Annotated in this window: 65 protein-coding genes and 4 pseudogenes (1 of these 69 running past the window's edge); 27 read left to right on the top strand and 42 right to left on the bottom strand. The window is 61.0% G+C overall.

Features of this window, described 5'->3' with window-relative positions:
- Positions 1-74: 74 nt before the first annotated feature.
- From ACMUVN_RS30270 to ACMUVN_RS30290, 5 genes and pseudogenes are all read right to left on the bottom strand, one after another.
- Complete coding sequence (locus tag ACMUVN_RS30270; RefSeq protein WP_414815872.1) at positions 75-914, bottom strand: hypothetical protein; 840 nt, start codon at positions 912-914, stop codon at positions 75-77.
- 52 nt (positions 915-966) lie between these two features.
- Positions 967-1169: pseudogene (locus ACMUVN_RS30275) on the bottom strand (hypothetical protein).
- Positions 1170-1207: 38 nt separating this feature from the next.
- Positions 1208-1567 carry a hypothetical protein gene (locus ACMUVN_RS30280; protein ID WP_414815873.1) on the bottom strand — a complete coding sequence of 120 codons (360 nt, stop codon included), beginning with the start codon at positions 1565-1567 and terminating at the stop codon, positions 1208-1210.
- Positions 1567-2031 carry a lysozyme gene (locus ACMUVN_RS30285; RefSeq protein ID WP_414815874.1) on the bottom strand — a complete coding sequence of 155 codons (465 nt, stop codon included), beginning with the start codon at positions 2029-2031 and terminating at the stop codon, positions 1567-1569. The genes ACMUVN_RS30280 and ACMUVN_RS30285 overlap by 1 nt, the downstream gene beginning before the upstream one ends.
- Entirely contained in the window at positions 2021-2254 is a 234-nt protein-coding gene (locus ACMUVN_RS30290) for a hypothetical protein (protein ID WP_414815875.1), read from the bottom strand. The genes ACMUVN_RS30285 and ACMUVN_RS30290 overlap by 11 nt, the downstream gene beginning before the upstream one ends.
- 95 nt (positions 2255-2349) lie before the next feature.
- Here ACMUVN_RS30290 and ACMUVN_RS30295 point away from each other — a divergent pair, with 95 nt between their 5' ends.
- Entirely contained in the window at positions 2350-2961 is a 612-nt protein-coding gene (locus tag ACMUVN_RS30295; protein ID WP_414815876.1) for a pseudaminic acid biosynthesis-associated methylase, read from the top strand.
- On the opposite strand, the gene ACMUVN_RS30300 is transcribed toward ACMUVN_RS30295, so the two are convergent.
- Together ACMUVN_RS30300 and ACMUVN_RS30305 are read right to left on the bottom strand one after the other, a co-directional pair.
- Positions 2958-3164: a hypothetical protein gene (locus ACMUVN_RS30300; RefSeq protein ID WP_414815877.1), complete on the bottom strand. Its 207-nt coding sequence runs from the start codon at positions 3162-3164 to the stop codon at positions 2958-2960. The two genes, ACMUVN_RS30295 and ACMUVN_RS30300, sit on opposite strands and share 4 nt — an antisense overlap.
- 189 nt (positions 3165-3353) lie before the next feature.
- Complete coding sequence (locus ACMUVN_RS30305) at positions 3354-4451, bottom strand: hypothetical protein (protein ID WP_414815878.1); 1098 nt, start codon at positions 4449-4451, stop codon at positions 3354-3356.
- Here ACMUVN_RS30305 and ACMUVN_RS30310 point away from each other — a divergent pair.
- A complete protein-coding gene (locus ACMUVN_RS30310; protein WP_414815879.1) occupies positions 4436-4789 on the top strand; it encodes a hypothetical protein in 354 nt (117 codons plus the stop codon). The genes ACMUVN_RS30305 and ACMUVN_RS30310 overlap by 16 nt on opposite strands.
- Before the next feature lies 1 nt (position 4790).
- Here the strand turns inward: ACMUVN_RS30310 and ACMUVN_RS30315 are convergent, their stop codons facing one another.
- From ACMUVN_RS30315 to ACMUVN_RS30355, 9 genes and pseudogenes are all read right to left on the bottom strand, one after another.
- Positions 4791-5429, bottom strand: a complete 639-nt coding sequence (locus ACMUVN_RS30315; RefSeq protein WP_414815880.1) for a hypothetical protein — start codon at positions 5427-5429, stop codon at positions 4791-4793.
- A gap of 278 nt (positions 5430-5707) precedes the next feature.
- A complete protein-coding gene (locus ACMUVN_RS30320) occupies positions 5708-6013 on the bottom strand; it encodes a hypothetical protein (RefSeq protein WP_414815881.1) in 306 nt (101 codons plus the stop codon).
- A complete protein-coding gene (locus tag ACMUVN_RS30325) occupies positions 6013-7017 on the bottom strand; it encodes a tail fiber domain-containing protein (RefSeq protein WP_414815882.1) in 1005 nt (334 codons plus the stop codon). Before ACMUVN_RS30325 ends, ACMUVN_RS30320 begins: the two co-directional genes overlap by 1 nt.
- Complete coding sequence (locus ACMUVN_RS30330) at positions 6983-7399, bottom strand: GNAT family N-acetyltransferase (RefSeq protein ID WP_414815883.1); 417 nt, start codon at positions 7397-7399, stop codon at positions 6983-6985. The genes ACMUVN_RS30325 and ACMUVN_RS30330 overlap by 35 nt, the downstream gene beginning before the upstream one ends.
- Complete coding sequence (locus ACMUVN_RS30335) at positions 7396-9219, bottom strand: hypothetical protein (RefSeq protein WP_414815884.1); 1824 nt, start codon at positions 9217-9219, stop codon at positions 7396-7398. The genes ACMUVN_RS30330 and ACMUVN_RS30335 overlap by 4 nt, the downstream gene beginning before the upstream one ends.
- Complete coding sequence (locus ACMUVN_RS30340; protein WP_414815885.1) at positions 9216-9923, bottom strand: hypothetical protein; 708 nt, start codon at positions 9921-9923, stop codon at positions 9216-9218. The genes ACMUVN_RS30335 and ACMUVN_RS30340 overlap by 4 nt, the downstream gene beginning before the upstream one ends.
- A 16-nt stretch (positions 9924-9939) precedes the next feature.
- On the bottom strand, positions 9940-10521 hold the full coding sequence (locus tag ACMUVN_RS30345; protein ID WP_414815886.1) for a hypothetical protein: 582 nt from the start codon (positions 10519-10521) through the stop codon (positions 9940-9942).
- 218 nt (positions 10522-10739) lie between these two features.
- Positions 10740-11525 carry a hypothetical protein gene (locus ACMUVN_RS30350; RefSeq protein WP_414815887.1) on the bottom strand — a complete coding sequence of 262 codons (786 nt, stop codon included), beginning with the start codon at positions 11523-11525 and terminating at the stop codon, positions 10740-10742.
- Between the two features lie 21 nt (positions 11526-11546).
- Positions 11547-12323 (bottom strand): annotated as a pseudogene (locus tag ACMUVN_RS30355) (phage major capsid protein); the annotation flags it as partial.
- A 740-nt stretch (positions 12324-13063) separates the two neighbouring features.
- Between ACMUVN_RS30355 and ACMUVN_RS30360 the strand changes: the two are divergent.
- Positions 13064-13360 (top strand): HNH endonuclease, encoded by a 297-nt coding sequence (locus ACMUVN_RS30360; protein WP_414815930.1) that lies wholly within the window; start codon positions 13064-13066, stop codon positions 13358-13360.
- Here ACMUVN_RS30360 and ACMUVN_RS30365 read toward each other — a convergent pair.
- The 7 genes and pseudogenes from ACMUVN_RS30365 to ACMUVN_RS30395 all read right to left on the bottom strand — a co-directional run.
- A pseudogene (locus ACMUVN_RS30365) lies at positions 13361-13555 on the bottom strand (phage major capsid protein); the annotation flags it as partial.
- A gap of 15 nt (positions 13556-13570) precedes the next feature.
- Positions 13571-14608, bottom strand: a complete 1038-nt coding sequence (locus tag ACMUVN_RS30370) for a hypothetical protein (protein WP_414815888.1) — start codon at positions 14606-14608, stop codon at positions 13571-13573.
- Positions 14609-14693: 85 nt separating this feature from the next.
- Positions 14694-15005, bottom strand: a complete 312-nt coding sequence (locus ACMUVN_RS30375) for a hypothetical protein (RefSeq protein ID WP_414815889.1) — start codon at positions 15003-15005, stop codon at positions 14694-14696.
- A gap of 13 nt (positions 15006-15018) precedes the next feature.
- Complete coding sequence (locus ACMUVN_RS30380; RefSeq protein ID WP_414815890.1) at positions 15019-17178, bottom strand: hypothetical protein; 2160 nt, start codon at positions 17176-17178, stop codon at positions 15019-15021.
- Positions 17178-18749, bottom strand: coding sequence for a terminase (locus tag ACMUVN_RS30385; RefSeq protein ID WP_414815891.1), 1572 nt, complete (start codon positions 18747-18749; stop codon positions 17178-17180). The genes ACMUVN_RS30380 and ACMUVN_RS30385 overlap by 1 nt, the downstream gene beginning before the upstream one ends.
- The gene (locus tag ACMUVN_RS30390) at positions 18715-19185 is read right to left on the bottom strand and encodes a hypothetical protein (RefSeq protein ID WP_063476572.1); all 471 of its coding nucleotides are present in this window, start codon (positions 19183-19185) and stop codon (positions 18715-18717) included. The genes ACMUVN_RS30385 and ACMUVN_RS30390 overlap by 35 nt, the downstream gene beginning before the upstream one ends.
- Positions 19186-19206: 21 nt before the next feature.
- The gene (locus ACMUVN_RS30395; protein WP_414815892.1) at positions 19207-19443 is read right to left on the bottom strand and encodes a spike base protein, RCAP_Rcc01079 family; all 237 of its coding nucleotides are present in this window, start codon (positions 19441-19443) and stop codon (positions 19207-19209) included.
- Between the two features lie 193 nt (positions 19444-19636).
- On the opposite strand from ACMUVN_RS30395, the gene ACMUVN_RS30400 reads away from it, so the two are divergent.
- From ACMUVN_RS30400 to ACMUVN_RS30420, 5 genes are all read left to right on the top strand, one after another.
- Entirely contained in the window at positions 19637-19885 is a 249-nt protein-coding gene (locus ACMUVN_RS30400) for a BrnT family toxin (protein WP_414815931.1), read from the top strand.
- The gene (locus ACMUVN_RS30405) at positions 19882-20205 is read left to right on the top strand and encodes a BrnA antitoxin family protein (RefSeq protein ID WP_414815893.1); all 324 of its coding nucleotides are present in this window, start codon (positions 19882-19884) and stop codon (positions 20203-20205) included. Before ACMUVN_RS30400 ends, ACMUVN_RS30405 begins: the two co-directional genes overlap by 4 nt.
- 576 nt (positions 20206-20781) lie before the next feature.
- The gene (locus tag ACMUVN_RS30410) at positions 20782-21663 is read left to right on the top strand and encodes a dienelactone hydrolase family protein (RefSeq protein WP_414815894.1); all 882 of its coding nucleotides are present in this window, start codon (positions 20782-20784) and stop codon (positions 21661-21663) included.
- Between the two features lie 108 nt (positions 21664-21771).
- Positions 21772-22368: an AAA family ATPase gene (locus ACMUVN_RS30415; RefSeq protein ID WP_063476702.1), complete on the top strand. Its 597-nt coding sequence runs from the start codon at positions 21772-21774 to the stop codon at positions 22366-22368.
- Between the two features lie 102 nt (positions 22369-22470).
- Entirely contained in the window at positions 22471-22917 is a 447-nt protein-coding gene (locus ACMUVN_RS30420) for a hypothetical protein (protein WP_244604795.1), read from the top strand.
- 107 nt (positions 22918-23024) lie between these two features.
- On the opposite strand, the gene ACMUVN_RS30425 is transcribed toward ACMUVN_RS30420, so the two are convergent.
- The 3 genes from ACMUVN_RS30425 to ACMUVN_RS30435 all read right to left on the bottom strand — a co-directional run bounded on the left by ACMUVN_RS30425 (position 23025) and on the right by ACMUVN_RS30435 (position 24944).
- The gene (locus tag ACMUVN_RS30425; RefSeq protein WP_414815895.1) at positions 23025-23510 is read right to left on the bottom strand and encodes a hypothetical protein; all 486 of its coding nucleotides are present in this window, start codon (positions 23508-23510) and stop codon (positions 23025-23027) included.
- A gap of 140 nt (positions 23511-23650) precedes the next feature.
- Positions 23651-23995 (bottom strand): antibiotic biosynthesis monooxygenase family protein, encoded by a 345-nt coding sequence (locus ACMUVN_RS30430; protein ID WP_414815896.1) that lies wholly within the window; start codon positions 23993-23995, stop codon positions 23651-23653.
- 52 nt (positions 23996-24047) lie between these two features.
- On the bottom strand, positions 24048-24944 hold the full coding sequence (locus tag ACMUVN_RS30435; RefSeq protein WP_414815897.1) for a LysR family transcriptional regulator: 897 nt from the start codon (positions 24942-24944) through the stop codon (positions 24048-24050).
- Positions 24945-25166: 222 nt separating this feature from the next.
- Between ACMUVN_RS30435 and ACMUVN_RS30440 the strand changes: the two genes are divergently transcribed.
- The 4 genes from ACMUVN_RS30440 to ACMUVN_RS30455 all read left to right on the top strand — a co-directional run bounded on the left by ACMUVN_RS30440 (position 25167) and on the right by ACMUVN_RS30455 (position 30851).
- Positions 25167-26330 carry a mandelate racemase/muconate lactonizing enzyme family protein gene (locus tag ACMUVN_RS30440; RefSeq protein ID WP_414815898.1) on the top strand — a complete coding sequence of 388 codons (1164 nt, stop codon included), beginning with the start codon at positions 25167-25169 and terminating at the stop codon, positions 26328-26330.
- Positions 26331-26459: 129 nt separating this feature from the next.
- Positions 26460-27077, top strand: a complete 618-nt coding sequence (locus ACMUVN_RS30445) for an aldolase (RefSeq protein ID WP_414815899.1) — start codon at positions 26460-26462, stop codon at positions 27075-27077.
- A 146-nt stretch (positions 27078-27223) separates the two neighbouring features.
- Complete coding sequence (locus ACMUVN_RS30450) at positions 27224-29137, top strand: adenylate/guanylate cyclase domain-containing protein (protein ID WP_414815900.1); 1914 nt, start codon at positions 27224-27226, stop codon at positions 29135-29137.
- Positions 29138-29276: 139 nt separating this feature from the next.
- Positions 29277-30851 carry a carboxylesterase/lipase family protein gene (locus ACMUVN_RS30455; RefSeq protein ID WP_414815901.1) on the top strand — a complete coding sequence of 525 codons (1575 nt, stop codon included), beginning with the start codon at positions 29277-29279 and terminating at the stop codon, positions 30849-30851.
- Between the two features lie 88 nt (positions 30852-30939).
- Here the strand turns inward: ACMUVN_RS30455 and ACMUVN_RS30460 are convergent, their stop codons facing one another.
- Positions 30940-31827, bottom strand: coding sequence for a LysR substrate-binding domain-containing protein (locus ACMUVN_RS30460; RefSeq protein ID WP_414815902.1), 888 nt, complete (start codon positions 31825-31827; stop codon positions 30940-30942).
- A 117-nt stretch (positions 31828-31944) separates the two neighbouring features.
- Between ACMUVN_RS30460 and ACMUVN_RS30465 the strand changes: the two genes are divergently transcribed.
- Both ACMUVN_RS30465 and ACMUVN_RS30470 read left to right on the top strand, forming a co-directional pair.
- On the top strand, positions 31945-32649 hold the full coding sequence (locus ACMUVN_RS30465; protein ID WP_063476699.1) for an SDR family oxidoreductase: 705 nt from the start codon (positions 31945-31947) through the stop codon (positions 32647-32649).
- A gap of 93 nt (positions 32650-32742) precedes the next feature.
- Positions 32743-33312 carry a pyridoxamine 5'-phosphate oxidase family protein gene (locus tag ACMUVN_RS30470; protein WP_168333907.1) on the top strand — a complete coding sequence of 190 codons (570 nt, stop codon included), beginning with the start codon at positions 32743-32745 and terminating at the stop codon, positions 33310-33312.
- Between the two features lie 33 nt (positions 33313-33345).
- On the opposite strand, the gene ACMUVN_RS30475 is transcribed toward ACMUVN_RS30470, so the two are convergent.
- The 3 genes from ACMUVN_RS30475 to ACMUVN_RS30485 all read right to left on the bottom strand — a co-directional run bounded on the left by ACMUVN_RS30475 (position 33346) and on the right by ACMUVN_RS30485 (position 35344).
- Positions 33346-33876 carry a dihydrofolate reductase family protein gene (locus tag ACMUVN_RS30475; protein ID WP_063476557.1) on the bottom strand — a complete coding sequence of 177 codons (531 nt, stop codon included), beginning with the start codon at positions 33874-33876 and terminating at the stop codon, positions 33346-33348.
- A gap of 429 nt (positions 33877-34305) precedes the next feature.
- Complete coding sequence (locus ACMUVN_RS30480; RefSeq protein ID WP_097623269.1) at positions 34306-34683, bottom strand: hypothetical protein; 378 nt, start codon at positions 34681-34683, stop codon at positions 34306-34308.
- Between the two features lie 280 nt (positions 34684-34963).
- Positions 34964-35344 carry a hypothetical protein gene (locus ACMUVN_RS30485; RefSeq protein ID WP_047614095.1) on the bottom strand — a complete coding sequence of 127 codons (381 nt, stop codon included), beginning with the start codon at positions 35342-35344 and terminating at the stop codon, positions 34964-34966.
- Positions 35345-35643: 299 nt separating this feature from the next.
- Here ACMUVN_RS30485 and aac(6') point away from each other — a divergent pair, with 299 nt between their 5' ends.
- A complete protein-coding gene (aac(6'), locus tag ACMUVN_RS30490; RefSeq protein ID WP_047614093.1) occupies positions 35644-36096 on the top strand; it encodes an aminoglycoside 6'-N-acetyltransferase in 453 nt (150 codons plus the stop codon).
- Between the two features lie 241 nt (positions 36097-36337).
- On the opposite strand, the gene ACMUVN_RS30495 is transcribed toward aac(6'), so the two are convergent.
- The gene (locus ACMUVN_RS30495; RefSeq protein WP_047614465.1) at positions 36338-36736 is read right to left on the bottom strand and encodes a VOC family protein; all 399 of its coding nucleotides are present in this window, start codon (positions 36734-36736) and stop codon (positions 36338-36340) included.
- Between the two features lie 89 nt (positions 36737-36825).
- Between ACMUVN_RS30495 and ACMUVN_RS30500 the strand changes: the two genes are divergently transcribed.
- Entirely contained in the window at positions 36826-37536 is a 711-nt protein-coding gene (locus ACMUVN_RS30500; RefSeq protein ID WP_414815903.1) for a helix-turn-helix transcriptional regulator, read from the top strand.
- Positions 37537-37899: 363 nt separating this feature from the next.
- On the top strand, positions 37900-39690 hold the full coding sequence (locus ACMUVN_RS30505; protein WP_097542776.1) for an ABC transporter ATP-binding protein: 1791 nt from the start codon (positions 37900-37902) through the stop codon (positions 39688-39690).
- An 86-nt stretch (positions 39691-39776) separates the two neighbouring features.
- Here the strand turns inward: ACMUVN_RS30505 and ACMUVN_RS30510 are convergent, their stop codons facing one another.
- Positions 39777-40523 carry a glucose 1-dehydrogenase gene (locus ACMUVN_RS30510; protein ID WP_047614089.1) on the bottom strand — a complete coding sequence of 249 codons (747 nt, stop codon included), beginning with the start codon at positions 40521-40523 and terminating at the stop codon, positions 39777-39779.
- A gap of 107 nt (positions 40524-40630) precedes the next feature.
- Between ACMUVN_RS30510 and ACMUVN_RS30515 the strand changes: the two genes are divergently transcribed.
- Positions 40631-40987 (top strand): ArsR/SmtB family transcription factor, encoded by a 357-nt coding sequence (locus ACMUVN_RS30515; protein ID WP_047614087.1) that lies wholly within the window; start codon positions 40631-40633, stop codon positions 40985-40987.
- Positions 40988-41004: 17 nt separating this feature from the next.
- Here ACMUVN_RS30515 and ACMUVN_RS30520 read toward each other — a convergent pair whose 3' ends face one another.
- The 3 genes from ACMUVN_RS30520 to ACMUVN_RS30530 form a co-directional block, all read right to left on the bottom strand.
- Positions 41005-41208: a cold-shock protein gene (locus ACMUVN_RS30520; RefSeq protein ID WP_047614086.1), complete on the bottom strand. Its 204-nt coding sequence runs from the start codon at positions 41206-41208 to the stop codon at positions 41005-41007.
- A gap of 152 nt (positions 41209-41360) precedes the next feature.
- Complete coding sequence (locus ACMUVN_RS30525) at positions 41361-41834, bottom strand: nucleoside deaminase (protein WP_414815904.1); 474 nt, start codon at positions 41832-41834, stop codon at positions 41361-41363.
- A gap of 128 nt (positions 41835-41962) precedes the next feature.
- Positions 41963-42412, bottom strand: coding sequence for a VOC family protein (locus ACMUVN_RS30530; protein WP_414815905.1), 450 nt, complete (start codon positions 42410-42412; stop codon positions 41963-41965).
- 51 nt (positions 42413-42463) lie between these two features.
- On the opposite strand from ACMUVN_RS30530, the gene ACMUVN_RS30535 reads away from it, so the two are divergent.
- Complete coding sequence (locus ACMUVN_RS30535; protein WP_414815906.1) at positions 42464-43066, top strand: TetR/AcrR family transcriptional regulator; 603 nt, start codon at positions 42464-42466, stop codon at positions 43064-43066.
- Positions 43067-43144: 78 nt separating this feature from the next.
- Here ACMUVN_RS30535 and ACMUVN_RS30540 read toward each other — a convergent pair whose 3' ends face one another.
- Positions 43145-44083, bottom strand: a complete 939-nt coding sequence (locus tag ACMUVN_RS30540; RefSeq protein ID WP_414815907.1) for an AraC family transcriptional regulator N-terminal domain-containing protein — start codon at positions 44081-44083, stop codon at positions 43145-43147.
- An 80-nt stretch (positions 44084-44163) separates the two neighbouring features.
- Here ACMUVN_RS30540 and ACMUVN_RS30545 point away from each other — a divergent pair, with 80 nt between their 5' ends.
- A complete protein-coding gene (locus ACMUVN_RS30545; RefSeq protein ID WP_414815908.1) occupies positions 44164-44991 on the top strand; it encodes an oxidoreductase in 828 nt (275 codons plus the stop codon).
- A 47-nt stretch (positions 44992-45038) separates the two neighbouring features.
- Here the strand turns inward: ACMUVN_RS30545 and ACMUVN_RS30550 are convergent, their stop codons facing one another.
- The 3 genes from ACMUVN_RS30550 to ACMUVN_RS30560 form a co-directional block, all read right to left on the bottom strand.
- Entirely contained in the window at positions 45039-45272 is a 234-nt protein-coding gene (locus ACMUVN_RS30550; RefSeq protein ID WP_063476550.1) for a hypothetical protein, read from the bottom strand.
- A complete protein-coding gene (locus tag ACMUVN_RS30555) occupies positions 45269-45589 on the bottom strand; it encodes a hypothetical protein (RefSeq protein WP_047614077.1) in 321 nt (106 codons plus the stop codon). The genes ACMUVN_RS30550 and ACMUVN_RS30555 overlap by 4 nt, the downstream gene beginning before the upstream one ends.
- A 75-nt stretch (positions 45590-45664) precedes the next feature.
- A complete protein-coding gene (locus tag ACMUVN_RS30560) occupies positions 45665-46384 on the bottom strand; it encodes an SOS response-associated peptidase (protein WP_047614460.1) in 720 nt (239 codons plus the stop codon).
- Between the two features lie 197 nt (positions 46385-46581).
- On the opposite strand from ACMUVN_RS30560, the gene ACMUVN_RS30565 reads away from it, so the two are divergent.
- Positions 46582-47172, top strand: a complete 591-nt coding sequence (locus tag ACMUVN_RS30565) for a TetR/AcrR family transcriptional regulator (RefSeq protein ID WP_414815909.1) — start codon at positions 46582-46584, stop codon at positions 47170-47172.
- A 69-nt stretch (positions 47173-47241) separates the two neighbouring features.
- A complete protein-coding gene (locus ACMUVN_RS30570) occupies positions 47242-47835 on the top strand; it encodes a DUF308 domain-containing protein (RefSeq protein ID WP_063476548.1) in 594 nt (197 codons plus the stop codon).
- 107 nt (positions 47836-47942) lie between these two features.
- On the opposite strand, the gene ACMUVN_RS30575 is transcribed toward ACMUVN_RS30570, so the two are convergent.
- Positions 47943-48431 carry a RidA family protein gene (locus ACMUVN_RS30575; RefSeq protein WP_183905792.1) on the bottom strand — a complete coding sequence of 163 codons (489 nt, stop codon included), beginning with the start codon at positions 48429-48431 and terminating at the stop codon, positions 47943-47945.
- 175 nt (positions 48432-48606) lie between these two features.
- Here ACMUVN_RS30575 and ACMUVN_RS30580 point away from each other — a divergent pair, with 175 nt between their 5' ends.
- The 3 genes and pseudogenes from ACMUVN_RS30580 to ACMUVN_RS30590 all read left to right on the top strand — a co-directional run bounded on the left by ACMUVN_RS30580 (position 48607) and on the right by ACMUVN_RS30590 (position 50018).
- Positions 48607-49305: a TetR/AcrR family transcriptional regulator gene (locus ACMUVN_RS30580; protein ID WP_414815910.1), complete on the top strand. Its 699-nt coding sequence runs from the start codon at positions 48607-48609 to the stop codon at positions 49303-49305.
- Positions 49306-49322: 17 nt separating this feature from the next.
- Positions 49323-49632, top strand: a pseudogene (locus ACMUVN_RS30585) (hypothetical protein); the annotation flags it as partial.
- A complete protein-coding gene (locus ACMUVN_RS30590) occupies positions 49629-50018 on the top strand; it encodes a response regulator (protein ID WP_414815911.1) in 390 nt (129 codons plus the stop codon). The pseudogene ACMUVN_RS30585 and the gene ACMUVN_RS30590, both read left to right, overlap by 4 nt.
- 347 nt (positions 50019-50365) lie before the next feature.
- Here the strand turns inward: ACMUVN_RS30590 and ACMUVN_RS30595 are convergent, their stop codons facing one another.
- Together ACMUVN_RS30595 and ACMUVN_RS30600 are read right to left on the bottom strand one after the other, a co-directional pair.
- Positions 50366-50623, bottom strand: a complete 258-nt coding sequence (locus ACMUVN_RS30595) for a GlsB/YeaQ/YmgE family stress response membrane protein (RefSeq protein WP_047614066.1) — start codon at positions 50621-50623, stop codon at positions 50366-50368.
- Positions 50624-50776: 153 nt separating this feature from the next.
- A complete protein-coding gene (locus tag ACMUVN_RS30600) occupies positions 50777-50989 on the bottom strand; it encodes a hypothetical protein (RefSeq protein WP_127430449.1) in 213 nt (70 codons plus the stop codon).
- Between the two features lie 325 nt (positions 50990-51314).
- On the opposite strand from ACMUVN_RS30600, the gene ACMUVN_RS30605 reads away from it, so the two are divergent.
- Both ACMUVN_RS30605 and ACMUVN_RS30610 read left to right on the top strand, forming a co-directional pair.
- Positions 51315-51998: a winged helix-turn-helix domain-containing protein gene (locus tag ACMUVN_RS30605; RefSeq protein WP_063476543.1), complete on the top strand. Its 684-nt coding sequence runs from the start codon at positions 51315-51317 to the stop codon at positions 51996-51998.
- Positions 51999-52037: 39 nt separating this feature from the next.
- Positions 52038-52424 carry the 5' portion of an ATP-binding protein gene (locus ACMUVN_RS30610; RefSeq protein ID WP_414815912.1) on the top strand. It continues 1014 nt past the right edge of the window, so 387 of the gene's 1401 nt are visible here — the first part of the coding sequence; its start codon is at positions 52038-52040; the stop codon falls past the right edge of the window.

A 52424-nucleotide genomic window follows, 5' to 3' on the forward strand; every position in this document is an offset into this window, starting at 1 on the left:
CACAGCCTCAAGCTTGTACTCGCGGCTGAATATTCGTCTTTGCATTCATGCTCTCCGGTTTCAGGAGGAACACCTTAACTCGATGTCCATGAAACCGGCAGCAGGCCATTCAGCGCTCCGACGATCAGCGCTCCAATCAACGATCCTAAGCCCTCTGCCACACCTTCGAAAGCTTTGCGGCGTAAAATTAACTCTCCGAACGGCCTGCCCATGATGTCAAGCCCGACGGCGACGATATGCGATAACCTGGGCAATTGGACCGCCCCACCAGGCGCCGAACCAAATCCAGACACAACATATACGACCAGAGAAATTATAAGTGCCGAGATGAATGCCGCAGCCATCGCATAGCGTTTGTTCAGTATGCAATGGGCCGCCGCGATAACGGGAACAAGGAAGCCGTTGAGGGACCAAAAGGCCGCCGTTCCCCCTACCGCCAAAGCTAGACTGGCCGCACCCGTTGAAGTCCGCTGCAACAGCCACATGGTGAGAACCGCAACAAAACACAGACCAATGAAGCCGACCTGGAACGACCAACTCAGATTTTCCAGATGCCTACCCCAAAACATCAGAGAAATTACGATAGGCATCGCTACCCACATTTGAAGGCGAGCCATACGGACAATCAGGACCGCCGAAGTGAGCTGAAATACCCATATAAATAGTATGCTCAGTTTCCCTGTCCCGTTCGCTATAACGGTGTCCAGCCCGTAGAGCAGGCGCGGGAAAGTGATCATATGCTCATTGTGCAATGACCAAAGCTTGCCCCAAGACCTGCTGAGACTGACAACCTCCCACGCATCCCAGAACGGCATTGGGCCGTAGGCGATGGAGGTCATCCATGCGGTGGACAGGATTGTCGCACCAGCTAAAGCAACCGCGGCGCTCGTCAAAGGATCAGTCAATGCACGCATATCAACCCCAGGAAACCCGCAACGCGGGCTTAAGTCACTCAACCCCTAATGATCAGTTCGTTCGCTTTGGTAGCGCATATCTGGTGGTGATGTCATCGTAGAATTGAACGGTGCGCCCCTGGCGGGCGTTGGCGCGGTCGAGCGCCTGCCGCTCGCGGGCGAGGATGGCGATGACGGGTTCGCCTTCCACGACAGGCGCAGCGCTTCCTGCCGGCGCAGATCATCGGGCAAAGGCGGCAGCGCTACGCCGGCCAACCGCCTGCCCCTTCACCACCGCCGCCTTGCGCAAGCGCTCAGTGGCGGAGTAGCCACTGACGATCAGCAGCAGTGACAGCGCAAGCGCGGTTCTTTTCCCGCTGAAGCTCATAGGATTGGATCTCGGTTTCGAGTGTGTCTCTGGCCGCCTGCTCGGCCACCTCCACGGCCAAAAGGCGCTTGCGGTGCTCTTCGCTGGCGAGCGACGCCGCATTGCGCTGGCGCTCCATCTCGGCGGCCCTCGCATCGGCAGCAGCCTTCTCGGCCAGCAGCACATAGCCGGCGCGCGCCTCCCGGCCCGCCGAGGGATAGCCGATCGAAACGGCATATAGGTGATAGAGCAGCAGGCCGGCGGCGATGCCGGCGCCCATCTTGAGCGTGTCGAGGATGGAGAACATCAGATGCCCTCGAGGCAGAAGGCGCGTTCTTTCTGCCGGCGCCTGACAAGGCCCGGAAAGACGATGCCGGCGGCGCGGTTCCACTTCAGGAGGGCTTCGCAACCTTCGGCCGTTTTGCCTTGGTTGATGAGTTTGACGACGCTGGAGCCGCACGCGGCCTTGACGCCGACATTATAGGCAAACGAGGTCAGCGCCACGAAGCGCGCATCCGGCAAGGGCACGCGCAAGCAGCCTTCGACGCCGCGCGCATAGGTCTGCAGTTCCAGCGCCAGGAGCGCCTTGCACTCCTCCACCGTCTTGTGATCCCCAGGCTTCACCCCGTTTGTGCTGCCGTAGCAGACGGTCCACGGCGGCCCTTGGGTGGCAGGATCCGGATAGGCGTTCTGGCGAAGGCCTTCGAAAGAACCTACCAACGCAACAGCCATTGCAGCGGCGGCGCTGCCCTTCTTGAGCCTATTTGCCATCTTCGAATTCCTTTTGCTTGGTGACTCGAGCCCAGATACCGAGAAGGCCGAAGATCCCCGAGAGGGACCGGAGGGCAAAACGGACGTCGATGCTCCAGTCGTCGGAAAGATCGACGAGGAGGCCGACGAAGGGCTCGATAAGGATGATCAGCGATGCCGCTGCCCACCACCTAACCGAATAGGCATAGAGAAGCGTGCGCTTCCAGTCGGATGCGAGACGCATGGGAGGCTCCAGATTGCGAGGATTTAACACTGGATATCTTAGGCATGATGCACTAACCCCAAGCGGTAATTGTGCATCGCGGTGGGAGAGCAATCATGTTTGAAACTGAACAGGAAGAATTTTGGGCCGGCGAATTTGGAGATAACTATATCTCCCGCAATCAAGGGCCGGCGGTCGTCGCAGCGAAGACCGCCATGTTTGCTAAGATCTTGCGCTACACCGATCGAGTTCAATCGGTCAGGGAGTTAGGGGCCAACATTGGGTTGAACATCCTGGCGTTGCGAAATCTCCTTCCAAACGCCGAGTTTCAGGCCATCGAAATCAACGGCAGCGCCTTCAAGCAATTAAACGTCATCCCCGACATTACCGCCGCCAATGCTTCCTTGTTTGATCCCATCGATTGGGCGCCGACAGACCTGGCATTCACTGCCGGGGTTCTGATCCATTTGAACCCTGACATGCTGCCGGTAGCCTACAAGCGCCTGTATGAAGCCAGCAGCCGCTATGTGCTTGTTGCCGAGTACTACAACCCGAGCCCGGTCGAAGTTTCCTATCGCGGCCATAACGGTAGGCTGTGGAAGCGCGATTTCGCCGGGGAGATGATGGATCTATACCCCGATCTCAGTCTTGTGGACTACGGATTCATCTACCACCGGGACATTTTCCCGGCAGATGATTTGACGTGGTTCCTGATGGAGAAGCGCTAGAGCGCCGCAGCAGCAGCAAAGAATGCGTCTATCTGCTGTGGCGTCATCCCGATCGCTTGGCCGAAAGCGCCGGCCATCTGGGATGAGCGCTCAAACTCGTTAACCAAGAATAGCATCTTCGCAGCAAATTGCTGGTTTGCTGGCAACGCGCTGATGAATGCCGTGATTATCGCGGGCACTACGCCCATTGTCACGGCCGTCAACGCCTCGTCTTCAGAGATAGCGGCGCCCGCGGCCGCCTGTTCGAAGAATTGGCGCCGACTGACGGTACGGATGAGGGCGTCCGAGAGGCAACGACTTCCCGGTTGTCGGGGACCTCCTCTTCTGCATACCCCGCCTGGAGATTTGCGAAGATGCCGACGATGGCACTATTTCACGCCGCACATATGACATCAGGTTCGCCCTCTCGTATCAACCCAACCCGCCGTAAAGATGCTGTTTGTCAGAATTACTCCGGACACACTTGATGTGAGATAGATCTGCGATGACGTGTTCGTGGAGACGAAATCGATCGTTGTATAGTCCGATTGGTTCGGCCCGATCTGCTGGTAGGGGGTAATGGTAACACCTCCGGCGGCACCAGAACCCATGCTGTTTTGCAGGTTCCCGCCGGCCCCTGTTGCTGCTTGACAAGCCAGAAGAGGGCGCACCACGATCCCCGAAGGGACACTCAGGGTGAGCAGAGCCGTTGGGAAATTGGATGAAGATGCAAAATCTACGATCTGGGTAAACAGATTGAAATAGTCGCCAAACTGATTGAACCTGGCGATAGACGCAGATCTGCGGAGGATAGAACCGATACGACGCTTCCTATCGTAATTGGCTGGCATCGTCGGCGCCGTGGCCGAGGTCGAGAACAGCGCATCCACAACGCCGGTATCCGATCGCTGGATGAGCCAAACGTGATAGGTGGTGTTAGCAATGGAGCCGGTGTCGAGTCCACCATTGCCGGAACCGACTGCCCAGGCCGCATCAAGGCGCTTGGTCAGTGCGGATGGGAGTTGCATTACGAAAGGAGTTGTCCCGTCACTTGCCGCAAACCCGGAGGCCACATCGATATCGTTGGTAGCGTCCCCAGAATTATTGGCCAGGGTGAGCCCATAGAGTTTACCGCGCTCGGGTTCACCGGAAATAGACGCATACGAAAACGCCCCCGACACGGTGAGAGCACCATTGATTGAAAATCCTGCCGCAGACCAAGTGGCGATTTCTACGCCGGTCGCCACAATCGCACCAACGCCGGCCGCCTTGAGATAGATCCCAGTCGACGGATCTGCGGAGAACCCTACGCCCGGCGCTGCAGCGGAGCCAGAGGCGAGTTTCAATGGCGACACCATCGGCGCCGAGCCGTCACGCGGCAGCGAGTTGGTGATTTCGTTGCCGAGGTCGGTGGTCAGCGCATTCCACGGCACGGGGTCGATGACCTGACCGACGGAAGGTGTCGTGCCGGCGGGTTTGGAATAGACGCCGGTTGATGGGTTTCTGGGCATTGGTCTTCTCCAAAAGAAAAGGCCCCGCGAATTGCGAGGCCTTGAATCGTATAGTAGCCACCCATATCCTTGTCGGCGCGCCGTTCGTGCTGCAGCTGCTGCCGATCCGTGGAGGAAAGCAGGCGAGGGCGAACGGCGAGGGATTCTTCGTCAGCATCATCAACTGGCTCTTGGGCGGCGCGCTTGGTTTGATGGTCACGCTCGCTACTGCTGCTGGTCGCCATACCGGTCCAGATCGCCTTCGAAAGCCGCTAAGCCTGTCAAATTCATCCCCCCGGGGCCATGCTGATCGGCGTGATGGCACCGGGGCTATTTTGTGGAAAGATATGCGGGAGTAGGTTACCAGCCACCGCCACCGCCGTTTCGACCTCGGGCGCTAAGAAGCGCACGCGTAAGAGCAGCCTTCGCGCCGGCTTTGCGACCAGCTTCGGGACCGGCTTCCGCCGGCATCATACTGCGGCTTTTGAAGGCATCCATACCGAGTCCTTTCAAAGCCTCTTTGGCAGCGCCACGAAAGGCCTCCTCGGCTCGGTTGCTGAAACCACCTTCCCCGTCGCCGAACCCTTCAGCAGCACCGAGCAAGATGTCGCCCATCCTTCCTGACGGCAACTTAAAAACTCTTTCGGAGGCCAACCCTCCGAGGCCTTGCAACGCTTCGGAGATATAGGGATGCTGGTCGTCGAAGGCCCGATCCATCCCGCGCTGAATAGCGAGTGCGTTGTCATACCGCTCTCCTAGCGTTCGGCCCGGCAGCGGCGGAAACAAAAAATCAGGCAGCACTGGGTCAGCAACGGGCGCTAGAAATGCAGCTGTCCCAGCGCTCGTTTCATCGAGATAGGGACCGACGACCGTGCCGCGGGCGATGGCGCGCAGGGCATTGTTCACCGAGAGATCGCCGGACTGCCCCGCATAAGGGTCATTTCTAAGCTCGGCAACTTTTCTCGGCGGTGCAACCGGTGTTCTATTAAAGTCTGACATTACGACTCCTGTGGATGGTGGTTGGGATCGACATGGCTTCCGAACAGCAGCTTGGAGATCTGCCTCAGCTTTAGGACGGGTCGGAGCGGACCGCCGGCTTCTTCAGCGCTTGCAGAATTGCATCGCTATCGCGCGCTGCCGCGGTGGGACATTCGCGTTGGCAATGGCCTTCAGAAGCGGCTAGCCTCGGTCCGCTCATCGGATTTGGGGTTGAAGATGGCTGCTAACCGAGAGTGGGATGCTGGCGCCTCAAGACGGCAACGAAGGCTCATGAGTTGTCAGGGAACACTGCGCTTGCCGCCGAAGACCGACGGTAGGAAGCCGGGAAATTTTGCCGGCGGAGTTGAAGACGTGCCTGTCGGCGCGGCGGGGGTCTCGGTAGTCCCTGCCCGCTGCTCCTCATTCTGCTGCCTGATCTCCAGCCCGCCCATCAGCGCCTGCGCAAGCCGTGCCGCACCCTGCCATGGCGATTGCACCGGGCTCATATCCATGCCCTGCTGCAGCATGGCGTAGGCCAGCCGCTTGCGCTGGTCGTCGATGTCGCTCTGCGTCTTGCCGGTATCGCCGCCGAAGATATATGCCATCAGTTCACCGCCCTTTCGTAATCGACGCGGTCGAAGCCGTCTGGATGTTCGAACACCGCCTCCGGATGGGTCTTGCGCACATCATCGGACATCAGGCCGATCTGGGTCGGGCCGCCATCCTTGTAGCGGAAGGCGTAGACTGGCAGGCCATTCTCCAGCGTGCCGACGCGGTTGATGTCTTCCTTCAGCCGCCGGTCGGATTTCGCCCAGCCGCCAAGCAGCGAGCCGCCAAGCCCGAAGAGGCCGCCCATCGCCGCATTTGACCGAGCGACCTGCTGATTGTAGAGGCCCATCTGCTGATTGAAGTTTTCGTTGATCAGCCCGGCCTGATCGACGGTCGGCAGCTGCGTCGTCGGCGTGTTGACATAGCTCGGCTGGTGGACCTGCGAGCCCGACATCAGCGCCGAAATCTCGTTCAGCGGCTGGTTTCGCTCGGTCAGGATCGAGTTCTGGGCATTGGAATACATGTCTCCGAGATACTGGTCGGAGGCGGCCTGCTTGCGCGTCGAAAAATCGCGCATGGCGTTGTTATAGGCGGCCGAACCCATCGAGATGCCCTTGTCGGCCAGGCTCTGATCGAGGCTTGCCTGATCGCGGTCCCACTGGTTGCTGAAGCCTGACTGCCAATGGTCGTTAACGTATTTGTCAACGTTCCCGGAACTGAGATCGACGTTGGTGCCAAGGATGCCGGAGACTTTGGCCGTCTGCTGGTTGGCGAGCTTCGCCAGCCCGAGCTGGGTTTGCTGTGACTGGTCATAGATCGCCTGATTCTCAGGCGAATAGGTCTGATAGGCCGAATAGGTCGGCAGCTGATAGGTCTTGCCGGTCTGGTCTTTCATCGTCTGGTAGCCGCTGATCTTGTATTCCAGCGAACCATCCGGCGTGTACTGGTTGGTGTGGCTCAGTCCCGCATTGGCGATGGCAGTGTCGACGTTGGTGGCCGTCTGCGCCGCTGCGGTCTGGGTCGGATCAGGCGCCTTCGGGGCCTTCGGCGTGGAGACCATAGGGAAAATCCTCTTTCATGATTGCGTAAAGCAGCGCGTCGCAGTCGCCGAAATAGGCTTGCTGGCGGCCTTCCAGACGGGCGCCGAGCCGGGCCAGAACCGTCTGGGCCTCGATATTGTCGGCGCGGGTCCTTGCGGTTGCCCGGCGGCAGCCGAGCTGGCGAACCACGTAGTGAAAGACCGATCGCATCAGCGTCAGCGTCAGCCGGTCGGCGGCAAGCGAAACCTCGACGTCATGTTCGGTCCAGACGTTGAAGACGAAGCCGGCGATGATCCGGCCGCGGTCGACATGGGCGAGCGTGGTGTAAGGCGGATCAAAGGTGACGCCGATCCTGGCCCCGACCCAGGCCGCGATCTCCTCGCGCGGTTCGGAGACGATCAAATCGGCGCGCCCTTTTCATAAAGCACGGAGCCGCCGATCACCGCCGCCTCGGAGACGGAGCCCGATGAACCCGAGATCAGCGCGCGGATCGTCGGCGCGAGCGCCGAACCTGCACCGCCGGCGGAGGCGAATTTACGGACGAGCGAAATGCCGGGGAATTTCGCGACACCCCAGATCGCCGTTCCCCATTTCGCCGCCGCATTGTTTTCGACCGACGACAGAAGGGCTGTCGGAATCTTGGTCTGATAGTCCACGGAGATCCCGGCATACATCAGCGTCGACACCCCGATCTGCGCCGTCACCCCGATCAGCTTCGAGAGCTTGGTCGAGAGCCCGTCGCCGTAGCGGCTCCAGGCGCCGACCATCAGCGCATCGATCGCCACGCCATTGTCGTTGGCGCCGGTTTCCGCCTCACGGACCGTGCCGTCGGCGCTGCCGAAGAACAGCCGGTCCTGCCATGTCGCCCAGCAGGAGGCCGGCATGCCGACGAAGCGGCACCAGGCCCCGGTTTCGGTGTTCATGACATATTGATAGGGGCCGAAGGAGGACGGCAGGTTGACGATCGCCATTTGCCGCGCCGGAAAGCTCGAAAGCTGCCACTCCTCGGACGTCGTGCCGATCGCCGCCACGGTCTCGCGCCAGGTCGGGCCGATCTTGGCGGTAATCGCGCCGAGGCTGGTGGCGCCCCGGTCTAGCTGCACCGCCTTGCTGATCGGCACGATGCCATCCGTCGTCATGATCGCCAGATCGGCGCCGACGGAGAGCAGGCAGCGATCGGTGCCGAGCGGCCGGCCGAGCTTGAAAGTGCCGATCAGGCCCCAGTTGGAAGCACTCGAAGGATCCGATCCCTGGAAGACGATCACCTCACCTTCCGAGGAGATCAGCACCAGGCACTGCTGCAGGCCTGTCGAAACGGGGATGGTCCAGACGTTGATCGCAACCAGCGTGCCGCCATATTTCATGTTGCCGCCGACGGGCAGAAGCGTCGCCGCGCCGCTGACGGCATCGGTGGCGAGATACCAGACATTGGTCGAATTCTTCTCGATGAACCACAGACGCGAGCGATAGGCCGTCACCGCGATCAGCAGCGAGGCGTCCGAAATGCCCGTGATCATCGTCGAGGGCACGTAAGGTGTCACGACCGCGCCCTTTTCAAGCTGCGCATTGATGACCGAGCCCGAAACGGTAACGACAAGCGTGCCGGCCGCCGGCGTGAAGGCGAGCGACACCCGGTTGTTGATACCAGTTCCGTTCAGCGTGCCGGTGAAGGCGCCGGAAAGCGTGACGGAGCCGGTGCCGAAGAAGCTCAGCATGTAGGGCGTGTTGCGAACGGCGACGTTCTGGGTGGCAAGTGTTGCTGTGCCGACAAGAAAATTGTTCGTCCAGGCGGTGCCGTTGAAGAGCAAGGGCGTGTCGAGGCCGTTGACGAGACGCAGGAACTCCTGGCCGGCCGGGTTGGTATATTGCTGCACTGACCAATGGGCGCTGGCCATGCCGGAGACGACAGGCGCACCGACGGCGCCGCCGACAGTGACGTCGAATATCTTGTCACCGGCTGCGGCAAAAAGCCGGTTGGTGGCGCCCGAATAGGGCATAACAGTCTGCACGTCGCCGCCGAGGCCGGTGGAAAAGGCGAGCGACCCATAGCGGGCGCGCACCCGGTTGGCCTCGGGAAAGAAGTTGTCGAGCTGAAACGCCGCATCCGCAGGCATATCTGCCATCTCGACATCGGTTCGCCAGCCGCCGATCGGCGCGATCCAGTCTTTGCTTGGCGAAACGCGGCGGGTGCGCCCGTTTGGAGGAACAGGTCTGCGTGTCATGGGTTGGCCACCGCGATTGTGCCCGGCCAGTAATTTTCCGGCGTCTGTCCCCTCACCGGCAGCGAGAGGTCGACGGGCGCTGCGGCGCGGTCGGCGCCGATGGCGGCTTCCTTGGATCGCTCGAAACTGGCGATCTCCTCGCCATAATCGAGGCCCTTGGCCCGCTTCCAGCGCCAGATCAGCGAGAGTTCGAGAAGGTCTTCGGGGAAACGCGCCGTATCGGTATCGTTCGCCCAGTTGCCGGCATAAGTCGCCCCGCCGTTCACCGCCACCCAGAAGCCGGAGATATATTCGTATCCGATCGTCTCGCCTGAGGCGTTGGGGTAGATGTCGAGCTTGCCTCCCGACATGCGCCAGATCTGCGGCACCGGGTTCGAGTTCAGGATCGTCTGGCGCTGCCAGGTCTGCGGCTCGACGGGGCCGTTGAGCTGCCAGAGGCGCGAAGCGTTCCAGATCCTCGCATTGGTGGCGAAGCGGTCCCAGTCGGCGGGCGGCTCAGTCGGCTCGGGGTTAGCGCCGGTCGCGGTGAATTGCCTGTCGACCAGGAGTGTGGACCAATCATGCTCGCGCATCAGGTCGCGGCCGGCGCGGGTGGAGAGGATGCGCAGCTGCATGATCTGCGGATCCGCCGAGGACATGACGGCCGTCGGCGGATCGAGGTCGATTTCCGCGCAGACGTTCTGAATGATGGTCAAGAGCGACATGCACGGGATCTCCGGTTCAGGCGGCGACGCGGCCGCGGGACTTGTTGCCCTGGCCGCTGCCCTGGCGTTCGTTTTCGAGCGCCTCGAAACGGGAGGCCATCTCCTTCATCTGCTCCTGCAGGCGGGTGACCTCGCCCTTCAGCCGTTCGTTTTCGGCGGCAAAGGCCGAGGCCGCGCTGGAATTTTCGGCGGTGGCAAGATAGGCCCGGGCGGCGGCGACGAGCTCGTTCGCCCCCATGCCGACCTTCTGCTTGACGGTGTCGGAAAGCGCTGCGAGCTGCTCGACGGTATAGATATTGACCGCCTCCAGCTCCTTGATCTGGCTGGGCTTGAGATAGGGCCATTGCGCCAGCGGCGTTCCGGTCAGCTGCTCGCGGGCGGCCGCGCCTTCCTTGAAGCGCTTATAAGCGTCGGAAAAGCGCTGTTTGTCGTTTTCGGTAACCTCGCGATAGACTTCGGTGTGCTTGTCGCCTGAGATGAAGATGCGGACGAATTCCTTGTCAGCGAAAATCGGCCGGCCTTCCTTCTCCGTCAGAAAGGTCTGCTCGACCGGTTCGAGGCTGAAGGAGGCATAAATTCCGGTGCTGTTGTCGGGCATGGTGTGTCTCGCTGTTGATGGCGGGGAAAAGTGGGATGGACGCCGAAGCGCCCGCTGTGATGTCGTGCCGGTGGCTGCCCCTCACCCGGGGTCGCGGCATGTCTCTTCTCCCGCAAGCGGGGAGAAGGTGGCGGCAGCCGGATGAGGGGCAGGCCACGGATGACAAAAGAGAAGCAGCAGTCCGAACGGGCGCCGAAGCGCCCGTTGGTTGACGTGATTTAGTTCACCTTCGACAGGAACGGACGCATCAGCGTCGCCTCGAGCACGCCCGTCGCGGTGATGGTGACGCCGGTGCCGTTGGCGGTGGCGTTGGCCGAGAGGGTGATGCTCTGGATGACGCCGTTCGGGTTGTAGGTGATGCCCGAGATCGTCGTGCCGCCTGCAATCCCGGTGCCCGCGACAGCTGCACCGATGAACGGGCCGGAACCGGCGTTGAGGCCGGACAGGCTGGTCAGCAGGTTGGAGCCGTTGACCGTGGTTGCCGTGAACGTCTGGTTGGCCGCCGCAAAGTTGACGTTGGCAATGGCCTTGGTAGTTGCCGTGGCCGAGGCCGGGGCGCTCGCCTGGCCTGCCGTGGTGGTGGTTTCGGCAACGACGAGGGCCGCCGTGGCGGTCGCCACCTGCGACGGCGCCTGGCCGTTGCGCTGCAGCCAGAGGTAATAGGTGCCTGGTGCAAGCGAGATGGCACCGACCGGGCCGCCGGTCAGCGTCGGCGGCTGGGCGGCGCCCGAGAAGATGCCGCAGCGCTGGCCGACGACGGCAGCGGCCGTGGTCAGCAGCGAGGCGACATAATCCCGGGTCCACTGGAACCACTGGCCGGGCTGAAGGGTCGTCTGCGAGGCCAGCACGAGCTGGCAATAGACCCATTCGGATTCACGGTCGCCGCCGGCAACCGCGCCGAGGGCGAAGTTCGGCCCGGGAATACCGGAGCCGGAAACGATCGGGCCTTCGACGACGAACGGGTTCGCGCCAAGACGATCGGTCTGGGAAGTTGCGATGGTCATTGGAGTTGATCCTTTCTCGACTTAGGCGAACAACACGCCCTGCAGGAAGGCGTTGTTCATGGTGAGGTTGCCGGCGAAGCCCATGAGCTGCACGAAGGCGTCCTGGTTGGTGTTCATGCGCTCGTCGCCGATCGGCGCCATGTCGCGGTCGCGGTGCGGGCGGTAGAACAGGTACTTGGTGTTCAGGAAGAACATCTGATTAACAGGCGCGCCGCCGCCGAAGCCGCCGTCGAAGATCACGTCGGCGCCCATGTATTGCAGCGACTGGAAGCCGGACATGCCCTTGTCCGCCGAGGTGATGCGCTGGATCGCCTGCAGCGATTCCCAGTAGAGGCGGAAGAAGTTGTTGTCGGCGACGACGAGATCGGGCGCGTCGGAGCCGCGAACGCAGGACATATAGAGCCGGTTCATGTAGCTCTGGATGTTGGCATTGGTGGCGGCCGCCCCGCCATCGGCCGAGGCCGAGAATTTCTGGTTGCGCCAGAAACCCCAGGTGGCGCGCGAGATGCCGCCGACCGTGCCGGAGGTCGGAGAGGTCGAGATCAGCAGCTGCAGGCCGCCGATCTGCCGCCCGCCATCAGCGGTGCCATCGGAATAGCAGTCGAGGGCGATGTTGTTCTTCAGCGTGGTCTCGGCGTTTTCGATGCGCTGCTCGAGCAGATCGAGGATCGCATCCTCGCCCGAATTCTGCAGCTGTTCGAGACCCGACATGGAGACGGCGACCGCGGCCTGCTTGAGATCGTATTCGGCGGCGGTGATGACGTCGGATGGCTGGACGTTCAGGATATCGTAACCAGAGTCAGTTCTGTTATCGCAGAGGCTCTTTATCCCCTGCTTCTTCACCTTGCGCCAACTCAGTGAAGCTCAGACTATATCTTCCCATTTGCTATGGGCCGGGATTTCGTGGGCAGATTATTCTTTCGTCACTGCCTAGTCGTTCGACCTTCCGCATCCCTCACAATCCATAGGATTGCTACATATGCGGCTTGGTTCGGGATTGCCATCATTTTGATTCAGATGCTATTATTAGAACACAACATCTGATTGGCGATGGTTTCCCCCGAATTAACCCGGTTTTTCACCTGAGGTAATACGTGCCAAAGATCACTTTGACATGTGAGTATTGCGGAGCTTCTTTCGAGAAATGGCCTTCGGCGATCCGCTATGCGGAAGCCAACGGAACATCTTCTAAGTTCTGCTCCAGAGCCTGTGTCGGCAAAGCCCGTTCAGATGGTTCGATCGGAGCTAAAAAGACGCGAGGCTCGACCCTTGTCTGCGAGGCGTGTGGGAATGGCTTCTATCGAACCGTCAGCGACATCAAGGCGGGTCGGTCTCGGTTTTGTTCCGAGCCCTGCCGCCAGGAGGGATTTAGGCTGAAGCTGATCGATAAAAGCGCCCCACGTCCTCAAAATCTAAGGGGCAAAACAATCACATGTGTCGTTTGCGGGGATCAGGCATATCGCAAGAAATCGATGATCGAAAGGAACATCGATAAGACCTGCGGCGATCCTAAATGCGTGTCAGCCTATGGCAGGTCCATGTGGGGACTTGAGCCATATTCCGAAGAGGAGTTCTTGAAGCCGCGCCCTAGGCGCCGATACCGAACCACTAATTTCACGCCATTGCAGCGAAAGAAGTGGCTTGGAACGGAGTGCGCTCATTGCGGTTCGACTTCCAACCTAACGCTGGATCACATAATCCCTTGCTGTGCAGGTGGTACAAACGTTCAAGAGAATGCTCAAACGCTATGCGGTCGCTGCAACAATATCAAAGCTGCCACGACGGACAGGCTTTTGGCACGCAAGCAAACCTCAGGCGGCGGCTGCAAAAGTTAACCGCTTGAAGGTGCTGTTTTCCTGGTACTGCAGTTCCTGAACGATGGTGCGGCCGCCGGAGATGGGCTTCTTGCGGCCGCGGCTGTTCAGACGGGTGAGAAGACCGTTGTTCTTCGTCACGTCGTCGGCGACCGTGCCGCTGCGGTTGCGCAGCGTCGTGGTCACGATTTCAGAGAGGTTGGGCGAAATGGGCATTGATCATTCCTTTGATCAAACTTGACCGCGCGCGGAGCGCATGGCGTCGCGAAGCGAGTCTCGGATTGAAGTGGGCTGGCCTCTTGCCGCATCGCGGGTCGGGCCCGGGGCGGAAGATCCAGAGATGGATCGCGAGGCGCGGCGGGCTTGATCTGCCGCTGCGGCCCTCTGGGCTTGCTGTTGGTGGATAGGCGCCTGCGCAGTCTGGCTGATCAACTGCCGGCGAATGTCCGGGCGCATCCAGCATGCGGCGTCGTAGGCGTCCTGAAGCGATGATGCCCGCCCTGCGTTGATAAGGGCGACCATGTCGTCGAGAACGTCATCGGCGTGCGCGTTTGCCGGGTCGGAAAGGAAGGCATCGACTTGAGTTTCGGTGTCCCTTTTCCTGAGAACATGTTCGACCGTCGCCTCGACATTGATGGGTCGAGGTTGCGGCTGTACCTGCTGCGAACTCCGCTGCAGGACCTGATCCGTCTGGCCATTGACCAGGGCATGAAGATTGACCCCGGCCATCCTGGCGACGTGAACGACGGTATTGACGGGATCGTGGATCAGCGCCTTTTCCCAGTCGATCGCCCGGCGCATGACGTCTGCATGCGTCATGCCGGCCTGGCGGATGAGCGGCGTGAATTCCTCGAGCCCCTTGTAATCCTGCAGGACGCGGAAGCCGTTATCAACCTCCTGCTCCCGCTTGGCGATCGCCGCCTGCACTTCACCGGGAAGGCTGGTAAATTGCGCCTTGGCTTCCGCCGACCAGCCGGGCGGAACCCGGCTGCCGATGGCTGCGGGCTGTTCAACGCCCTGCCCTCGGCTCTGTGCCTGCGGCGTCTGATGGGCGGCAGCGGTTTGCTCCTGCCCCTTGGCCAGGAAGCGGCCATTTTCGCCGTCGCGCGGCTGGCCGGTGATATCGCCAGGTCCATTGCCTTCGACGGTGTCGATTGCCGCCTTCAGGCTGTCGCGGATGCTGACCGGCCTTTCATTCAAGGACTTCTCATCGAACGCGCCAAAATCTTCGCTGCCGTTGCCGGCCTCGTTCAGGTCTTCCATATCCATTGGGAAAGTTCCTTTTTCGGGGATTGATGCCCGCTAGGTCTTTGTCGTTATCCCGGAACCGCTGCACACTTCCGGGCGACACGCATTAGGTGTTGTATTCGGCGTAGACCCGCCGCAGTTCATTGCGGATTGCCTTTCGATCCGTCTTCGGCTTCTCGATCGGCTGCGGCTTTTCATTACCGATCTCGACCACGCCGGCCGCCCGATAGGCGGAGCGCAGCTTGGCTTTCGAGGTGTAATGCCTGCCGTCATGCATCGACTGGATATCGATGCTGTCACTGACGAAATGCGGCGCCGGCAGATCGGACTGCGCCAGGTTGTCAGCCGGCATGCAGTTGTGCGGCCATTTGTCGAGTGCGTGCCAGCCGCCGCAGACGCGGCAATAGCGTTCTCTCATGTTTCAACTCCAATCACTGATAGGCCGGCTGCTGTGCCTGCAGCTGCTGCAAGGCCTGCGCCGCCGCCTCGCCGCGCGCCTGTTCCACCACGACGCGATGCTCGATCTCGGCCTGGGCGACGCCAAGCTCGGCTTTGCGCTGTTCGGCGCCGGCCTTCACCTGAGCCGTTTTCAGCTTGAGCATCTGCTCGGGCGAAGGTTGCGGCGGTTGCTGCGGTTGCTGCGGCGCGGTCGCCGCCTCGGAGAGCTTGGCGCCGACCTGCTCCAGCGTGCTTTCCAACTGGCGGCCGGCCCTGAAGCCGCGGGCGGCAAAGAGCAGCGTCTCGACCATGACGGGAACGAGGATCGGGTTCTGCTGCGCCATGGCGCCGGCCTGCTGCAGGAAGCCGCCGACCATCTGCACGAATTCCATGCGGCGCTGCTTTTCGGCGTCCTCGTCGGGCTCGATCGTCGAATCCGTTTCGATGTCGATCTGGAAACCGCGAATGCTGTCGTTGCGCAACAGCTGCACCACCTCGTCGATCGTCGGCTGCTGCATCATCTGCTGGAGCTGCGACGGCATTTCGGGCGTCGCCATTTCAGGGGGCGACTGGGCCGGCTGGCCCATTTGCCCGGCGCGCGCCGCAGCCTGCTGGGCAGCCATCTGCATCTGCTGCATCTGCAGCTGAACCTGCTGCTTCTCGGCCATTGTCGGCAGCTTGATGCCGCTCACCAGCATCAAAGTTTCCGGCTGGAACTGATCGCAGATGATTTCGCCGGCCAGGCGGATGATGTCGCGGGCAAACCTGGCAAGCTCCGACTGGCGGTCGCGGATGCGGATCGAGCCCCACTGGCTCTTGATGCGCTGCGCCGTCGCCGTCTCCGACGCCTGGGTATCGCCGCGGACGATGTCGGAAATGCCGGTGATCTGGTAGACGTCTTCGATCAGCTGCTTGCGGGCTTGTATGCAGGCGATGATGACCTTCTGCACCTCGTCGATCGGCAGCGTCACGATGGCTTTCGAGCCGCCCTTGTCGGTAAAAGCCGCCCATTCCGGGATCGGCACCATCACCGCGTCATTGTCAGGCCGCATCGCCTTCTCGATCGCCGGCGAGATTGCGCCGTCGCCGGAGGGGTAGAATACTTTCAGGCGCAGCTGATCGGTCAGCTTGTTGACGCGCTTCGTCAGCAGATCGATCTCGTCGCATTGCTGCTGATAATAGACATAGTCGGGCACCGGGATCAGCGAGCTGGTCGACATCGTTCCATAGGCCGGGCGCGGGCAAGGCCAGAAATGCGTCAGGTCGAGCGGCGGCTCCGACACTTCGAGCGCCACCGGCGCGCCATCGGCGATCCAGACGGTATAGTTTTCGCTCTTGCACCAGATCTCCCAGACATGGGTCTTGCCCTCGTTCTCGGCGCGCTCGGTCTGGCTGGTGCCCTTGTTGCTGCCGGCACCTTGTGCCTGGAGCGATGCCATCGCGTCGGAGCCGAAGCGCTTCTCCAGCTCCTCGTCGGTCATCGGAACGCGCCGCGCCACCCAGGTCACATCCTTCCAGCGCCGGGCCGGCGAATGCAGGAAATCCGACCAGTGCACATAGTCGATGCACACACGCTCGTCGCTGATCACCTCGGGCGGAGCGCCGCCATTCCCACCCATGCCGTCGCCTGGCAAACCGCTGGGCAAACCACCGAGGAGACCCTCGGGCAAGCCACCACTGGCCGGCGGGGCGGAAGGCTCGACGCCCATGTCGAGCGGCTCGAAATCGGCCTCGTAGCGCAGCCACACCGTGCCGCGGGCACAGAGCAGGAAATCGTCGCGCACCGCCCGCATGATGGAATCGATATCGGCTTCATCGCCGGTATAGGCGAGATTGCGCTCGACCAGTTCCGAGGCCATGCGCGCCACCGGCTGCGCATCCTTGAAACGGCGCTCGACGACCGGCTGCGGCACGCGGGCATAGACGGCCGGCTGCAGCACCGAGGTATTGGCCCACAGCATCGGAAACCGACGCTTGGCCGCATTCGTCTGGTCCGACTGCTGGTCGAGATAGATCTTCTCGATCTTGACGCAGCGGTCATGCCAGGACTTGAAATAGCGCTGCGCGCGCTCGAGCTCCTGCTGCCAACGGGCGCCGACCTTTGCCAGGTCCCATTGCTGCCCGCCCTCTGAAACCGCTGTTTCGTCTTCCATCAAACACGCTCGCTGTAGGTCGGGGTGGAATCGACAAATTCGTTGAAAGTCATCGTCTGGAAAGTCGGCAGGCTCTTCACTTGCGGCTTCAGCGGTTCAGGCGCCAATCCGGTGAAGATGATCGCCAGACCGCCGAAAGCGTCCGCACCGTGCGATGCCCAATTGTGCAGAGGCTCGTCGCGGAAGACGCTCAGATCCTCGTCCCAATCCTTGCGGTAGTTTCTGAGACATTTGATGCCCTGGATGCAGCCGGCCTGATCGAACTCGATCCTCGCCAGAATGCGCCGGGTGCCGTTGATGCGGTCATGGACATAGGCGCGCTCGATCTTGCGGACGGTGCCGAGACCGCGGGCCCTGACCTCTTTCAGCATGACCTCGATGCGGGTCATGCCGCCGCGTGTCCATTCCCTGACCTTGATGTCATGCGGCATGTTGTGGATGCCGTAGACATAGCCATGTTCTTCGCCGCGCCGCTCCAGCTCGTCGAGCATGCCGTCCATGCCGGTGCCGGTATGCTCGAAATAGCCGATCATCCGGACACGGCCAGGCAGCACCTGAAACAGCCAGACGCTGTTGGTATCGTCCATGCCGATGTCGGAAATGGTGTGGACGGGATAGCCTTCCACATGCGGGAAAACCCCGATGCGCTCTTCGGCATCGGCGACCGCCATCTGATCGGCGTAATAGGCGCCCTCGACGCTCGCCTCGAACGCTTCGGCCGGCGTCGAGGGATATTCGCGCTTCATGTCGCCGAGCTGGGTTTCGGCCTTCTTGACGTACCAGGCCTTCTGCCCGTCCGTCAGCGTGATGCCCTGGTCGGCCAGATTGCGGAAATATTTGACGAAAGCATCGGTGATGATGACGCCCTGGGGCGCGATCGAATATTGCGGTTCTTTCCACCAGGGGAAGAAATGGAATTTGAAGTCCAGTTCGGTCAGCTCTAGCGCCTGGCGCTGCTTGACCTGGGAATCTTCGCAGAGCGTGTAGAAATGCCCTTCCTGACCTTCCGCCGTGCTTTCGACGAAGACCAGCTGGCCGGCCTGCACCGTATTCAGCGCGCCGGTGCGGACCTCCCTCGCCTTGTCGGGATATTTCGCGCAAAGCTTTCCATATTCGGAGATATGGAGATATTGCAGCGTTCCCGAGCGCAGTGAGGTGCCGACGCGGATGCTCGAATTATTGCCAAGCAGCAGTTCGGTCTGGTTGGCTCGGACGACAGGCACGGCGTTGCGGATACCATCCGGCAGATTGTCATAGGGATATTTGATCTTGTCCCTGAAGATCGTCTGCACGTCGCCCAGTGTATGAGCGATGGTGCCGGCCCTGATATCCCGGTTGAAGACGCAGGCATCGAGCATGAAGATCTGGATGAAGGTGGTGAGACCGAGCTGGCGGGCTTTCAGCAGCACGTTGAGATAATGCATCTGCTCGAAAAAGGTCATCTGCGTCCAGTTCATTTCGAACCTGACGCGTTTGCCCGATTTGTCGGTGATCCAATAGAGGTTGTTCAGCCGCCAGCGCCAGTCGGAAAACTGGTCAACCGCCGTCTGGAAGTCCGCGGGTTTTGCCATTGATCACATCCAGCAACTGCGAAACCTCGCCGGTCACGCCGTGATCGAGCTCGACCTTGGCGCCATATTTCTTCGGCTTCAGCTTCTCGGCGACCCATTGGCGAGTGGCGATGCGCAGCTGCGACCGCCGGATCGCCTCGCCATTTTCCTGCCAGCCGGTGGTTTCGCCGGCGGCGTTCTTCTTTTCGATCCAGTCATTGCTGCGATCGTCGGCGATCTCGACCATCTCGTCGACGAAGCCGTCTGCCAGGATCTCGCGCGCCAGGGCATAGCGCGCCCGAAACGCCGCCTTCTCCTCGTCGGCCAGCCAGGACAGCACGGTCGATTTCGCCGGCATGTCCTCGTCCCGGCAGATCGACCGCAGGCTTTCCCTGTCGGCGATGCGCTCGCAGATCTTCTCGGCGATCGCCTGGCTGAACTTGATCGGTCTTCCCATGAGGCGCTGCTGCCGAATTCTCTAAAAAAGCGCGACGATGTTGGACGCCGTGGTCCCGGTCAGCGCCACGATGGCGGCATGAACCGGCAGGATCGTCCCGGCCGGCACGCTCCTGAAAATCACAGGATCCATGTCGCGCCGCGGCGCAATGGCAACGTCCCCCGCCGTGCCGACATAAAGCGCACGCGCACCGACGATGGCGGTATCGTTCGGCGTCACCGCGGCGGCCCGCGAGGCCGGAGCAATCGAGGCGTCCATTGCAGTTCTCCTTGAAAGGGCGAGCTTTTATCTTGAGGCGGCGTGAAGAGGTGCCACCCCGCGCGATATTGGGCGCAGGAGAGACGTCGCTCCGTCGCTTGTGGGCGAATTTGGGTTGGACAGCGACCAAGCGAATTTATTTTTGTATGTACACTTATTTGCATAACGTCGCGAATTAATGTACATACAAATGATGAAAATCACCTGGGACGAAGCAAAGAGGATCGCCAATCTTCAGAAGCATGGCTTCGATTTCGAAGACGTGTATTTCTTCGATTGGAAGAATGCCGTCATTACCACCAGCCACGGCGGCCGCTTCAAGGCTATCGGCTATTATGAGGACGGAACCGCTGTCGTCGTCTATGCGCTGCTTGGCAGCGAGGCCGTTTCGATCATCAGCTTTCGCCCAGCCAGCAACACTGAAAGGAAGGTGCTTTCATGACCGCTAAATATCCTGTCAAGAAAGAATTTCAGCCCGGCAATGGCTACTCGAAAGAGGATTGGGATGCAGTCGATAGTCCCGAACTCACCGATGAGGAGCTTGCATCGGCCCGGCCGGCGGTAGAGATCCTTCCGGATGCATTTTTCGACCATGTCGACGAGATACGCAGAGGCAGAGGCCGACCGGCGCTCGAACAGACGAAGCAGACCATCACCATCCGCCTCGATCCTGATGTGATCGAACATTACAGGTCAGGCGGAAGAGGATGGCAGAGCAGGATCAACGATGATCTGAGGAAGCTGTCCGGACTTCAGAAATGACCGGTCCGCAAGCCTTGGCAAGGAGCGCATACGATCGGAGGGCGGGGCCGGCTTGATCGCCACCACCTGTGGATTCAAATTTCGCAGCTTGGATTTGCGGTAGTGATAAATGATCTGCCAGGGGGTGATCAAGGGCTAATTGTGAGTCTCGCGCCAGTTCGAAACCGAGCCTCGATCAAGTGGGCGCCAGAATGCCATTCGCTGCAGCGGCAAGTTTGTCAAAACGTCCCTCCACTCTCCGTCATCCCGGGCCTTGAGCCTGGGATCCATGCTCGCTTCTGGTGGAGACCAACGTAGATCCTCGGGTCAAGCCCGAGGACGACGGAGCAAGACGTGGGCCGTGTGGCAAATCCGCAAGCCTTAGCCAATGGCGCATACGGCCGGAGAGCGGCGCCGACTTGGTCGACATCCCCCTGGATTCAAATCTCGCAACTTGGATTTACGGTAGTCATAAACGATCTGCCAGAGGGTGATCAAGCGCTTCTGACTGCGACGCGCGGTAATTTAATCCACCCAATCCAACCCAATCGGCAGCCGAACGCCACCCGCTTTGCGCGCCTTCAGGTCCGGCGTATAATGAGCAAGCTGCTGATCCAACGTTGGAGAAGCTCAGTGAAAACCACGAGACTTTTTCTTTGCCTCGTCGCTTTTCTCAGCGTCACGTTCGCTGGGAACCCAGCTGATGCCGACGAACTGGTTCACTTCGAAAGCGCGCCCGTCAAGCTAAGCCCCTTTCGAATAAGCAAGGCGCGAGAACAGGGAGAAATTCTTTCGCAACCGCCGGGCACGCCGTTGCTGGGATATCTGTCCCGCCCCGGCGGTGATGGCCCCTTCCCGGCGGTCGTCCTCCTGCATGGATGCGAGGGCATGCGGTTGAGCGTCAAGGACCTTTGGCCGAAACGGCTGGTCGCATGGGGTTATGTCGTGCTGGTCGTCGATAGCTTCGCCACCCGCAACATCGAGGACCCGTGTCAAAGCCATCTCCCCGATCGTGTCTTCGACGCCTATGGGGCTTTGAATTTTTTATCGCAACAAAGCTTTGTCGATATCAGGCGCGTCGCCTTGATGGGCTTTTCAACGGGCGGCACGGCGACGCTGGAGGGAACGAAAATCGAAGGCAACGAACAGCTGATGGACCGCAAGTTCACCGCAGCGGTTGCCTACTATCCCCTCTGCGCGGCAACGCAGGGCGATGCGACGGTGCCGATCCTGATTTTAACCGGCGACCGAGACAATTGGAGCCCGGCCGACCGATGCCGGAAGAGGCTTGCCAAGCTGAGTGACGCCAGCCCACCCATCGAGCTCAATATCTACAAGGGTACCTATCACGATTTCGACGCCCCGGAGTTTAAGGTGGGAAGGCGGGTGCTGGGTCACATCGAAAAATACAATCCGGACGCCGCAGGAAAGTCCATCCGCAGCGTTCGCACATTCCTTCAAACCTACCTGTCGAACTAAAGCCCGAAGTCTGTCTGCTGTGGCATCCGATGAGCACTCATTGCGGCATTCGGTATATCGCCTATTCTGCGCCTCACATGATCCCTCGGCACCTGAAGGCATAGGATGATGCGTATCTTTATTTTGCTGATAGGTTTTCCGGGCGTTGGAAAACTGACGATCGCAAGGGAGTTGCAAAGCCTGTCCTCGGCGAAAGTCATCGACAATCACTGGTTCAACAACCCGGTTCTGCGTCTCCTGGACGATGATGGAACGGGCCACCTTCCTGAAGGAATATGGGATTATACGGGACGAATTCGGCAAACCGTGTTGGATGCAATTGCCGAATACACCGGCCCTTCCGCCAACTTCATCTTCACGCATGCCGGCCGGGATGGTGATCAGCGCAGTCTTCGCACCTACCAGCAGTTCGACGATGCCGCTCAACGCTGCGGGGCTGTCCTGGTACCCGTGAGACTGCTCTGCGACGAAGATGAGCTGGCACGCCGTATCTCCATGCCCGCGCGCCGCAACGATCTGAAAGCGACCGATGCGCAAGCCTCCAGGGAGAGAAGCCGGCGGGACAAGGTTTTTGATCCGAAGCATCCCAACACCCTGGTCTTGGACGTCACATCCACGCCGCCGCCAGAGAGTGCAGCCGCAATTTGGCAGCACGCTCTAAAGTCACTTACCAACAGCATCGAGACCGCCCCGTCAAACGTTTAGTTGAATGTCCACGGAAGGCAATTCGAAGCAACCAGCTACGTGGGTGTCATGGGAGTCGATACTCAAGGCGCCGTCCGACACCTAACCCGCAGGAACTGAACATTGACACAACCCGCAGCCGATAAGGTCCGCTTCGAATTTGTTACGCAATGTCCAAGGGATGATGGCTGCGGCGTTTTCGTCTTGCAGATGTTGACGGGCAAACCCTACGACCAAATTGCCAGCATGATCGATTGGGGCGTTCAGACCAATCATTACACAACCTGGAAAGAACTGCGCGGCGTCCTGAGCGAGTTGGGCTGGCAGACTGGCGGATTACGCAAAGCGGAGAGCTGGGGCGATGTTTGCGGGGTAGCGGTAGTCCATGTCGAAGGAGACCACTTCATCCTCTATGACGCCGATAACGGCATCTTCTATGATCCTGGGCAACCAGATGGCCCCGATCTGCATAGCCGCCTCGTTCCTATGAACTACCTTGCGGTGCAATGCCCGTGGCTGGTGGAGGCCAGCTTGGATCCTCGGCTCAAGCCCGAGGAAGACGGAGGGTGAGGTCGAGACCTTCATCCCCAAACCTGCCTCCGGCGGGAGATCCTCGCCGGCTATCTCAGTCACATCCCATCGAATCAAAATACCGGATCGTGTCAGCGGTTGCGTGCCTAGCGCAGTTCACCAAGCACGACATAGGTTCTTGCGCGCAGTCCGATCTTCACAAAGCCTGCAGATTGACCGCTGGCGCAGTCGTGCGGCGCAAAACCCTTCGGCAACATCTCCTCGACCGATGAGGAAATCTCGTGCCTTGCCAAGACATCAAGCTTTTGGGACCGTTTGAACGGGGCGAGCTCGATTGTTTCCTTCCCAACGAGCACGAATGCAAAATGGCCCTCATCCGCAACGTAGTCGTTCGCGACGAGATACATGTTCACTCTGGCGGCGAACGCGTCTTTGGAAGACAGTCGGTCTTGGTAAGGCTGAAGCAGGCAAACCGCCTGAGCATCAAAGGACGATAGATCCGACAACTTCGCTGCTTGGCCAATTGGGATGTTCTTAAAAGTCGCATCACCCAAGGAGCCGGCATTGGCCGACGGCCCGTAAACAATCCATGCCAGCGACGCCAATAAGCCAATAAATCTCACGAAGTTCATCCGCGCCCGTACCTCCTGCGTCGACACTCGATACAACCCTGTGTTGGCAACACAGTCAACAAGCCCCTTCGCACCCCCACCCTCCGTCATCCCAGGCCCGAGCCTGGGATCCATACCTGCGGCCGATGGCGGGGCAAGGATCATCGCGGTTTGGCGATATCCGCTTCGAATCCATAAGCTCTTTGAACGAGGGCGACGCGGATTTCATAGCGCCTATACCAGTCAGTCCGGCCCCGGCGTTGCGCCTCGACGTGATCGACAACCGCTTTCCAGGCCCGGATGCTTTCCTCGTCCCGCCAATAAGAGTTGATGATGCCGAAACCGTCGGCACGGCGGGCGCTTTCGAAACCCAGGAAGCCGGGTTGCTGCTTCGCCAGCTCCACCATCGCAGCGCCGACGTCGCCATAGCCGTCTTCGACCTCGGTTCGTTGCGATGAGAAGCAGACGACGTAATAGGGTGGCGCAGGCAAGGTAGCGATCGACATGCCAACCTCTCGTTGCTGATCCACACGGATCATTGCACCATGCGCCGTCAGGTCAATCCCTGCTGCAGACCAGGGTCCAGAAGCTCTCGGCGATTTCGGTCATGCGCGCCCGCGGCCTCATCAGGACGATCTGCACATCGACGGCCCACTCCCCAGACCCGGCGAAGGCGAGCCGGCCGCCGGGGCCTGTCTCGTCCTTTGCAAGGCTCAGCGGAATCCAGGCAACGCCCTTTGCCTCGATCGCCAGCGCCTTCAGGGCCATGGCGAGGTGTGAGGTGAACACCGTGTCGAGACGCAGCGACTGCATGCGCTGGGAAAGGTTTGCAGCCAGGATGCGCCCCATGCCGGACTTTTCTTCGAAGGCGAGAAGCGGAACGCCCGTCGTCCCGGAGAGGCTGTAAAGCGGCTCTCCGTCCTTCTTTCGGGCGCAGACCGGGACGAGCCGGTCGGTATCGAGCACGACATGGCGATAGTTTTGCCTGTCCAGGCGGATGCCGCTGTTTTCCTGGTAATGACACAGCAGGAACTGGGCCCGCCCTTCCAGCATGATCTTCTCGCATTCGTTCATATTGTCCGAGAGCAGCCGGATGGGCATGGCGGCGGCGCTGTGCCCCAATCCTTGAATCCAGGAGGGGAAAAAGATGAAGGAGAGCGCGTGGGTGGCGGCGAAGGTGACGGTCGATGTCGCCGCCTTGATCTGCGCGAGATCCCGGGCGGCGCGTTCCAGCCTTGCGGTGATATCGGTCGCCGCCTCCAGCATCAGCTCTCCCGCCGGCGTCAGCTTCAGCCGGTGTGTCGAGCGATCGACCAATTCCCACCCGCACCATTCTTCCAGCGCCTTGATGCGGCGACCGAAGGCAGGCTGGGTGATGTTGCGCCGTTCTGCCGCTCTCGAGAAGTTCAGCGTTTCGGCAAGAGCCTGGAGGTCGGCGAGCCATGCGGTCTCCACGGAAGGTTTCCTTTGACGGTTTCAGTGCCATGTGAACACTGAAAGAACGGCATAGCGCCTGATAAATCAATGTTTCTTTGCGGTTCCCTGCCTGTTTGAGCAAAGTAATGATGCCGAAACGGCACTGATAGAACCCGCATCGGCATTGGACGCGCCGACCGCCGCGCATCAAAATGAAGCCATCGTCATCACCAGCCTTCGGCGAAGGGAATGGAGCCTGTCATGCGCATCATCGACATTTGCGAAGTCACGAAGCCGATCGCTTCGCCGATCCGCAACGCCTATATCGATTTCAGCAAGATGACCGCCAGCCTGGTTGCCGTCGTCACCGATGTCGTCAAGGATGGGCGCCGCGTCGTCGGTTATGGCTTCAACTCCAACGGCCGCTACGGCCAGGGCGGCTTGATCCGCGAGCGCTTCAGGGGCCGCATCCTCGAAGCAGCACCCGAAAGCCTGATGAACGACGCCGGCAGCAATCTCGATCCGCACAAGGTCTGGGCGAGGATGATGACCAACGAGAAGCCCGGCGGCCACGGCGAGCGCTCGGTCGCCGTCGGTACCATCGACATGGCGGTCTGGGACGCAGTGGCCAAGATCGAGGGCAAGCCGCTGTTTCGTCTTCTCGCCGAGATGAAAGGCCGGGAGGCCAACCCGAAGGTCTTCGTCTATGCCGCCGGCGGATACTACTACCCCGGCAAGGACAACAGCGCTCTGCGGGCGGAGATGCGGAGCTATCTCGACCGCGGCTATACCGTCGTCAAGATGAAGATCGGCGGCGCGTCGATCGACGAGGACCGGGGCCGCATCGAAGCCGTGCTGGAGGAGATCGATTCGCAGGCGCAGCTTGCGGTCGACGCCAACGGGCGCTTCGATCTCGAGACCGGCATCGCCTATGCCAAGATGCTGCGCGACTATCCGCTGTTCTGGTACGAGGAGATCGGCGATCCGCTGGACTACGCTTTGCAGGCCGCCATCTCGGAATTTTACGACGCACCGATGGCGACCGGCGAAAACCTGTTCTCCCATCAGGATGCCCGCAACCTGCTGCGTTACGGCGGCATGCGGCCGGACCGCGATTACCTGCAGTTCGACTGCGCCCTTTCCTACGGCTTGGTCGAATATTTGCGAACGCTAGACGTGCTGCGTCAGTTCGGCTGGTCGCCGTCGCGCTGCATCCCGCATGGCGGCCACCAGATGTCGCTCAACATTGCCGCCGGGCTCGGCCTCGGCGGCAACGAAAGCTATCCCGATCTGTTCCAGCCCTATGGCGGCTTCCCCGATGGCGTCGAGGTGGTCGATAGCCATATCCTGATGCCCGAGCTGCCGGGCATCGGCTTCGAAGGCAAGTCGGAGCTGATCAAGGTCATGCGCGAATTGGCTGAATGAAAATATGCCCGCCCTGCCACAGGATATGAAGCGAACCATCTTTGCTCCCAGCCGGCTTGATGCCAGACCAATCCGGGCGTAATCCAGAACACAGCCCCTCTCCTTCCGACACCAATCCGAGACGACCCCATGGCGCACTCCCTCAACACAGCCCCATCGCCTGCCGGCGGCCCCAATCAGCCGAAACTCGATACGGATGACATCTGGCAGGCTCGCGTCGATCTTGCCGCCTGTTTCCGGATGGCGGCGCGGCTCGGCATGGAGGAAGGGATCTGCAACCACTTCTCGGCCGTCGTTCCCGGTTACGACGACCTGTTCATCGTCAACCCTTACGGCTACGCGTTTGCCGAGCTGACGGCCTCGATGCTGCTGATCTGCGATTTTCACGGCAACGTCGTGTCGGGCAGCGGCCAGCCCGAGGCCACCGCCTTTTACATCCACGCCAGGATTCACAAGAACCTTCCCCGTGCCAGGGCGGCGTTCCACACCCATATGCCTTATGCCACCGCCCTTTCGATGACGGAGGGCGATCCGCTGATCTTTGCCGGGCAGACCGCCTTGAAATTCTACGGGCGCACGGCCGTCGACCGCAACTATAACGGCCTGGCGCTCGACGCGCGCGAGGGCGACCGGATCGCGGCTGCGATCGGCGATGCCGACATCGAAGGCGACCCGGAATCGGCCAGGCTGCATCTGGAGTCGGTCAAGCGCGCGCTCGATCGCAGCGAGCCCGAATACAAGCGCTGACACCGCCCGCGCAACCCCGCTGATCCCAATCGTTTTCGGCACTGACTTCACCGCCTTGTGCAAGCTTTCAAAAAGCGGTTAGCTTGAAATCGTTGGGAGTGCTCGTTCCTGCCCGGCAAGGCAGGAGAGCATTCGAGGGAAATCCCGTGGGCTGGTCCAAACCCTTAAGACTGCATCTCGGCGTCCTGGTCGTCGCATCGCTGCTGTGCACGTCGACGCCGATCATCTGGATGGCATTCAGCCACGGAAGCGACGCTGCGGTCAGCGCCGGCGCGAAGCAGATGCGCGAGATGAGCCTGCGGCTGATCGAGGGATATCGCAATACGCTGCAGGGAGGCATCGAGGCGGTCGCACTCGCATCGACCCTGCCGCAGCTCGCCTCCCCGCCGCCTCGGGAGATCGACGCGAAACAACAATTCTTTCTGGAGGTCCTGCGAAACGTCCCCAACGCGACGAGCATCTACACCGGCTATTCCGACGGCTCATACCTGCAGGCCATCAACACCGAAAGGCAGGATGTCCGCCGGACCCTCGCAACCCCGGATGGCACGGCTTTCGCGATCCGGACGATCGCCGGGAGACAGAGCGCCGACGTCATCTCGACGCTTCGCTTTCTCGACAGCCAGGCAAGAGAGATCGGCGAGCGCGACGTCGAAGTTGCATCCTTCGATCCTCGGCAACGCCCGTGGTATCAATCCGTCGTCCAGGACGGTTTGCCTGTCTCCGTCGGCCCCTATATCACCGGCACGCTCAATGTTCCGACGCTGACGATCGCCGCGCCGATGCGGAACGATGGTCAGGTGGTCGTCGGCATCAACATTCACCTGCAGACCATCAGCCGCCTGCTGGACACGCGCGAGATTTCGCCGCATGCCCGTGCTTACATCATCGATGGCAGCGGTGATCTCGTCGCCCATTCCGACCCCGATATCATGAACAGGATCATCGGATTGTGGTCGAGGACATCGGGGGGCTTTGCCGCGAGTGCAAACAGCTTCGACGCGAGCCTTAAAACCGTGGCGAGGTTGCGGCAGGATCCGGCCTTTGCCGGCGGCGGCCTGGCGCGGGTCGATTTCGATGGCGAAAGCCATCTCGTGCAGCTCGCTCCCGTCAGCGTCTCCGGCCTGTTCCAGGGAAGCGTGGCCGCAATCGTCGTGCCGCTGGAGGACCTGGTGGCCGAGGCCAATCGGCTGCTCCTGCACAATCTCCTCATCGCCAGCGCCTTCGTGATAGCAGGTGTCGCCGCATCGGTGCTGCTGTCGCGCATGGTCAGCCGCTCCCTCTATCGTCTCGCCGACGAGGCGCGCAGGATCGGCGATCTCGACATCGGCGAAAAGCCCATGTCGCATTCCTGGATATCGGAGATCAACACGCTGGCGAGCGCGCTGGCGGCCAGCCGTCATGCCATCAGCCAGTTTGCCCTCTATGTCCCGCGTGAAGTCGTCCGGCGGATCATCGATCCCGAGGCAAGAACGCTCGTCAAGGCGAAGCGGCAGGATGTGACGGTGCTGTTCACCGACATCAGAGACTTCACCACCATCTCCGAGCTCAACTCACCCGAGGATGTGGTCGATACGCTGTCGGCCTATTTCGAACTCCTGAACACCATCGCCGAGCGCCATGGCGGCACCGTCGTGCAATATCTCGGCGATTCCATTTTCGTCATGTGGAACGCCCCTGTTCCAGATGCCGGACATGCCGAAAACGGCTGCCGATGCGCGCTTGCCATGAAAGCGGCGGTGGACGGCCTGAACGAAGCCAATCGCTTGAACGGCCGCCCCGAACTCTTCACCCGCTTTGGCTTGCACACCGGCCCGGCGGTCGTCGGCAGCTTCGGCGCGATCTCGCGTCAGCAGTACACGGCCATGGGCGATACGATCAATGTCGCCTCACGCCTGGAAGGATTGAACAAGGACTTCAACACTTCGATCCTGGTCAGTGCGGCCATACACGACACTGTGGCCGATCGCTTCGAGCTTCGCCCGCTCGGCCTGGTGCAGATCAAGGGACGGGCCGAGAAGGTCGATATATGGGAGCTTGTCGGGGGTATCGGCGAATGAAGCGTGGCGCGAGCCTTCAGGCCTGAAGGCGATACCGACGATGCCTGCCGCTCCCGGACTTTGGTCGACGTCGGATGGACGCTATTCGATGCCGCTCTATCGGAGTATTTTACCCTGAACCTGGCGGTTGGAGGGTGCAGTGTTTGTGAAACGCAGTCACAAGTTTCTGCTCTTTTTCGCGATCGCATCCTGTCAGATGACTTTCGCGCCACGCTTGGGTGCGGCGGACGACACCGTTACAATCGACAGCGGAACGCTGAAGGGTGAGAGGTCGGGCTCAGTCGTCAGCTTCAAAGGCATTCCTTATGCGGCGCCACCGGTCGGTGATCTGAGATGGCGAAATCCCCGACCGATGAAGCCCTGGAGCGGGACCAAGGATGCCCGCGATTTCGGTCCGTCCTGCATGCAGACCGACGACCTGCCGAAGTCGGAGGATTGTTTGACGCTCAATGTCTGGACACCCGCCAAGCGCTCCAAAACACCCCTCCCGGTGATGGTCTGGATTTACGGCGGCGCTCTTGTTCATGGAAACACCCCTCAATATCCCGGTGGTCAGCTGGCCGCCCGCAGAGTCGTGTTCGTCAGCATGAACTACCGCATGGGGCGGCTCGGCTATTTTGCCCATCCGGCGCTGATAAAGGAATCCCCCGACGAGCCCATCGGCAACTATGGCTACATGGATCAGCTTGCAGCCTTGAAATGGGTCCAGCAAAATATCGAAGCCTTCGGCGGCGATCCGAAGAAAGTGACGATCTTCGGCGAGTCGGCCGGTGGCGGCTCGGTGATGGCGCACATGATATCGCCGTTATCACGGGGGCTTTTCCGCGGCGCCATTCTCCAGTCACCGGGTCTCCCGACCGCGCGTGCGCAGAGCACTCCCTTGTCACCGTTGAAAGAAGCAGAGAAAACCGCCTTGGACTATGCGGCTTCTCTTGGCATCAATGGTCGCGATGCCGACGCTCTCAAGGCCCTTCGGGCGCTGCCTGCGGAAAAACTGACCGAAGGCGCATCGGCACCAGAGGTGATGGCGGGAATGTCGACAGGCAAGCCGGTCATCGGCATCTCCGGCTCGATTCTTGACGGACGGTTTTTGCTCGAAACGCCGGAAGCGGCTTTTGCGGCGGGCCGTCAAGCGCCGGTTCCGGTCATCGTCGGGGCAAATAGTCGTGATCTCGGTATCGGTGGGGCCGCGACGAAAGACAATCTCTTCGCCCTGTTCGGCAACCATGCGGCCGAAGCCCGGACGCTCTATGATCCCACAGGCCAAGAGGCCCTCGATGAGCTGAAGCAGCAGGTTCTGGCCGACAAAACGCTTGTCGAACCGTCTCGCCATCTCGCTGACGAGATGATCCGCGCGGGTCAGCCGACGTGGTGGTATCGTTTCTCCTATGTCGCCGAGGCTCTCCGCAACGATCCGACATGGAAAGGCACTCTGCACGGCTTCGAAATTCCCTATACGCTCAACATCCCAAACGCCCTGGTGAAAGACAAGGTTACACCGGCCGACTGGGCCATGGCCACATTGGCGAGTGCCTACTGGGTTCAATTTGCAACGAGCGGTGACCCCAATGGCGGCTCATGGCCAAGATGGCCTCACCACGACCCATCCGTCGGCAGGGTCTTCGACTTCACCAATCGCGGCGCGACGTTCGGAGCCGATACGCTGAAACCCAGGCTCGACCTCTGGCAAAGATACTGGGAGGAAAAGAAATGACGGGGTTGGTGCCTGTCGCCTGGTGTGTTGCCTTCCCCATGCGGCCGCTTCCCGAACATGTGGCGACTGACGGAAGATGAGCAGACAGTCAGCCCTGCACCTCCGACCATAGCCAATCCTGAAGCTTATCCACCGCTTCCGACTTCCGGTAGCGCGGCTTCACCAGATAGAAGCCCGCCCGCGCTCTGAGCACGCCATCGAAGACCTGCCGCAGCCTGCCTGCCTCGATATCGGTCGAGACGAAAGCCCGGGTCGCCATGGCGATACCCTGTCCGGCGATCGCGGCTTCGATCGCATGCGATGTCTGGGAGAAGCTGATGCCGCGAAACAGCGTGGGATCGCCGCCGCCGAGGAAGCGGTCGATATATTCCGGCCAGAAATTGTGCACGTCGTGCAGCAAGGTGTGGCGTGTGAGTTCCCCGGCATTGCGCGGCTCGCTGCCTGCCGGGACGAGGCCTGGATTGCAGACCGCAATGATGTCCTGCTCGAACAGCAGCTCGGCGGCAAGGCCGAGACCGAAGGGCGGCGTGCCGTAGCGGACCGCGAGATCGACGCCATCCGTCTGGAAGCTGGAGATTCGATCGGTGGCGAGGATGTGCAGGTCGTGGCCGGGATGTTTGGCGGTAAAGTCCGGCAGGCGCGGTATCAGCCATTTCGAGGCGAAGGTCGGCGTCGTGCTGACGGTCAGCTTGACCGGCTGCGGCTTCAGGTTGGCGGTGGCATTGGCAAGCAGTTCGAAGGCGCGCCTGACGTCGGCGACATAGCTTCGCCCCTCGCCCGTCAGCGCCAAGGATTTCGGCAGGCGCTCGAACAAGGTCACCCCGAGTTCCGCCTCCAGCCCGCGCACATGCTGGGCGACCGCGCCCTGCGTCACGCCGAGTTCTTCGGCGGCGAGCCGGAAGTTCAGATGCCGCGCCGCCACATCGAAGGCCCTGAGCGCGTTGAGAGATGGGAGATTGCCGACGGACATGGACATTCGATAGTTTTTCTACAGGGATATTTCAGGAAAACTGGTTCGCTCTCATTGAAGGCGCATGGTATTCGAAGGATCAAGGCCCGGCAATGGGCGTCAAATCGAGCAGGGATGGCGACGATGGCAGTAGAAAAGGTGGCGATCATTACGGCTGGCGGCAGCGGCATGGGTGCGGAGGCGGCAAGGCGGCTGGCGGCCGACGGCTTCAAGGTCGCCATCCTGTCCTCGTCCGGCAAGGGCGAGGCGCTGGCCAACGAACTGGGCGGCATCGGCGTGACCGGCTCGAACCAGTCCAACGACGACCTCAAGCGCCTGGTCGACGCCTGCATGGAAAAGTGGGGCCGGATCGACGCCCTCGTCAACAGCGCCGGTCACGGGCCCCGTGCACCGATCACCGAAATCACCGACGAACAGTGGCATACCGGCCTCGACATCTATCTGATGAACGTCATCCGTTCGGTTCGCCTGGTCACGCCGATCATGCAGGCGCAGAAGTCGGGCGCGATCGTCAACATCTCCACCGCCTGGGTGGCCGAACCGTCGGCAATGTTCCCGACCTCGGCCGTCTTCCGCGCCGGACTTGCCGCCTACACCAAGATTTACGCCGATACTTTTGCGGGCGACGGCATCCGCATCAACAACGTGCTGCCGGGCTGGATCGACAGCCTGCCGGCGACGGAGGAGCGCCGCGACAGCGTGCCGATGAAGCGCTACGGCACCAGCGCCGAAGTGGCCGCGACGATTTCCTTCCTCGTTTCCGAAGGGGCGGGTTATATCACCGGCCAGAGCCTCAAGATTGACGGCGGCCTGACCCGGTCTGTCTGATCGGGATCGCTTTCAACGCTGGGGGAGAACAGCGATGTGCTGCTGGATCGTCAAAGACGGCGAGACAAGGAATGCCAAGGTGGAGGCGGCACGGTGACCCTCGCCGAGGTCGATGCATCGGCCTGGGCCGAACTCGAAGGCGCGACTGCCGATCCGCAGTCGGCCTTCCGCTACCTGAACCTGTGTTCGGTCGATGCCGGCGGCCGGCCGCAGGCCCGCATGGTCGTGCTGCGGCGCGCGGATGCGGCGCGGCGCATCCTGGAAATCCATACCGATGTCAGAAGCCCGAAATGGCAGGAAATATCGGCCAACCCTTCGGTCGCCATCCTCGGCTTCGGCCCGCAGTTAAAAGTGCAGCTTCGCCTTCAGGGATCGGCCGAACTCTATGGACCGGCAAGCCAACGCGCGGCCGAGGCCTGGAGCCTGCTGCCGCCATCGACACGCAGCACCTATATGGGCGGGCCGCCGGGCGACGACATCGAGGAGTGGCCTGCGAGCGAGGGTACGGTCGCAGACGCCGACGGACGGGCCTTCTTCGGCGTGCTGATATTCCGGGCCGAGACGCTCGACTGGTTCCAGCTGCGCCATGCCGACAACCGGCGCGCGGTCTTTGCCTATGACAATCTCGGCGCCCTCACCTCCTCGCGCTGGGTCCACCCCTGACCCGATCGGATTTCCATCCGGCAAGCCGGGCGATCAGGCAGGGACGTAGGTCAAACGGATCACATTCTCGTCGATCCGATCATGGGCCACAAGGCGAAGCGGCGGCCGCGGTGCGGCGAAATAGGGCGTACCGTGACCAAGCACGACGGGGTGCAGGTAGATCTGATACTCATCGATCAAGCCGAGTTCGGTCAGGCTTCGCGCCAGGTTCGGGCCGGCAACTTCGATCTCCCCGTCGCGCTCGGCCTTCAACTTGCGGATCGCGGTCTCGAGATCACCCGTAACAAGCGTGGCGTTGGGGCCGACAGGCGTCAGCGAGCGTGAGACCACCCATTTTGGCTGCTTCCGCCACGCTTGCGCGAAGGCTTGTTCGTCTGCACCCCATTCAGGCTGATCGTCGTCCCAGTAACGCATGATCTCATACATTCGGCGGCCATAGACACTGCCCGCCAGCCGCTCGGTCCCCTCGATGAAGTGGCGAAAGAGCGTCGGGCTTGGCCCAAATTCCGTATGATCGACGTAGCCGTCCAGCGACTGGTTCATTCCGAACACGAGCTTAGCCATGCCACTTCCTTTCCTTAAAGGGCACATCCGCGCATGCGGTAAAATAGCTCGACTGATTTCAAATTGCAATTGGTTTGCGATCCGCACGAACGGCCGCCTCGCTCTCAGGGCGGGTATGCCTAGGGTCGGGAATCGCTGAAGCATCGCGGCGGGTTTGCAGTTGTGCCTTACGACGAAGGAGCGGCGACGTTGACGCAATGACGCGCGTGTTACTGAGCATTGGCCCGCTTGGAAATTGCTCGTGAGAACCCCGCGATCAAGTTGGCGGCTGAACCCAAATTGCGCGAAGCACTCGCGGGCCTTGGCCACCCGGCTAGCGCAACACCGGTCGCCTCGATATGGATCGTAACAGCGAGAGCCTAAAACCTTTCTGAGTCAGTCGGACTATGCCCGTGACTGCTTCGAGCCGTCGTCAATTTTGCGGGGCAGTTAAAACCACGCGCCCCCGGCGGGGTCGAAAGTCCAACACTTGCCGACCAGGCGACGTACCTCAGGCTGCACAAAACCGATGAGATTTGTGATCAAGCCAGGATCGGCTTTCATCTCCCATGACAGTTCGATACGCTGATTGCAGAGTGCAATTTCGCTGCTGTCCTTATGAGGGAAAAATTCCGCAATCTCTTGGGATTCAATCAGCACGTCGCTCTCGCTGGCCAATTGAACGTCCAGTTCAACCGGTGCACCGAATTTCAAGTGGTCCGGAGCGACCTGCCTAAGGGGTTCACGGTACTGGGCAAGCGCGGCTTGTAGCGCAGTCAAATCGTCAAAGCCGTCACGGAAAAGGATTAGCAAAGAGAGAAGTTGCATTCATGAACCTCGGTACAAAATTCGAAAATTCCAATAACGATAACGGTCTGTTTGCAGGCCGGTCAGCCGCCCTGCCGTCGAAGCCGCAAGTGAATCACGGTTTACAACGCGCCCTGAGGCGAATGGTATCGACCAACTGGCCCTCCGTTCGATGCCCATAGACACCAACCATCATAATCGATGCCACAATAGTGGTGTTATCATCGATGTGATCATGCTCCGCCTGACCTTTCGATGCTTTAGGGACGGCCCGCCACCAGGGTCTCTCACGCAGAGATTTCTACGCCCGATTTCTGGGCCGGTTCGCTCGCTCTGGAAAGAATGAGTTACAGAGGCGCAGCATAATCCGAATCCTGTTTGGCGTACTCTGCAATTCATTATCAATGCCATCCCGATGTTTTTGGACTCGCCTATCGGCGTCCTCCGGAGACTTTCCAATCTCAACAAGGTCATTCTTTCCTTTTTGGTACAGAAAGTCCGCCTCTAGGGTATGAAGGGCTTCGGCGACCGTATCACCTGTTTTCCCGTAGGTTTCGGCCAGCTTCATATGGACGGCCGTACAATAGAAGAATTGATATTTGGGAAAACGACGCTTGTGTTCTTGCGCGGTCGAAACGGTTGGCAAGATAATCAGAAATACTGCAATCAACCGAAATTTCATGTCGACTCTCGACGGACACCGGACGCGATCGATATCACATGCTCAGCGCCCCGTGCCCGAACTTGTCGGTTGAACCTTAACTTTCGGTTGCGACTGATGACCGCTTCGGGGCCGATAGCGGCCCCGCGATCATCAATGACTGCGTAGCTGTGCTTTTATGCGAGAGCTTCGTCCCGGCCGGAATGCGCCAATGCCGGACATTGCCGGCATTTCAAAACCGTCTATTCTGCGACGTTGCAAAAGTCAGGAAAACAACTGTCGCTTTAATCGGGAATTTCGCGACAAAAGAGAACCTCACTATGGAATCGATTATCGCGATTGGGACCATAAAAGATGTTGAGCCGTGGGCGGAACTTCGCGTTGCGCTGTGGCCGCATCACTCGCTCGAATATCATCGCGCTGAGTTGGGCCTGGCGTTTCTTTCAGAAAGTGGAGACGCCGTCGCGTTCATCGCTCGAAATGCTGCGAATGAAGCTGTCGGGTTTGCTGAGGCCACTTTGCGACGTGATTATGTGAATGGATGCAGCAGTTCGCCCGTTCTATTCCTCGAAGGGATTTATATCAGGCCCGTTGACAGGCGAAAGGGTATCGCACGGCTGCTTTGCAATGCCGTTGCCGATTGGGGTAAGTCGCTTGGGTGTGTTGAGTTTGGCTCTGACGCGCCGATAGAGAATTCCGCCAGCCATGCGCTCCATACCGCATTAGGATTTGAGGAGACACAGCGCGTCGTGTTCTTCCGAAAGCCACTATAGGCCGGAGTTGCCCTTCCACGGGATGGTTCGCCGCACAAATCCTGGCTTATGCGATACTCCGGTCTTTCCCGCGTTCAAGGATGCTCGCCGCAAAACTCTAAAAGTTGGAGTTTCGCGGCGGATTTTTGCGACGGCCCATGACCGGTTCGGGCCGGAAGCAGCCGACGCGCCGCGCTGGTTGCGGTCGTCTGCGGGCGGAACTTCCTCAAACAAAAGCTCCGGCCCCATCAGCGTCGGCCGATCAACGGCCGGCGAAACGGCGTCTCGCGGCGTCGGTGACGGGTGTATAGAGGGCGACGCGTGTGCCCTCGGGATCGGAAATCTGCATCGTCCGGTTGCCCCATGGCAAATCCTTGGGTGCGTGCACGACCGTGACCTGGTCCTTGAGCCGCGCGAATTCCGCATCGACGTCCGAGACCATGAACTCGAGAATGGCTGTCCTGTTGGCGCCGGGCTCCGCACTGCCCTCGCTGAACAAGGCCACGGTTTGCGCGCTGCCGATTGCGAGGCTCGCGCCGGGGGTGACGATCTCGGCGAAGACGGGTGCAAGCCAGTCGGCGCGGCAGCCCGTCACCAGCTCATAAAAGGCCACCATGCCTGTGATATCCGCGGCAATAAGGCGGGTGGATGCGAACTTCATGATCTTCTCCTTGGCTGTGCGGCCGTCTCTTTCCTTGCTTTTGTGCCATAGCCGTGCTGACAGCGTTGTGGCAGCAGGAGTCATCAGGCATGCGAAAAGCGGATCGGCTTTTTCAGATCATCCAGATTCTTCGACGGTCGAGCCGCCCGGTGACCTCGTCCGAGCTTGCGGGGGAACTCGAGGTCGCGCGGCGAACCGTCTACCGCGATATCGCACACCTGATGGCCCAGCGTGTTCCGATCGAGGGCGAAGCGGGGTTCGGCTACGTCCTCGATCGCCGATATGACATGCCGCCCCTGATGCTGACGCCCGACGAGATCGAAGCCGTCGTGCTCGGCGTTCAAATGGTGGCAAGGTTGAATGACGCGGCCATGCGGAATGCCGCCGGCGATGTGATGGCCAAGATCACATCGGTCATGCCGCAGGATCTTCTTCCCTATATTGCCCAACCTGCCGTCGGCATCAAACCGGATGATGTCGGCGGCGGCGATGCGACACGCGATACGCGTCCGCTGAGGTTGGCGATCAGGGAGGGCCGCAAGCTCGAACTCGACTATCGCGCGGCGGATGGAACGATCACCCGCCGCATCGTCTGGCCTGTGCTTCTCGGCTATGACAACACGCACAGCCTGTTGATCGCGTGGTGCCAATCGAAACAAGCCTTCCGCCATTTCCGCACCGAACGGATTCTCAAAGTCGAGATTCTCAATGAAGCCATCGGCATGTCCCGGAGCAAGCTGAGGCAGCAATGGCAGCAGTGGCGCGATGCCGAAATGCGGAAATCCCGTGGGGCGCAGTGATCGTTGCGCGTATCTATGACCTTTTCCCAGTCCCCCAATTGTGTCGTTTGCGCATCACTTTCCGTAAGGTTGTAAAAACCCGCTTGGCAACGGCAATCTCATTCGCTACAAAATGGTCACCGTTTCAGATCGAACATAAGGGAGGCGTTTGCATGACATCAGCAATCATCGAAGTCTTCCCGTGCGGAATGTCCCGACAGTAGGTCATTTCCATTCGCGGCCCGCCTTAAGCGCGCGCCATGCGGTTTCACTTCCCTCACAGCCCAATTTGATCTGACGGGATCAGTTTGTCTCCCGTTTGGGCTGTGCCATCCAACTCTCTATTTTGAGGACCGGCCGCCGAAACGGGGCCGAGCGATTAAAATGACTCGCAAGAAGCTCGATTTCCGCGCCGATGCCTATCGCCATGTGCTCGGCTTTGTTTTCCATCATTGGCGCCATCGGCCTGTCCTGGTCGGCGCGATCATCGTGCTGGTGATTGCAAGCACGCTGGCCGAAGTCATGGTGCCGGTTTTCTCCGGCCGGATCGTCGATGCCATTGCCGGCGGCAATGCGGCGGATGGTGCGCTCAGCGCCTTCGTCATCGTCGTGGCGCTCGGCCTGACCAGCGTGGCGCTGCGCTGGTTCATCTTCAACGGCATCATCCGGCTGACGCTGCGCACCATGGCGGATGTCGTCAATGACGGCTTCCACAAGGTGCAGCGGTTCTCCACCGACTGGCACGCCAACAGCTTTGCCGGGTCGACGGTGCGCAAGATCACCCGCGGCATGTGGGCGCTCGACGCGCTCAACGACCTGCTGCTGGTCGCCCTGCTGCCGTCCATCGTCATGCTGGTCGGCGCCAGCATCGTGCTCGGCAGCTATTGGCCGGTCATGGGCCTGATCGTCGCTGTCGGGTCGCTCGTCTATATCGGCGTGACCGTGGCGCTTTCCATGGGTTTCGTGTCGCCGGCGGCAAGGCTTGCCAATGCCTGGGACACCAAGCTCGGCGGTGCGCTGGCCGATGCCATCAGCTGCAATGCGGTGGTCAAGGCCTTCGGCGCCGAGAGCCGCGAAGAGCGGCGGCTGAGCCATGTGCTCGCCAGATGGGACAGCCGCACGCGGCGGACATGGAAGCGCGGCACATTGAGCGGCACGATCCAGGGCTTCATGATGGTTTCCATGCAGGCCGGCATTTTGGGAACGGGCCTGGTGATGTGGCAAAAGGGGCTGGCGACACCAGGCGACATCACCTTCGTGCTGGCGATGTTCTTCGTTCTGCAAGGCTATCTGCGCAATGTCGGCCAGGACATCCGCAACCTGCAGCGTGCCGTCAACGATATGGAAGAGCTGGTGCTGCTCGACAAGATGCCGCTTGGCATCGAGGACAGGCCGAACGCCACGCCGATCAGGATTGGCGAGGGCGAGATCGTCTTCGATCGCGTCACCTTCCAGTATGGCGCGCATCCCACTCCGCTTTATGAGGACTTTTCGGTCACCATCAAGCCGGGTGAGCGCGTCGGTCTGGTGGGGCATTCGGGCTCGGGCAAGACGACCTTCGTCAAGCTCATCCAGCGCCTCTTCGACGTGAAGTCGGGTGCGATCCGCATCGACGGGCAGGATATAGCAGGGGTCAGGCAATCCAGCCTGCGCGGCCAGATCGCCATCGTGCAGCAGGAGCCCATCCTGTTCCACCGCACGCTGGCGGAAAACATCGCCTATTCCAGGCCGAACGCCTCGCGGCGCGAGATCGAGCAGGCGGCGAAACAGGCGAGCGCCCACGACTTCATCATGGACCTGCCCAAGGGCTATGAGACGATGGTGGGGGAACGCGGCGTCAAACTGTCGGGCGGCGAACGGCAGCGTGTCGCCATTGCCCGGGCCTTCCTGGCCGATGCACCGGTGCTGATCCTGGACGAGGCGACCTCGAGCCTCGACAGCGAAAGCGAAGTGCAGATCCAGCAGGCCATGGAACGGCTGATGCACGGCCGCACCACGCTTGTCATCGCCCACCGGCTGTCGACGGTCAGGGCGCTGGACCGGCTGCTGGTCTTCGACAAGGGCAAGATTGTCGAAGAGGGCGACCATCAGGCGCTGATCCGGCTCAAGGACGGCATCTATCGCCGGCTGTTCGAGCGGCAGGCGCTGGAACTGACCAAGGGCCTGGTGGCCTGAACCGAAACGCCAGGGCGATGCTCTGGCGTTTCCTTTCTGCATTGGCGTCGGCGTGCGCCATCACTGCGCACGCGGGCACTCGACGATCAGCGAAAACCGCCGCTGGCGGCCAAGCGCTCGCCGGTCAGCCAGCGGGCATCGTCGGAAGCGAGGAAGACCGCGACGCCGGCGATATCGTCCGGCTGGCCGGTGCGGCCGAGCGGCGTCTGGGCCACCAAGGTCTGCTCGAAATCCGAGCCGATGACGCCGGCGGTGTGCGTACCTTCGGTCTCCACGATCCCGGGCAGGATGGCGTTGACCCGAATCTTGCGCGGGCCGAGCTCCTTGGCAAGCACGCTGTTGATGCCCTCCACGGCGCCCTTCGTGCCCGTGTAGACCGAAGAGGCCGGCGGCGCCAGGCTGGTGACCACCGACGAGATGTTGATGATGCTGCCGCCCTCGCCGAGATGCTTGGCCGCGGCCTGGGAGGTCAGCAGAACGCCCAGAACATTCACGTCGAAGATGCGCCGATACTGCTCCTCGGTCACCTCTTCGATCGGCGCGAATTCATAGACGCCGGAGTTGTTGACCAGCACGTCGAGCTTGCCGAACTGCTTGACCGCAGCATCGACCAGTCCCTGTGCCTGTTCGGCTTTCGAAACATCGCCCTGGACCGCGATGGCCTTGCCGCCGGCCGCGTGGATCGCCTCAACCACGGCGTCCGCTCCGGCCTTGCTCGAAGCGTAATTCACCACCACCTGTGCACCCTCTGCCGCAAAAGCCTTGGCAATCGCAGCGCCGATCCCTTTGGAGGCGCCGGTGACCACGGCAACCTTTCCCGTGAGCTTAGCCATATCGAATTCCTTTTGACTCGGACGGCCGTCGGGAGTGGCGGCCTTGTTCCGTAGTTCAGAAATTCGGAACTATTGATCTTGATGTCAAGTGCGGCTATATAAAATTTATGCGACCGCTCTTTCACCCAGCATTAGAGGACATCCGGCCCGAAGCGATTCTCTATGCGCTTGCCGATCCGGAGCGCGCCGCAATTTTCGCGCAGCTTGCCGGTGCTGCCTGCGGCAGGACGTGTTCTGCCCTCGCGGAGTTCGGGGAGCGCGTCATCCCGAAGTCGTCGCTGTCGAATCATTTCAAGGTATTGCGGGAGTCGGGGCTGATCGTCAGCGAGCGCCAGGGTGTGGAGATGCTCAATCAAACCCGCTGCGCGGAGCTCGACGAACGCTTCCCGGGCCTGATCAAGGCCATTCTGACCGCTTACGGCCAGTTTCCCGGGCAGTTGAAGGGGCGAACGCCCCCTCAATAGTCGGCATTGCCGCCCGGTCAGAGGACCGAGACGTTCTCAGCCTTGGACTTGCCGGTCTTGCGGTCCTGTCCGACCTCGAAGCTGACCTTATCGCCTTCGCGGAGCGAACCGCCGCGTTGCAGGGCAGAGACGTGAACAAACACATCCTGTCCGCCACCCTCAGGCGTGATGAAGCCGAAGCCCTTGTCGTCGTTGAAGAATTTAACCGTACCCGTTGGCATAAGAGCCTCCTGTTTCGTTCGTCCGGATTGCGAAGCGGACGCTACAGCGCCAGCGCTCGACTATCAATGGCGAGCATGCAGATCACTGCTATCTGGGCTTCAATTGTGCCCATGATTGTGACCGAGAGGGAGCGTCAAAGGACGCAGGCGCTCTAAGCCTTGCCCAGATGCTTCGGCCAGAATTGTTGATGGACGTCGGCGGCTTCGTCTTCGAGGTTCGTCGGGCCAACCACGGTGACGGTGCGCGCGCCGGTTTGCAGCACCGCCCGGCTCGGCACGTTCAACCCGATCCCGGCGATCTCGCCAAGCCGCGTTTCCGAGCAGGCAAACACCATGCGCCCGATGCCCGACCAGTAAATCGCCCCGGAGCACATCGCGCAGGGCTCGGTGCTGGTGTAGAGCGTGCAGTCAGCGAGAAACGCCGTGTCGTAGTGCTGTGCGGCCAGTTTAACCAGGTTCATCTCGGCATGGTTCGTCATATCGTGGCCGGTGAAGACGCTGTTTTCGGCGCGCAGGATGACTTCGCCGTCCTTCACCAGCACCGAGCCAAATGGTTCGTTGCCGCGTTCCATCGCGGATTTCGAGAGCGCGATCGCCTCGCGTAAAAACGGCTCGTGGTTTTCCATCAGGGTCCCCCCGCTAGAGCGAGATGATCTTGTCTTGAATCGGTGGGATTTCCAAGGCCGCAAATCAGATTCAAGTTGGCGATCTCTAGCCACAACCGTCATTTTCTCTCATCTCGTCGCGGCGGCGCTCACGCCGACATGTCCTCGCTCCAGCGGCGTTGCATCTCCTCGGGCGTGACCTGTTCGATGGTTTGCGACAACATCCAGCGATGACCGAAGGGATCAAGCACCTGCGCCACCCGCTCGCCAAAACTCTGGTCGGTCGCCGGGCGCAACATCGTCGCCCCGGCCGACAGCGCCTGCACCAGCGCGGCGTCGGTCGACGCCGTGTCCATGTGGAAGGTCACCGGCGAGCCTCCGACGGTATCGGGAGACAGGGCGCCGAAGTCCGGATATTCGTCCGCCAACATCATCAGCGTCTCTCCGAAACGCAGCTCGGCATGGCCGATCCGCCCGTCCGAGGGATCGGTCATGCGGAAGACTTCCGTGGCGCCGAAAGCCTCCTTGTAGAAGTCGATGGCGCGTGCCGCATCCTTGACGATGAAGTAGGCGCTCACTTTTCGGGCAAAACTCGGCATGGATGATCCTCCTTGACTGGTTTCTTTAATAACGTTACGTATCGTAATGATATGAGTCAAGAGCGCAGTGCAACACCTAGGAAAAGAGGGCGGCCGCCAAGCGCTGCCGCGCAGAGGCGCGCCCTGGAGGCCGCCCATGAAATCCTGATGGCCGAAGGTTTTGGCCGCATGACGATCGAAGCCGTGGCGGCGCGGTCCGGTGTCGGCAAGCCGACGATCTATCGCTCCTGGGCCAACGCGCAGGAACTGGCGATGGCCGCACTTCTGGTCAACCGGCTCCCGGAAGCCGAGGTTGGCGGGGCCACGGCACAGGTGGCTCTCGGCGCGCAGATGAGCGGACTGGTGACGGCCTTTGCGAGCACGCGCGGGCGGCAGATCACCATGGCACTTGCGGCCGCCGATCCGGAAAGCGAATTCACCAAGGCCTTCCGCAATCAGGTGATCCTGTCGAGCCGCAACGCCGGTCGTGTCATCCTGGAGCAGGCTCTGGCTCGCGGAGAGATCGTGGCGCCGCCTGATATGGAGGCGCTGCTCGACATGATCTACGGACCGGTCTTCTTCCGGCTGCTGGTCGGCCATCGCCCGGTCTCGCCGGAGTTCGGCGATGCGATCGTCAGGACTGCGTTGCGGGCCGTTACACCGTCGGGCGCATGAATCCTCACGTCGCCATCGGCGGCGCCGGCATCCCGCCGGCCCGCTGACCGCCGCTACGCAGGCGGCCGATCCCATGGCCTAGCCGCGATCGTCACTCGGTTCGCCGAGGTGGCGCTGGACCCACTTGATCTCTTCCGAGGCGGTGCGCCCGAAATGCCGTTTGAAGTCGCGGCTGAACTGCGCCGGGCTGGCGTAGCCGACCGAAGCCGCGACCTCGGCGATCGTTCTCGTCCGGCGCGCGATCATCAATCTTGCTTCGTGAAGCCGCATCGCTTTGACATATTGCATTGGGCTGTTGCCGGTCAGATCCTTGAAATGGACATGATAGGAGGGAACGCTCATGCCCACCTCTCTTGCCAGATCGGTGACGGCAATCTCCAGGCCATAGTTTTCCCGCAACCAGGCCAGGCTCCGGATGATCTTTCCGGATCTGCCTTTCTGCTGGAGGGCGGCGATCATTGCGCCGCCTTGCGGACCGACCAGGACCCGATAATGCAGTTCGCGCAGAAGGCCGGCGCCAAGCACGGCAATCTCAACGCTGCTGCGTAGCGCCGTCAGCAGGCGCAGCAGGACATCCTCGATATCGCCATCCATCCTGCTCGACACCAGGCTTCTCGGCTCGTCGCCCGGCAGTTCGGCATGCTGTTCCACCTGCAGCGCGATCTCGGCTGCCATCTGCATATCGAACTCGACATAGACCGCCAGCAATGGCCGCTCGGGACTGGCCGTCGACGTCATCCGAAACGGGACAGGCAGCGACACCGCCAGATAATGCTCCTCGTCATAGAGGAAGACCTCGCCTTCGAGCATGCCCTGCTTGCTGCCCTGCAAGACGAAAACCGCGCCGGGCTTATAGAGCACCGGGATGTCGTGGAGCACGGCTTCGGTGCGCAAGATGCGGACGGAATTGAGCGCGGTCGGATTGTATCCGTGACGCGGCGCGAGACTTCCGGCCAGCGCGACCATCTCTCTCCGCTTCGATCGGTCGCGATCGCCAGGCATAGGATTTGGCAACATCTTCAGAGAATCCGCAATCGAAGCACCGGGTTCTTCATACTATTTGTCAAATCCCATCCTCAATCAAGGAATGTTTGCCGATGTCACGAAAGACCTTTTTCATCACCGGATCGAATTCCGGCTTCGGGCTGGCCATCGCGTCTGCGGCTCTTCAGGCCGGCCACAGGGTGATCGGCACCATGCGCTCGCAAGCCTCGCGCACAGCGCTCGCCAAAACCCTGCCTGGCCTGCGGCCGGTCCTCTGCGACGTCACCGCGTTCGGCCGTATCGATGATGTCGTCCGTCAGGCGGAGGAGGAGCATGGGCCCGTCGACGTGCTGATCAACAATGCCGGCTACGGCCATGAGGGCGTGCTCGAGGAGTCGCCGGTCGAAGAGATGCGGCGGCAGTTCGACGTGAACGTGTTCGGCGCCGTCGCCGTTGCCAAGGCATTTCTACCACGGTTTCGCGCGCGACGCCGCGGGTTCATCGTCAACGTCACCTCGATGGGCGGCATGATCACCATGCCCGGCATCGCCTATTATTGCGGCAGCAAATTTGCGCTTCAAGGCATATCGGAGGTGATGCGTGCGGAAATGGCTCCGTTCGGTGTCCATGTGACGACCCTTTGCCCTGGCTCCTTCCGGACGGACTGGGCCGGACGATCGATGGTGCGCACAGCGCGGTCCATCGCCGACTATGATGCCCTTTTCGATCCGATACGCCAGGCGCGACAGGCCGTCAGCGGCAAGCAACTCGGCGACCCCGCCAAACTGGCGGCGGCGGTGCTGGAGCTGGTCGAATCCGATAATCCGCCGCCGCAGCTTCTGCTCGGCAGCGACGCCCTCAGCCACGTGTCGGACAGGATCGCTCGCCTGCAGCAGGAGATCGAGGCGTGGAAATCCCTCACCGTCTCGACCGACGGCTGACGGCAGAGGCTTTGCTTTCCGCTTCAACGCGGGATCATCAGCCAGCTTCAGTGGATGATTTTCCCGGCCGCCTCCAGCTTCCGCCTGAGCGCCTGTTCCTGTTCGAATGTCTTGTGCGGGAAATGTTCCCAACACCACCAGCGCGTCGGCACGGCCGGGGATGGGCTGTGGCCCCAGCCTCCCCATTCCTTGCAGCGTGTGCCGTCGGCAAGCCGGTGCTCGCAATAATGCTCGACGATCTCATTGGCGCCGGGCGCGCTCGAATGGCCTTCAATGCTCATGGCTGCACCATCCTTGATTTCCCGCTCTTGATGCTCTCATAGATCATTTCCAGCCGCCTCGAGGCGACATAGGCGCTGTCCTCGTATCCGGCCGATGGCCAATCCAATCGATGGCTGCCGTCAGCCGCCACGATCCAGAACCAGCGATTATCGATCCCTCCGCCTGCCTGTGACCGGAATATCCTTCCGATCTGGGTATCGCCGTCAAAAGCGACGTAATCGTCGCCGGCTTTCTCCTTCCAGGCGTGCCGCCATTTGTACTTGATTTCTCGGCCACTGACATGTTCCCACGATTTCCATGTGATTTGTTCTGGCATGCGTCGTCCTGTCCTCTCGCGAGGTATCTCTTTGACCGCATCGTTGATGGATGGCTCCCGCCCGAGCCGGTGAATTCAGATCAGCGTCGGTTCCGGATCGGGGTCGATCGGATCGATGATGTCAGCCGTGTCATTCTTGGGCGAACCCACATTGCGGCCGATCGGCCACATGGTCATCAGCTCCGCCGGGAACGGTTTCATCAGGTCGTTCGGGTCAGGCTCCGGCGACAGCCAGCGCTCGTAATCCTCGCGGTGCAGGACGACCGGCATGCGGTCATGGATCTGCGCCATCATCGCATTCGGCTCACAGGTCACGATCGCAAAGTTCCGGATCTCGATGCCGGCAGGATCTTTCCATATCTCCCAGATGCCGGCGAGCGCGAAGGGCGAGCCGTCGGCCATGGCGATCGCATAGGGCTGCTTGTTCTTGCCCGTGCCGAAGATATCCTTCCATTCGAAGAAACCGTTGATCGGCACCAGGCAACGCCGCGATCTGTAAGCCGAGCGGAACAGGCCATTGGTGGCAATGCCCTCGCAGCGCGCATTGATCGGCGGCGGCCGGCCACCCGGCTTCATCCATGCCGGCATCAGCCCCCAGCGCGCCGAGGCGAACACCGGCCCCATGACATCCGGCTCGCGGACCATGTCGCGAATGATGATCGGATAATCCAGCGTCGGCGCGCCGTTATAGCGCGGAAATCGGTTCCCAAGCGCATCGATCGCGCCGCGCTCTGCGAAGGCGAAATTGCGCACCAGTTCCTCAAGCGATGTCTTGATGTAGACGCGGCCGCACATCCAGAACTCCATTCCGCATATTAGATGTTCTGATTATGTTCTGGGTATTCGAGGCGAGTCAAGGCCGGTCGCTACAACCGACGCCGCCAACGCTTTTCGCCCGTATCAAGGCGAAGTCCGTCAAGCTCCGACCAAGGGGATGGAGAAATTCCGCATTTGGCTTGACAGCCTTCCTACTGGAAGGTAGATCAAAAGCCATGAGCAACCTTTTGACGACGTCCGACGAGATCCTGGCTTCCGCCCGCGCACTGATCATGACCGGAGGCTATAACGGCTTCAGCTATGCCGATATCGCTGCCGTCGTCGGGATTCGCAAGGCCAGCATCCATCACCATTTTCCGAGCAAAACCGACCTGGTGCGCACGCTTGTCGTGCGATATCGCGAAGATGCCGAAGCGGGTATCGCCGGCCTCGAGCAGCAGGTGCGGGATCCGCTGGCGCTTCTCCAGTCCTATGCCGGCCACTGGGCCCAGTGCATCGAGGACGCCAGCAGGCCTTTTTGCGTCTGCGCCCTGCTGGCGAGCGAACTGCCGGCGCTGCCGCCGGAGGTCGCGGCCGAGGTCAAGGCGTTTTTCCGCTTTGCTTCGACATGGCTGACCTCGGTGATGGAACGAGGCTTGAAGGACGGGAGCTTGAGACTGTCGAGCGAACCGCGCGTCGAGGCTGAGGCCTTCATGGCCTCCGTCCATGGCGCCATGCTGTCAGCCCGGGCTTATGGGGCTCCGGAGATCTTCGCCACCATTCTGGCGCCCACCTTGCAGCGCCTGTCTCCGACCGCCACTCGATAAGATCTCCGGCGACATAAGCCCGGAGCGACTCCTATGACCAGTGAAACTACCAACTAGTAGGAAGACAAAATGACCAGAGCTATTCTCCCCGCCAATGATCAAACCACCATCGCATCTGGCGATCGGGAACAGTGGCTGACGCGCTACTATGTCTCGCGCGCAGCCTTTTCCGCAATCTGGGTGGCGGCGGCTTTGACGGTCGGGCGCCAGTCGCCTGCCCTCGCGGCGGGTTTGCTGATCCTCTATCCGGCCTGGGATGCCGCCGCCAACCTGGTCGACGCAGCCCGCAATGGCGGCCTGGCAAACAACCGCAGCCAGGCGGTCAACGTCATCGTCAGCGCGGTGACGACCGCTGCCGTGATCGTCGCGCTGACGATGAGCATGAACTGGGTTCTCGGCGTCTTTGGCCTGTGGGCCATCTTTTCCGGCCTGCTGCAGCTTACAACCGCCATCCGGCGCTGGAAGACCGATGGCGGCCAGTGGGCCATGGTCCTCAGCGGCGGTCAATCCGCGGTGGCGGGGGCCTTCTTCATCGCCCAGGCACGCATGCCGGAACCGCCGTCCATTGCCAATATCGCCGGATATGCCGGCCTCGGCGCCTTCTACTTCCTGGTTTCGGCCGTCTGGCGGAGCGTCACGCAGATGCGGCGGAAGCGGGCCTGAGCCGTCATGCCCGCGGCCGATGGCGGCCAGAGTCCATCCTCGGGACAGGCCCTGGGAAGACAGAGCGCGGGGTGAACGTCCGTGTCGTTCACACCTGCGCCCCGCCGCTATTCCAGAATGACGACGGCTTCAACCTCGAAGAGCATGGGGTCGATCGCCAGCTTGGGAACGGGGATCAGCGTTTGCGCCGGCAGGGTTTCGCCGAACATGTCCTTGACGTTCCTGGTCAACACCTCAAGCTTGGACATGTCGTGATCGACCACGAAAACCGTGAGCTTGGCGACCTGATCCGGCCTGGCGCCGAGCCCCTCGAGAGCGGTGCGCAGATTTGCGTAAGCCTGCTTCACCTGGACGGCGAAGTCGGGCGATAAGGCCCCCGTCCCGTCCTGGCCGCCCTGCCCGGAGATATAAGCGAGCCTGGCCTCGCGGGGCACGATCACCGCCGTGCTGTAGCCATTCGGCGTCGGGTCGTAGAGGTTTTTCGGATTGACGATCTCAAGCTTGAGATCCTTCGCATTGGCTGTCGTCGCAGTGGGAATTGCCATGGTCATGATGATGAGCCCTCCGATAAGCAGATGATTGATTGCGCGTGACATGATTTTTCTTTCGGGATCTGGGGATTGCGAGGAACGACCCTCGCGGCCGGCAGGATTGAATGACTCGTACAATGTACGATCCAATGTCATCGTACGCTGTACGAGTCAATCGGTCAGGATCGACATTCCTGGCATTGTCGGTTTAGATCGGCGTTCTGATCACTAGGGAACACGGATGGCAGCCAAACGCAGCGGCGCTGAGAGCAAACAGTCTCGACGGACGGTCGCCTCACCCCGGCCCGGGCAGGCGCCGCGCGGCGAAGCGCCCCTCTCGCTGGAACGGATCGTGGCGAGCGCGGTGGAACTGCTGGATGCCGAAGGCCTCGACGGCTTGAAGATGCGCCGGCTCGCCGATCGCCTCGGCGCGGGCGCGATGAGCCTCTATTGGCACGTCGGCAACAAGGAGGCGGTCTTCGATCTGGCGCTCGACGCGGTGCTCGAATATCGCCGGTCGCCTGAGATCGTCGCGCCCCAGGACTGGCGCGGGGAAATCATCCATATGCTCGAAGACTGGCGCGCCGGCATGCTGCGCCATCCCTGGTCGGCATCGCTTTTGCCGCGCCGGGCGCTCGGCCCGAACATCCTCAGCCGCCTGGAACTGCTGGGCAAGACCCTGTCCAAAGCCGGTGTCGCCGACGCGGATTTGAACGTCGCGATATGGTCGCTCTGGAACTATGTGATCGGCGCCACCATCACCCGGGCGAACTTCGAGCTCTCGGACGACGACAGGGCCGCCGCGCAGCAGCGCCTGACGGATCTCAGCCAACACTATCCGACAATCGAACGTTCCCGCCTGCTGCTCGACAATGATTGGGACGGCGCCTTCCGCAAAGGCCTCGATTTCCTGCTCGACGGCCTGGCTCCGAGACAATGAGCATTCGTCATCATCACCGCCGGATCCAGTCGGCGGAAGCGCGCAGGCACCCATCACCGGGTCATGTCGATTGCGGGCCTGCAACGGCAACTCTCGACGCACTACGGCGGTAAAGTCGAACTTCGTGCCGGCTTCGCTCAGCTTTGCCAGACCCCAAAGGCCGGCCTCGGGACCGGCCCCGGCACGGCCGTCACAATCAACCACCGGGAAAGCGCCGGTTTGCGAACCGACATTTCTACGGCCGCGTAGGAACCGATTGGCTTCCCAAGCGCTACACTAGCGGAGCCCCACGAGGTTCACACTCCAATTTGGCCGAGTGAGCGATGAAAAATGGCAAGGCGGTCGTCCTGGTCGTCGAAGACAGCACGATCATTCGGATGGGTGCCGTCGATCTGGTGCTCTCTGCGGGATACGAAGCGCTGGAGGCGCGTGATGCGGACGAGGCAATTCGCATCCTTGAGTCGCGAGACGATGTCGATCTGGTCTTCACCGACGTTCAGATGCCCGGCACGATGGATGGCATCAAGCTATCTCATTACATCAGGGATCGGTGGCCGCCCGTCAGGTTGATTGTTGCATCCGGCGAAGCCATCCTCGAAGAGAGCAGTCTCCCCACCGGCAGCCGGTTTTTCTCGAAACCCTACGACAGCCACGCGATTACCGATGCAATGGCCCATCTGCTGTCGATCGGGAATAATGAGTGGATAAATTAAGTGTTTTCTCCCCCACAAGCCATTGTGGGCGCGTTGTCGAAGACGCCGAAGTCCGCAGCGATGTTGAAAACATCACCGCGCGAACCGCAAAGTCGATCGTAGCTCTCGCCCACGACCTGTCGGTGTTTTTGTGGGCGCATATATCCTTTGGCCGGGGGAAGCGCATTTCCTCAGGACGTGGGAGACCGAGCAATTTGTCGATCGTCTCTTCTGAATTCAGTCACGGTCGGTCGCTGCGACGCAATTCGCGGGGCGCGCTATGACACGGGACTGCCACAGCCTCAAGCCGCGCGTGAGCGCGACCCGAGAGCGTGATGAAGGCGGCCGGGCGGGCCGCCTCGGCTTCATCAGGCCGTACGTCTGACCATTCTGGCAACAGCGATCAGGATGCAGGCTCCGATGAAGCCCGCGATCAGATAACCCAGCCAGCCGCCCAGGGCGACGCCGAAGAGCGACAGGATAAAGTTGGCGACGATGGCGCCGACAATACCGAGTATGATGTTCATGAGCACGCCCATGTTGCTCTTCATGAGCAATTCGGCGAGCCAGCCGGCAATGCCGCCGATGATGATTGCGGCGATCCAGCCGATACCTGCATTTTCCATAGCAATTCCCCATTGTGAAATACGCCGGCTATCGCGTCTCGCAGGTCGAGCTAAACCGATTGCCAAGCGACAAGACTATAACCTTCGGCGGCGCCAGTTGGTTCCATAAGCCCCCGCCCCCAGCGGTCATGTGCGCCTCGCGATCTGATTCAGTCACCTGTCGGCCGCGGGCCAATCGTTGGAAGGTTCCTCTATCACCTCGTCGTCCGCGGGATCGGGGTCGCGCTCAAGGGCTGCGCGCAGATTGCCGATCTCCTTGATGATCGCATCGAAGACGTCCTGCTGCCTGGCCCCGGCCACAACGCAGTCGTCGACGAGATGGTCCAGCTTGGCGCGAAGCCCGACTTTCCAGTTATTTTTGCTCATGGCCTTCTCCTCCTCTGTCTGACAGTTCCCACCGCCGTTGACAGGCGGGCGGCGGCTTCCGCCTGGCGTTTCGTTGCACATCGCCGCTGTTCCTGACATCGATCGGCGGCGTCGACGATCCGCATTCATCCCGCTTTCTTGCGGACGCTTCGGCCTTTGACGTGGCGCGGCTTGTCGCCGTCGTCCAAGGAACGGCGGGAAACTATTGGCGCCCGGTGCGCCTGAAGCCGCTCCTCCCCCATCACCTTACCAATCGGTAAGTTGTGGCCAAGCCGTCCTCTCGGCTAAATCTCGCCATCCAGGCAAGTCGGGAACGATCGGGCTGATGCGAATCCTGCTTATCGAGGACGATACGAAGACGTCCGATTATATCGCCAAGGGCTTCTCCGAGGCAGGGCATGTCTGTGACGTGTTCGGCGACGGCCGCGACGGACTGTTTCAGGCGCAGCGCGAGGCCTATGACGTCATCGTCGTCGATCGCATGCTTCCGGGCCTCGACGGGTTGGCGATCGTGCGTTCACTTAGGGCTGCCAAGGTCGGCACACCGGCGCTGTTCCTGACGTCGATCGGCGGCGTCGACGATCGGGTCGAGGGGCTGGAGGCGGGCGGCGACGATTATCTGGTCAAACCCTTCGCCTTCTCCGAGCTTCTGGCGCGCGTCAATGCGCTTGGCCGCCGCCCGCCGGTGCAGGAGCAGCGGACGGTGCTGAAGGTTGCCGATCTCGAGCTCGATCTGATCCGCCGGGAGGCCCGCCGCGCCGGGCAGATGATCGAGCTGCAGCCGCGCGAATTCACCCTGCTCGAGGTGCTGATGCGCGGCGAAGGCCGGGTCATCACCAAGACCATGCTGCTGGAACGGGTCTGGGATTTCCACTTCGATCCGAAGACCAGCGTCGTCGAGACCCATATCAGCCGGCTGAGAGCCAAGGTCGACAAGCCGTTCGAGGCCCAGCTTCTGCACACCGTCCGCAACACCGGATACAGCCTGCATGCGCCTCGAACAGGATGATTTCAGGCCCATCCTGTTCGCAATCTAGAGAGCAAGAGCATGATGTCGTCCGAAAACCGCGCACACTTTTCGGCATCATGCTCCAGCCTGCGCAGGAGCACGCCGTTCCGGCTTGCCGTCACCTTCGGCGTGCTCTTCGTCGTCGCCTTCATCTTGAGCGGCGCGATCATCTATCACATGCTGCGCCTCGGCCTTGCGCGCGATCTCGAACAGTCGCTGGGCGAGATGAATTCGCTGATCGTCTCGACCTACGAACCCAATGACACCGAAGACCTGGTCAACACGCTGAACAATTATGCGAGCTTCCAATCGACCTCCGACGGGCTTTATTCGCTAACCGATGCAGGCGGGCGCAAACTTGCCGGCAATTTCGCCGCACCCCGCATCCCGAACGGCGTCTATACCGTCACCTCCAGGGATGTCGGG

The organism is Rhizobium sp. IY2 (assembly GCF_047532935.1).
In the GTDB taxonomy this organism is placed as follows: domain Bacteria; phylum Pseudomonadota; class Alphaproteobacteria; order Rhizobiales; family Rhizobiaceae; genus Rhizobium; species Rhizobium anhuiense.

Excerpts from the sequence above, each read along its gene's own strand:
- ACMUVN_RS30545 (WP_414815908.1), top strand. The coding sequence starts at position 44,164 with ATGTCACGAAAGACCTTTTTCATCACCGGATCGAATTCCGGCTTCGGG.
- ACMUVN_RS30395 (WP_414815892.1), bottom strand. The coding sequence starts at position 19,443 with ATGGACGCCTCGATTGCTCCGGCCTCGCGGGCCGCCGCGGTGACGCCG.
- ACMUVN_RS30575 (WP_183905792.1), bottom strand. The coding sequence starts at position 48,431 with ATGTCACGCGCAATCAATCATCTGCTTATCGGAGGGCTCATCATCATG.
- ACMUVN_RS30485 (WP_047614095.1), bottom strand. The coding sequence starts at position 35,344 with ATGAAATTTCGGTTGATTGCAGTATTTCTGATTATCTTGCCAACCGTT.
- ACMUVN_RS30390 (WP_063476572.1), bottom strand. The coding sequence starts at position 19,185 with ATGGGAAGACCGATCAAGTTCAGCCAGGCGATCGCCGAGAAGATCTGC.
- ACMUVN_RS30515 (WP_047614087.1), top strand. The coding sequence starts at position 40,631 with ATGCGACCGCTCTTTCACCCAGCATTAGAGGACATCCGGCCCGAAGCG.
- ACMUVN_RS30495 (WP_047614465.1), bottom strand. The coding sequence starts at position 36,736 with ATGAAGTTCGCATCCACCCGCCTTATTGCCGCGGATATCACAGGCATG.
- ACMUVN_RS30525 (WP_414815904.1), bottom strand. The coding sequence starts at position 41,834 with ATGGAAAACCACGAGCCGTTTTTACGCGAGGCGATCGCGCTCTCGAAA.
- ACMUVN_RS30445 (WP_414815899.1), top strand. The coding sequence starts at position 26,460 with ATGGCGCACTCCCTCAACACAGCCCCATCGCCTGCCGGCGGCCCCAAT.
- ACMUVN_RS30600 (WP_127430449.1), bottom strand. The coding sequence starts at position 50,989 with ATGAGCAAAAATAACTGGAAAGTCGGGCTTCGCGCCAAGCTGGACCAT.
- ACMUVN_RS30285 (WP_414815874.1), bottom strand. The coding sequence starts at position 2,031 with ATGGCAAATAGGCTCAAGAAGGGCAGCGCCGCCGCTGCAATGGCTGTT.
- ACMUVN_RS30535 (WP_414815906.1), top strand. The coding sequence starts at position 42,464 with ATGAGTCAAGAGCGCAGTGCAACACCTAGGAAAAGAGGGCGGCCGCCA.
- ACMUVN_RS30295 (WP_414815876.1), top strand. The coding sequence starts at position 2,350 with ATGTTTGAAACTGAACAGGAAGAATTTTGGGCCGGCGAATTTGGAGAT.
- ACMUVN_RS30505 (WP_097542776.1), top strand. The coding sequence starts at position 37,900 with ATGACTCGCAAGAAGCTCGATTTCCGCGCCGATGCCTATCGCCATGTG.
- ACMUVN_RS30405 (WP_414815893.1), top strand. The coding sequence starts at position 19,882 with ATGACCGCTAAATATCCTGTCAAGAAAGAATTTCAGCCCGGCAATGGC.
- ACMUVN_RS30425 (WP_414815895.1), bottom strand. The coding sequence starts at position 23,510 with ATGAACTTCGTGAGATTTATTGGCTTATTGGCGTCGCTGGCATGGATT.
- ACMUVN_RS30385 (WP_414815891.1), bottom strand. The coding sequence starts at position 18,749 with ATGGCAAAACCCGCGGACTTCCAGACGGCGGTTGACCAGTTTTCCGAC.
- ACMUVN_RS30315 (WP_414815880.1), bottom strand. The coding sequence starts at position 5,429 with ATGTCAGACTTTAATAGAACACCGGTTGCACCGCCGAGAAAAGTTGCC.
- ACMUVN_RS30325 (WP_414815882.1), bottom strand. The coding sequence starts at position 7,017 with ATGGTCTCCACGCCGAAGGCCCCGAAGGCGCCTGATCCGACCCAGACC.
- ACMUVN_RS30465 (WP_063476699.1), top strand. The coding sequence starts at position 31,945 with ATGGCAGTAGAAAAGGTGGCGATCATTACGGCTGGCGGCAGCGGCATG.
- ACMUVN_RS30555 (WP_047614077.1), bottom strand. The coding sequence starts at position 45,589 with ATGCCAGAACAAATCACATGGAAATCGTGGGAACATGTCAGTGGCCGA.
- ACMUVN_RS30565 (WP_414815909.1), top strand. The coding sequence starts at position 46,582 with ATGAGCAACCTTTTGACGACGTCCGACGAGATCCTGGCTTCCGCCCGC.
- ACMUVN_RS30590 (WP_414815911.1), top strand. The coding sequence starts at position 49,629 with ATGAAAAATGGCAAGGCGGTCGTCCTGGTCGTCGAAGACAGCACGATC.
- ACMUVN_RS30430 (WP_414815896.1), bottom strand. The coding sequence starts at position 23,995 with ATGTCGATCGCTACCTTGCCTGCGCCACCCTATTACGTCGTCTGCTTC.
- ACMUVN_RS30530 (WP_414815905.1), bottom strand. The coding sequence starts at position 42,412 with ATGCCGAGTTTTGCCCGAAAAGTGAGCGCCTACTTCATCGTCAAGGAT.
- ACMUVN_RS30370 (WP_414815888.1), bottom strand. The coding sequence starts at position 14,608 with ATGGATATGGAAGACCTGAACGAGGCCGGCAACGGCAGCGAAGATTTT.
- ACMUVN_RS30350 (WP_414815887.1), bottom strand. The coding sequence starts at position 11,525 with ATGACCATCGCAACTTCCCAGACCGATCGTCTTGGCGCGAACCCGTTC.
- ACMUVN_RS30380 (WP_414815890.1), bottom strand. The coding sequence starts at position 17,178 with ATGGAAGACGAAACAGCGGTTTCAGAGGGCGGGCAGCAATGGGACCTG.
- ACMUVN_RS30550 (WP_063476550.1), bottom strand. The coding sequence starts at position 45,272 with ATGAGCATTGAAGGCCATTCGAGCGCGCCCGGCGCCAATGAGATCGTC.
- ACMUVN_RS30415 (WP_063476702.1), top strand. The coding sequence starts at position 21,772 with ATGCGTATCTTTATTTTGCTGATAGGTTTTCCGGGCGTTGGAAAACTG.
- ACMUVN_RS30570 (WP_063476548.1), top strand. The coding sequence starts at position 47,242 with ATGACCAGAGCTATTCTCCCCGCCAATGATCAAACCACCATCGCATCT.
- ACMUVN_RS30305 (WP_414815878.1), bottom strand. The coding sequence starts at position 4,451 with ATGCCCAGAAACCCATCAACCGGCGTCTATTCCAAACCCGCCGGCACG.
- ACMUVN_RS30335 (WP_414815884.1), bottom strand. The coding sequence starts at position 9,219 with ATGACACGCAGACCTGTTCCTCCAAACGGGCGCACCCGCCGCGTTTCG.
- ACMUVN_RS30340 (WP_414815885.1), bottom strand. The coding sequence starts at position 9,923 with ATGTCGCTCTTGACCATCATTCAGAACGTCTGCGCGGAAATCGACCTC.
- ACMUVN_RS30280 (WP_414815873.1), bottom strand. The coding sequence starts at position 1,567 with ATGTTCTCCATCCTCGACACGCTCAAGATGGGCGCCGGCATCGCCGCC.
- ACMUVN_RS30480 (WP_097623269.1), bottom strand. The coding sequence starts at position 34,683 with ATGCAACTTCTCTCTTTGCTAATCCTTTTCCGTGACGGCTTTGACGAT.
- ACMUVN_RS30440 (WP_414815898.1), top strand. The coding sequence starts at position 25,167 with ATGCGCATCATCGACATTTGCGAAGTCACGAAGCCGATCGCTTCGCCG.
- ACMUVN_RS30540 (WP_414815907.1), bottom strand. The coding sequence starts at position 44,083 with ATGTTGCCAAATCCTATGCCTGGCGATCGCGACCGATCGAAGCGGAGA.
- ACMUVN_RS30460 (WP_414815902.1), bottom strand. The coding sequence starts at position 31,827 with ATGTCCATGTCCGTCGGCAATCTCCCATCTCTCAACGCGCTCAGGGCC.
- ACMUVN_RS30560 (WP_047614460.1), bottom strand. The coding sequence starts at position 46,384 with ATGTGCGGCCGCGTCTACATCAAGACATCGCTTGAGGAACTGGTGCGC.
- ACMUVN_RS30520 (WP_047614086.1), bottom strand. The coding sequence starts at position 41,208 with ATGCCAACGGGTACGGTTAAATTCTTCAACGACGACAAGGGCTTCGGC.
- ACMUVN_RS30595 (WP_047614066.1), bottom strand. The coding sequence starts at position 50,623 with ATGGAAAATGCAGGTATCGGCTGGATCGCCGCAATCATCATCGGCGGC.
- ACMUVN_RS30500 (WP_414815903.1), top strand. The coding sequence starts at position 36,826 with ATGCGAAAAGCGGATCGGCTTTTTCAGATCATCCAGATTCTTCGACGG.
- ACMUVN_RS30475 (WP_063476557.1), bottom strand. The coding sequence starts at position 33,876 with ATGGCTAAGCTCGTGTTCGGAATGAACCAGTCGCTGGACGGCTACGTC.
- ACMUVN_RS30400 (WP_414815931.1), top strand. The coding sequence starts at position 19,637 with ATGAAAATCACCTGGGACGAAGCAAAGAGGATCGCCAATCTTCAGAAG.
- ACMUVN_RS30510 (WP_047614089.1), bottom strand. The coding sequence starts at position 40,523 with ATGGCTAAGCTCACGGGAAAGGTTGCCGTGGTCACCGGCGCCTCCAAA.
- ACMUVN_RS30360 (WP_414815930.1), top strand. The coding sequence starts at position 13,064 with ATGTGGGGACTTGAGCCATATTCCGAAGAGGAGTTCTTGAAGCCGCGC.
- ACMUVN_RS30580 (WP_414815910.1), top strand. The coding sequence starts at position 48,607 with ATGGCAGCCAAACGCAGCGGCGCTGAGAGCAAACAGTCTCGACGGACG.
- ACMUVN_RS30375 (WP_414815889.1), bottom strand. The coding sequence starts at position 15,005 with ATGAGAGAACGCTATTGCCGCGTCTGCGGCGGCTGGCACGCACTCGAC.
- ACMUVN_RS30605 (WP_063476543.1), top strand. The coding sequence starts at position 51,315 with ATGCGAATCCTGCTTATCGAGGACGATACGAAGACGTCCGATTATATC.
- ACMUVN_RS30345 (WP_414815886.1), bottom strand. The coding sequence starts at position 10,521 with ATGCCCGACAACAGCACCGGAATTTATGCCTCCTTCAGCCTCGAACCG.
- ACMUVN_RS30270 (WP_414815872.1), bottom strand. The coding sequence starts at position 914 with ATGCGTGCATTGACTGATCCTTTGACGAGCGCCGCGGTTGCTTTAGCT.
- ACMUVN_RS30310 (WP_414815879.1), top strand. The coding sequence starts at position 4,436 with ATGGGTTTCTGGGCATTGGTCTTCTCCAAAAGAAAAGGCCCCGCGAAT.
- ACMUVN_RS30290 (WP_414815875.1), bottom strand. The coding sequence starts at position 2,254 with ATGCGTCTCGCATCCGACTGGAAGCGCACGCTTCTCTATGCCTATTCG.
- ACMUVN_RS30410 (WP_414815894.1), top strand. The coding sequence starts at position 20,782 with ATGAGCAAGCTGCTGATCCAACGTTGGAGAAGCTCAGTGAAAACCACG.
- ACMUVN_RS30320 (WP_414815881.1), bottom strand. The coding sequence starts at position 6,013 with ATGGCATATATCTTCGGCGGCGATACCGGCAAGACGCAGAGCGACATC.